Genomic DNA, 57,671 nt, shown 5'->3' with positions numbered 1-57,671 from the left:
TTGAAGAAGAACTGAATCACTATGATTACTCTATCGCTAACGCAAATGCTGAATTAGATGCAACTGAATGGAAATATGAGGCTGACGGCGTAACGCCATTCGACGCTTCTAAAGCGGAAAATGCAACGGATTACTTCCGTCACAACGCAAACGGCGAAGTATTGCAGATCAACCACTTAGGTACTGAAGACAATACCGTTACCGATGCAATCGAAACTTCTATGATGAAGAACTGTCCGAAAGCCGGTATCAAGTTCACGATCGAACGTACCGACTTCGCGGGTCTGCTTGAAAACTACTACAACGGTGCCGCAAAACCGGATAGCCAGAGAAAATATCACACATTCAATATGGCAACCGGATTCACACCGGTATATGACCCTTACTATTCTTCATACTATTCCGGCTTCTCAGGTACTTCTTTGAATGCGACTAACACAGAAGATGAAGTATTAGATGATCTGATGATGAAGATGCGTTCTTTGGATCCTTCTCAGAAAGACGAATATTCTGAATTATGGTTCCAGTTCCAGAAACGCTTCAATGAGATCGTGCCGGTAATTCCAGTGTACGCTAACCAGTATTTCGATTTCTATAACGCTAAGCTGAAAGGATTCAACACAGGTCCTATGGCTTCATGGTCTGAAATCGTATGCGATCTGTCTTGGGAAGAATAATTCTGATTTAGAATTATAAAAGTTCAAGATTATTAAAAAGCGGATAGCAATAACCCTATCCGCTTTCTTCTTATGAAAGGAGTTTATAGTTATGATCAAATACTCGATCAAGAGAATTCTATCATTGATCCCCGTAATTTTTGCTATTTCGATCGTTTTGTTCAGTTTAACAAAAATTATGCCGGGAGATCCTGTCTCAATGATGATTCCGACTTCCGCCAAGCCGGAACAGATCCCGCAGTTAAGGGAAGAAATTACAAAACAGTTGGGATTGGATAAATCACTTCCCGAACAGTATGTCGCTTGGATCGGCAATGTCGCACAAGGAGAACTTGGTTTTTCATCATGGAAAAACGACGATGTGAAAAATGTCATTGCCAATCCGCTGAAAAACACGGTTATTTTGAATTTCTTTGTGTTAATTTTCTCACTGACGATTTCCATTACGGCAGGTATCCGCTCAGCGGTCAAGAAAAATTCCTTTGTCGATCAGTTCTGGCAGGTCTTTTCTTTGATTTGTATGAGCGTACCGACGTTCTTTATCGGTTTGTGTTTGGTGTTTGTATTCGCTCTGCGTTTAGGCTGGCTGCCAAGCAACGGTATGCCGGTAGATGGCAGCGGACTTGGCGAATGGGTAAGATTTTTGGTGTTGCCGGTGATAACGCTGACGATCACTTCTTTGGCAAGTACGGTTCGTTATGTGCGCAATGCCATGCTTGATGCGCTGAGCCAAGATTATATCCGTACGGCACGTTCAAAAGGTTTGAGCGAAAAAGTCGTCGTTTATTCACATGCGTTTAGAAACGCTTTGATTCCGATCGTAACGGTCGTGATCGCACAGATCGGTACGCTGTTCGGCGGTTCGATGATCACCGAGTCCGTATTTGTTTGGGATGGTATGGGATCAACGCTCTTGACTGCGTTAAATCGACGCGACTTCTATCTGGTTATCGCAATGAACATGTTTTACGCGGTCGTTTACTTAATAAGCAACTTTATTGCGGATTTGACATATGCACTGGTCGACCCGCGTATTAAACTTGATTAGGAAGGAGAGGCTATTTTATGAAAAAAGAAAGTTTTTTCGCGAAACTTGGACGCTCTTTCAAATCATTGTTTAGAAGTAGTGTTACAGGTAAAAAGGAAATCAACGTATTGGAGGAAGAAGCGATTCAGTCGCCAATGCGTACGATCATTAAAAATTTCTTCAGCAATACTTTGGCTAAGGTCGGTCTGATCGGCTTTATCTTCATTTTGCTGTTCTCCTTTGTCGGTTCACTGTTTTTCCCGATGGATCCGCTTTATACCGAGCCGATCCTGAAAAATGTGCAGCCGGGGAGAGGATATTTGGATTATGGTTCCTGTGATGTAAAGGCAGAGGATATCAAACAGCTTGCTTCCGGTGCTACGTTCTCGGTCGTTTTAACAAATGATGGGAAGCTGTGTGCCTGGGGGCAGGATCAGGATGATGTGCTGGAAATTCCATCAAATGCAGATTCCGGCATCAAGGAGATCGCAGTAGGGGATCGTCATATTCTGGCGCTTACCAACAGCGGTTCTATCGTCGGCTGGGGCCGTGCGAACTGGCAGCAGCAAAATCTGCCGGTTTCGATCAAAGGCATGATGCGCGGGAAAGTCGTGCATGTCTATGCAAATGAAGAATATTCGGCGGCGCTGACCGATCAAGGCTATCTGTATACTTGGGGCAGTGTTACCTCTACGAAGCTGGATATCATTCCGGATGATTATCAGGGACATATCGTGGATGCCGATGCGGCGGCCATGGGCATGATCTTATTGATGGATGATAACACGGTACGGGCTATCGGTTCCGGCGGAGATTTCAAGAACTATCCGGAAGAACTGGAAAACGGCGAAGTGAAAGTCGTTTCCGTGAAGGCCGGCAAGCGTAATGCGATGGCTTTAGATGATGAAGGCAATGTTTATGCTTGGGGCGGCACTTCCTTTAATTTAGACACTGTACCTGATTTCGGTGAAAAGATCGTGCAGATCGATTCCGGCAAAAACGCATTCTTCGCAGTTGGCGAAAGCGGCAAGATCTATGGCTGGGGCGAAGATGCCGAAAGTATCTTAGATATTCCGGAAGATTTTGAAGCAGAACAGATCTTTGTGGATTTCTTCCAGGGCTACGCGATCAGCAAGAGCGGCGAAATGACGGCGTGGGGCAATGAAGGATTTATCTTAGGTACGGATGATCAGGGACGTGATGTATTGACGCGTTTGATGCACGGCGGTAAGATCACGCTGCTAGTCGGTGTGATTGCCGTATTGATTTCATCGGCAATCGGTTTGACAGTCGGAATGATTGCCGGTTTCAAAGGCGGTTGGATCGACAACCTGTTGATGCGTATTGCGGAAATCATCGTTTCGATTCCGTTTATGCCGCTGGTCATTACCCTTTCCTACATGATCGGCAGCAGCATGGATTCACAATCTAAGATGTATCTGATCATGATCATCCTCGGTTTATTGAGCTGGCCGGGATTGGCGCGTCTGGTGCGTGCGCAGATCTTGATCGAACGTGAAAAGGACTTCGTACTGGCTGCCAGAGCGATGGGAATCAAAGAAGGTTCCATCATCATTCGCCATATCATGCCGAATGTCATCAGCATGGTATTGGTTGATATGACGCTCTCTTATGCGGTCATGATGTTACAGGAAGCAGCGCTGTCTTTCCTTGGCTTCGGTGTGCAGCCGCCTAATCCTTCATGGGGCAACATGCTGAACAAGGCGCAGCAGGCAACGACGATCGAGAATTACTGGTGGCAGTGGATCCTTCCGGCAGTCTGTGTATTGATTGCCGCATTGAGCATTAACTTGATCGGTAATGCTCTGGGTGATGCGATTGACCCGAAATCAAATGAAAAGTAGGTGTGAATGATGGCAAAATTACTAGAAATCAATAACCTTCATACGTATTTTGAAACGAAGCGCGGGCTGATCAAAGCAGTAAACGGAGTTTCATTGTCGATTGAAGAGGGACATACGCTTGGCGTCGTGGGTGAGTCCGGCAGCGGCAAGAGCCAAACGGCGATGAGCATCTTGAAGTTATTTGAAAAAAATCAGAAAATTTATGATGGTGAAATCAAATTCCAAGGGAAAGTGATTTCCAATTACAATGCGAAAGAAATGTCAAAGGTACGTGGCAACGATATTTCGATGATCTTCCAGGAACCGATGACTTCGCTGAATCCGATCTTTACCGTAAATCGTCAGATTTCGGAAGTGCTGATGCTGCATCAGGGCATGAGCAAAAAGGAAGCAGAGCAGCATAGCATTGAAATGCTGAAAGCGGTCAAGATCGCCAATCCGGAACAGGTAAATAAGTCTTATCCGTTCCAGCTGTCCGGCGGTATGCGTCAGCGTGTTATGATCGCGATGGCGCTTGCCTGCAAGCCGAAGCTGCTGATTGCCGATGAGCCGACAACAGCGCTTGATGTTACCATTCAGGCACAGATCTTGTATCTGATGAATGAATTAAAAAGAGAAATGGGCACTTCGATCATGTTCATTACACATGATTTGGGTGTTATCAACCAGATGGCAGATGATGTAGCCGTTATGTATTGCGGACAGGTCGTAGAAACGGCACCGGTCGATAAGATCTTCCAGGATAGCGAGCATATTCATCCTTATACTGAAGGCCTTCTGACTTCGATCCCGCGGTTGAACACCGACCGCAGTTCAAAGCTAGAGGTCATTCCGGGCGCTGTGCCACATCCATTGAATCTGCCGAAAGGCTGTAAATTCGCGCCGCGCTGTAAGTATGCGACAGCGGAATGCCGTGAAAATGAGCCGGAATTAAAAGAAGTGAGTCCGGGTCATGCAATTCGATGCTTCCATCCAGTGAAAAGGGGGAAACAATAATGGAAAATGAAAAATTGATCAGTATTCATAACCTAAAAAAATATTTCCCGGTAAAAAAGAGCAGCTTTTTGCAGAAGGAGCAGCTTTATGTAAAGGCGAATGACGGCATTACGATCGATATCAACCGCGGTGAGACCTTTGGTTTGGTAGGTGAATCGGGATGTGGAAAATCAACGCTGGGACGTGTCCTGCTGCAGCTGTACCCACAGACACAGGGAAATACGATCTACTATGGCAAAACGATTTATGAATATAAACCGGCATATGTAGAACGAATTTTGAAAAACTTGCCGGAGCAGAAGAAAAAATTGGATGCACTGGTAGAAAAAGCCAAAGCGGTTAAGGAAGATGAAACGCATCACAATTTCAAAGCGGATGATGCGGATCGGGTTTTCCATGAGATCGTGCATCTGACCGGTGGTTTGATCTATGCCAAGGATCTGGCAAAGGCCGGCAAGCTCTTGTTAGAAGAATACCATGCCGGCTGTAAGGTAGTGGAAGAGGCAGCCAAGCTGGAAAAAGACAGTGCCAATCGCGCTGCTTATGAAGCGGCGGTAAAGAAACAGGAAGAAATCCGCGCGCAGTTAGATGAAATGCGCAAAGAATGCGAACAGAGCGATGCTTTCTTAAAAGCTGAGCAGTATTGGGATCATGGTATTGATCTGGGCATGCTGAAAAAAGAAGAGTTGCGTTTGCTGCGCCAGGATATTCAGATTATTTTCCAGGATCCGTATTCTTCTTTGAATCCGCGTTTGACCGTCGGACAGCTGATCAGTGAGCCGCTGGTTGGACATAAGCTGTTCAAAAAGGGTTCACAGGAACTGGAAGACTACATCATTGAGATCATGGATAAGTGCGGTCTGGAAAAATATTTCATTCACCGTTATCCGCACCAGTTCTCCGGTGGACAGCGTCAGCGTATCGGTATTGCGCGTGCATTAGCGCTGAACCCGAAATTCATCGTTTGTGATGAAGCGGTATCGGCGTTGGATGTTTCCATTCAGTCACAGATCCTGAACCTGCTTCAGGAACTGAAAGAGAAAGAAAATCTGACCTATCTGTTCATTTCACATGACCTAAGTGTCGTGAAATATATTTCCGATCGTATCGGCGTCATGTATTTGGGCAATATGGTAGAGTCGGCACGTTCCGAGGATATTTTCAAGAATCCGCTGCATCCTTATACGGAGGCATTGCTCAATGCGATTCCGACAACGGATGCCGATAACAAGGAGCTGCAAATTCTGGAAGGCGATATTCCAAGTCCGGTCAATCCGCCGAAAGGATGTAAATTCCATACGAGATGTAAATATGCGATGGATATTTGCCGCGAGAAAAATCCGGAATGGATGGAAATCGAGCCGCAGCACTTTGTGGCCTGCCACTTAAGGAAGAAATAATCAATGCTTCCACGTTTGAAAAATAAAATAAAGTCGCGTATGAAGGACGAGCAGGAATTAAAAGAAAAATTTTCTGATGTGGAGTTTGAAAAAGGCGATGCGTTCGCAATGTTCATCGCCGCAATCATCACATTTATACCTCCTGTTTTAATCTGCCTGCTCGTCATCTACGGGATTTTATGGTTATTGTTTTTGAGATGAGAACAAATGTCATATTTGAGTAATCTAAACTTTCGAGTGGTTTTGAGAAAATGAACTCTAAACTTTCGAGTGGTTTAAGATGAGATAAAAGGTGGTATATTTAGTACAAGTAAGTACTAATGAACCACCTTTTTATGTGTCGAGAAGTACGATTCATTTATTTATTTGTTTTTATTATATTTGCCTCTTCTTTTGCCTTGAACTTTATTAGATTTTAATTGATTTGTAATTGAATAGAAAACCTTTGGATTTAAAGCAAAAATACATCTTTTTCTAAAACGGATAAAATTAGATACTCCTTTTGATACAGATAAATATGTTCTAATTTGCCCATTGATATTTTCACAGAGTGCATTGCTTAGTTTGTGCTCATCAAAAGGTCTTTTGAATGAATTAAGAATTTCTGGTTTCCAGTTTTCAAGTGTTTGAATAAAATCATGGAACTCTGATATTCCTGATTTTTTAAAAGCTTCTAAAATAGAATTGAACCATTCCTCACAATTTTCTTCCGTTGCATTTTTATTAAAGGTTAAATACATCTCTTTTAGGTGATATCCTAAAGCCAATGTTTCACTAATCTCAAGAATTAAATCAAGTAGCTGTCTTTTGTTTAGTTTCATTTTGAAGCGATTATTGTAGACTGGTTCATTATCGAGAAAAACATTCTTTTCAATTAAGTCTTTCCATGTTTTGAGTAAATAGTAACTATCACTGCCATATTCTACCTGATACATGATATTAAGACGTATACGGCGGAAACTAGTCATTAAATGTTCGACAACATGAAATGGATCAACAGCTACAATGCAGTTAGGGAAATACTTATTCGCTACTTCTTTATAAGGAAACCACATATCAATGGTTACATATTTTACGTTGTTCCGTTCTATTTGAGGAATCTTTTCAAAATAACGTTTTAATTCTGCTTTAGAACGAGATGGAAGTATTTCAAAAAGAGAACGTTTCTTATTATCCACCATCACACATAAATAAGCAGAATCTTTTCGTTTTGCCATTTTTGAATGAATCTCATCAATCCCTATAGATTCAGGTAGAGTGATTCTAGGAATGTTTACGAAGCTATCAAAATATCTTTGTACTTGGGTAGGAGAGATATGGTTCAGCTCAGCTACCATTTTATATGAATAATTCAAATTAGAAAGCTGCTTCATAATGTTTTCAAAAGAAAGATAAGAATTTCTAAAGTTAGAAAAAGTGAAAGGATTTTTCCCAGAGAAAGTACGCAAGCATTCGTTGCATTGATAACGATGGTTATAAAAGATAATTACCGCTTTTCTATCTGTTAGTTTAGGGTGATTGATTATTTTAGGTTTCGAATAGCCATTGGCATGAACGACACCATAACAAAAAGGACAAAATAAATCACCATCGTGGTTTAAGACGATATGAAACTCAGTTTTATCCTTACTAGTAACAACATTCATTTTTTTAATCTTTTTTCTATCAATATTAAATAAATCTGTGATAAAATCATTCATAGGTTAAATACCTCCTTCGTGTAATTTCTTCTCGACAAAGAAATCATATCACGAAGGTTTTTTATTCACCCACACAAAATGTTAGAGGTATCTGAAAAATACCACACATAAGTTTAGGGCGTACCCACACCCACACGGAAGTTTAGAGCGCCCATATTTGTTCTTTTCTTTTTAGGAAAAAAAGAAATATGACGTATTGGTATAATGGGGGAGGGATGGCAATGCACCAATTACTTTCACTGTGTGAAAAAGAACAGATCATGGCGACGCTTGCTCATATTTATAAGCGAGAGCATGCACAGGAAACAGATGAAGAAAGGATTGCGGAAAGCGGTGCTGCTTATTTGAATCAAGAGCTGTGCGCACGCATTGACGCCATCCTGCTATGTATGCCTAAGAAAGATGCGGCATTGATCAAATCGCTCTATTTGCGGCCACAATATGAAAAAGCCGCTCCGATCTATAACGAAATCGAAAAAAGCGAGGCGCTTACAAGATTTTTAGATTGTCTAACTATGTGAAAAATGGTATCATATATATTGTATGGTAAGGGCATTCATAAAGGGAATGAAGCGATGCTCTGCCGAACAGGATACAGTTATTAAGGAGGGTTTTTCATGTTAAAAGGTATTGCTGCATCATCCGGTATTGCGATTGCGAAAGTATATAAGCTGGAGCAGCCGAAAGTAGAAATCGTAAAAAAAGAAGCAGTTGCCGCTGATGAAGTAAAAAAGTTCAACGATGCACTGGAAAAGACAAAGAGGGATATCGAGGGAATCAAAGAGCGCGCTGCGAAACGTTTATCAGCGGAGGAGCTGGCGGTATTCGATGCACATTTGATGATGGCATCCGATCCGGAGCTGGCATCGCAGATCGTTGCAACGATCGAAAATGAGAATGTGAATGCGGAATATGCTGCTGACCAGGTATCGACGATGATGGTTGCCATGTTTGAATCTATGGATAACGACTATTTCAGAGAAAGAGCAGCTGACATCAAAGATGTTACGTTCCGCTTAAAATGTAACTTATTGGGACTGCGCATTCCTGATTTATCGGCGATTGATGAAGATTCGATCATTGTCGCTTATGATTTAACACCATCTGACACTGCGCAGTTAAATGAATATGCCAAGGGCTTTGCGACGGCAATCGGCGGCAGAACCAGTCATTCTGCAATCATGGCGAGAAGCTTGGAAGTACCTGCGGTCGTTGGATGCAGCGGTGTGCTGGAAGCTGCACAGGATGGGGATCTGGTCATCCTAGATGCGGTAGAAGGCAATGTCATCGTCAATCCGGATGCTGCTACGATAAAAGAATATGAAGCGAAAGCGAAAGCCTTTGCGGAAGAAAAAGAAGCGCTGAAAGCACTGCTTCATGCGAAATCTGTTTCCACAGACGGTCATGAGGTTGAATTGGCAGGCAACATCGGCGGTGTAAAAGACGTAGAGGGCGTATTAAATAACGGTGGGGAAGGCATTGGCTTGTTCCGTACGGAATTCTTATACATGAATGCCGATCATTTCCCAAGCGAAGATGAACAGTTTGAAGCTTATAAAGAAGTATTGGAAGGCATGGGCGGCCGCAAGGTAGTGGTACGCACCCTTGACATCGGCGGCGACAAGAAGCTGTCTTACTTCCAGTTCCCGGAAGAAATGAATCCGTTTTTGGGTTATCGCGCGATTCGTTTGTGCTTAGATCGCACTGATATTTTCCGTACACAGCTGCGCGCACTGATTCGTGCCAGCGTATATGGACGTCTTTGCATCATGTTCCCGATGATTGCGACGGTAAAAGAATTCCGTGATGCCAAAGCGATCTTTGAAGAAGAAAAAGCAAACCTGATTGCCGAAGGGGTTCAGGTCGCAGATAATATTGAAGTCGGTATGATGGTGGAAATCCCGGCAGCTGCGGTAAATGCGGACAATTTCGCAAAAGAAGCTGATTTCTTCAGTATCGGCACCAACGATCTGATTCAGTACTCCATGGCGGCTGATCGTATGAGCGAACATGTATCTTACTTATATCAGCCATACAATCCATCGATTTTGCGTTTGGTCAAAATGACGATCGACGGTGCGCATAAAGAAGGCAAATGGACCGGTATGTGCGGTGAAATGGCCGGAGAACCTTATGCGGTACCGCTGTTATTAGGTATGGGGCTGGATGAATTCTCCATGTCCGCAACTTCTATTTTGAAAGCCCGTAAGATGGTAAACTCTTTAAGCAAAAAAGAAATGGAGAAATTGGCAGAAGAAGCCCTGTCTTTATCAACTGCCGAAGAAGTATTGGAATTGGTCAAGAAAACAGTAGACTAATCAAAATATGGATATAATAAAAACCGCTCATGCGGTTTTTATTTTGTGAGTTCCAGATACTGATCGATCAAATCGCTGGCAGTTTGTAAACTGCTTTCCCAAAACGCTTGATCGGTTAAGTCAATATCAGCCATTTTTGCGACTTCTTCGACATCGGCAACCGTCGTTGCATGCAGTAACTGTTTGTACTTTTCAACAAAGGCTTTCCCTTCCTGCTGATATTTTACGATCAGTCCACGTGCAAACAAACCACCGAAGGCATAAGGGAAATTATAGTAACTTAAATGTGCGGAATAGTAGTGTGATTTACAGATCCACATATAAGGATGCAGCACATCATGATCTAAGCCGTTTCCATAAGCTTCCTTCTGCGCTTCCAGCATGATTTCCTCCAGATCCTTTGCGAACAGGAATTCATTTTTACAGCGATTGAACACCGTATCCTCAAATAAGAAACGTGAATAGATGTCGCAGATGATCTGTGACAGATCTTGCAGCTGATTTTCAATGAGCGCTGCTTTTTCCTGCGGATCGCTTGTTTCCGCAATCGCCGCATTCATGATGATGTTTTCATTGAAGGTGGATGCTGTTTCCGCAACCGGCATCGAATAATCGGTATTTAAGGGGCGATGACTTTCGATCTGCTGCCCATGGAACGCATGACCGAGCTCATGCGCCAAAGTAACGACATCTCCCAAGCCGCCGTCGAAATTCGTCAAGACACGGCTTACTTTCTGCGCCGTCAGATTCGCACAGAATGCACCGCCCACTTTTCCGCTCCGCGGGAAGAAATCGATCCATTCCTCTTTGAAGGCGCGGTCGATCATATCATGCAATTCTATATCAAAATTCTTGAAATGATCCAGCAGATAACGATGAGCGCTTTCCGGTGTAAACACTTGGCTGCTTTCTCCCATCGGCGCAAATAATTCATACCAAGGCAGACCGTTTTGGTAACCGAGCAGTTCTGCTTTCCGACGATAGTATGCATGGAATTTCGGCATAAACCGCTTCATTGCTCCAAACATGGCGTCCAGTGTTTCCTGTTTCATATGTGCTTGCTTCAGCGTCATATCCAGCGCACTGTCATAACCACGCAGTTCCACGATCGTATTCACGTAAGATTTTAGATTGTTCAAAGAGAAGGCGATCGCCTCTTTGATCTTGTCGTAAGCCTTTAATTCTGCTTCATATGCTGACTTACGCACTTCTTTATCTGCACTGTAAGCCATGTTGCGAATTGAGGACAGTGTTTCATTTGAACCTTTATAATCAACGATCAATGTACTGGTGAGATACTGCTGTAAATCCTCCCATCCTTTCGGTCCGCTTAAATTTAATTTTGCGATTACGCCTTCTACCGCATCATCTAACAGATAGCGGTTTTCTTCCTTGATGTTATGGAATAAGTATGCATATTCCTGTAACACTTCATCCTGCTTGATGAGCGCATCAAGATCTGAAACGGCGGCAATGCGCTTGTTGATCATCGCTTCCGCTTCACCGCTTTGACTAACCAGCTTACTGAAACGCGCGATCAAAGATACCGTCTGCGCATCAGTCGTATCCGTCGCCTGCCGCAGCGATACAAACGAACCCAGTCGTTCACCTACCAAATGATAGTTTTCCAGCACGGCTACGGCTTCTTTCAGCATCTTCAGATCTTCCATCTTTTGACAGTCCTTCGCGAACTGTTTCAGTTCCTCCAAGATCTGTTCCAGTTTTTTCCAGTCATTTAGGAATGCGGGATCATCATACCCCTTATAGAGAATATCGAGATTCCATTTATCGTACATAATATACACCTACCTTTATGCGATGTATTATACCACATGAAAACCGATTTCATCTAAAGGAATGAATCTTTTTCAAGAAATATCAGTTCTTTTCAACAAATGCAGAGCGGAAGTCCAGTATAAGAAAACGATCAACAAAAGAAAGAGCAGCGATGTGCTTTTAGACATCAGTTCTAATTCCATGAAGGAAGCAAACCCGAAATATAGAAACAAGATACTGCCGGCAAGATCGAGATAACGCGGATCCAGTTTTTTCAACAACAGTTTTCCGGCAAAGATCGCCAGTAAATTGGCGGCGATCAATCCTAAGGAAGCGCCTAAAAACACCGCTAGCTGCGATTCATGCGCTGCTAATGCGATCGTCGATAATTGCGTCTTATCTCCTAATTCGGCAATCACAAAGCCAAATGCGATCGAAATAAGCGGGAACCGTCTTTTGCCCTTTGTTTCCTGTTCCTTTTCTTTGCGCATCCATAAAGAGGCAAAACCAAACAGGAGAAACAAACCGGATGCGGCTGCTTGCAGATAGACAAGCGGCAGGAAATGGGTCAATAAATGAGCTGCGCCGGTAGATAAAAACGAAATGACAACAGCGCCGATCGCCATGCCGACCGCAACGATCATGCTGGGATATTGCGTACAAAGCGCCATGACCATAAACTGCGTTTTATCTGCCATCTCTGCTATAAAAATCAGCAATGCACTTTCAAACATGTCTTTCACCTCAAAGAAGTATATGAGCGCATCAAAGAAAAAATGGCAGGATCACTGCCATTTATGCTTCACAAAGATAAGCGAGCACAAGCTGCATCGTCTGTTCCAGCGCTTCATAATGCGTACGCTCCATGCCATGTGAAGCATGTACGCCCGGTCCGATCAAAGCGCCGCGCAAATCATTGCCGCCGCGCAGGGCCGCGGAAACATCACTGCCGTAAAACGGATAGATATCTAGCGCGTAGTGCAGATCGTGCTTTTGCGCAAGCTTTACCAAATGAGAAGTCATCGCATAATCATAAGGTCCGCTGGAATCCTTCGCACAAATGCTGACATCATATTCCGTACAATCTAAATCTAAACCGATACAGCCCATATCGACTGCCAGCAGTTCACTCACTTCCTTTGGCATACAGGATGCACCGTGTCCGACCTCCTCATACGTACTGATCATGATGATACAGTCGTAGTTTGGCTTTACATCATGCTTTCGCAGATACTGCAAGACTCCAAACAGCACCGACACGCTGATCTTGTCATCGAGGAAACGGCTTTTGATAAATCCGTTTTCCGTAACGGTCGTCTTAGGATCGATCGCTACGATATCGCCGTTGGCAATACCCAGTTTTTTCACTGCTTCTTTGTTCTTTACCATCTCATCAATACGCACTTCTAAATGCTCCAGATCTCTTGGCACACTTGCAGCATCAGGATATACATGCGTAGCCGGTGAAGTGGACAAGATCGTTCCGCTGTAAACCTTGTTCGACCTGGTGATGATCCGGCAGTATTCACCATCTAGTGTCGGAAGGATCGGCCCTCCCAACGTAGTTAAGGCAAGGGTGCCGCTTTCCTTGATCGAGCGTACCATGAGCCCCAGTGTATCTGTATGTGCGCTAAGACCGATCGTCTTCTCACTGCTTGCACCGGATACATAGATGAGCAGGTTGCCTTTTTCATTCAGTGCGGTCTTATAGCCAAGCGTCTGTGCTTCCTTCTTTAGAAAAGCGATCGCATGGTGCGTGTAGCCGCTTGGAGAATCAATCGCTAATAATTTTTGCGCAAATGTCAGCACATAAGTGCGATCAAACATCTCTTTCATAGCCTTCTCCTTTTCAGCGGGCGATGAAAATGCCATCGCATTCATCAATTTCCCGCAGTTTGACGTTGACGGTTTCCTGCAATGAGGAAGGAATGTTCTTTCCGATATAATCGGCGCGGATCGGCAGTTCCCGATGACCGCGATCTACCAATACCGCTAACTGAATTTCCTGTGCGCGTCCGTGATACATGATCGCATCCATCGCTGCCCGCACCGTTCTTCCCTTAAATAACACATCGTCTACTAAAACGACTTTTTTATCTTTTAACTGCAAATGTCTGGCCGGCAGCGGCAACTCCTCATCCCGATCATCCCGCCAGTGGCGAATATCAATGGCGACACACGGTACTTTGACACCTTCGACCTGTTCGATGATTTCCGCAAGCCGCTTTGCCAAATATTCTCCCCTTGTCCGAATTCCTACCAAAATGATATTATCGACGCCTTTATTTCGTTCAATGATCTCATGTGCGATGCGTGTCAGCGAACGACGCACGCCCATTTCATCTGCAATGACTTTTATTTCCATGGAAAGCTCCTTTCTTTTACTATGCTCTCATTATAGAGAAAAAGCGGTAAAATGGCAATGAAAGAAGCAGGAAAAATGACCGGATTCAGTTGTTTTCTTCTTGCAGGCAGAGCTTTAACGCATGTGCCAAGGCATTTAATTCTTCTTCGCTGTAACGCGCCATATTGCCGATACGCAAAATGCGGTCTTCTCGATCATCTAATCCCAGTTCGATGCGGATCTGAAATTCCTGCTCTAAGCGCTGCTGCAGCCGGGAAGCGCTTTTAGAAGTGGTAAAGAGCAGAACCGAACGGGAAAGGGAAGGCGCTTGTTTGATACAGCCGTTTGCTTCCGTAATGATCGTGTATAAGCGCTCATACTGCCTTTGATAAAACTGATTCCAATAAGTGATCGGCCGGCTGTTTAAGATGCAGAGCGCCTGATGCAGGGCAAAATAAAGCGATACGGCCGGCGTATATTGCAAAAGGGCATTTTGTTTTTGCTTCTGCAGCATTTCATAAAAGTGAAACACATAGGTCGGTGCCTGTGGATTGAGACGAGTAAGTGCAGTAGGCGACAAAGCGATCATACATAAGCCCGGCGACATCCAAAAACCTTTTTGTGAAGCCATGATGCAGACATCGATCTGACTTTCCTTCATGGAAAAAGGATTCATGATCACACCGCCGATCCCATCCATGATCGAAAGCAGCTGATGTTTTCTGGCAAAGGCACCGATGCGCTTGGGATCCATTAACAACCCTGTGCTGGTATCGCTGTAAGTGAAAGCGATCGCTTTGATTGCAGGATATGCGCTGAGCATTTGTTCCAGCATGGCAGTATCCACAACACCCTGCTGCTTGACATCATAAAGATGAGGGATCATATCCATGCGTTTCGCCATGAGCGCGAAGCGGCTTCCAAAGCGGCCGCTGTCAATGACCAGCAGTTCCTCACCGCTGCTTAAAAAATTCAACAGAGCTGCCTCCATACCAGATGAGCCGCTGCCGTTTAATACCAGCACTTCACCCTCGCGGTCATCACAGAGCTGTTTCAGCTGCACGATCAAAGATTCATACAGTTCTAAAAAGGCAGCACTGCGATGATGAACCATGAGGTTGCTTTGTTTCTTTAATACAGCTTTATCACATTTAGAAGGACCGCAGGAAAAAAGCATGATTCACTTCCTTTCTTCTCTATTGTATGGATGTGTTTTATTTCGGTGATGCTTTTGACTAATCGCTTTGCTTATATTACAATAAGAAAACAAAGACACGAAAGAAAAAAGAGGAGATGAGAGATGTGAAAGGAAGGATCCATTCGTTGGAAAGCTTTGGGACCGTTGATGGCCCGGGCGTTCGTTTCGTGGTGTTTTTACAAGGATGTCCGATGCGTTGCGCCTATTGCCACAATCCGGATACGTGGTTCATCGAGCAGGGAAAAGAGATGGATGCAGATGAACTGCTGCGGGAGATCTTAAAGTATCGCAATTATATCAAGAGCGGCGGAGTAACCTTCAGCGGCGGGGAACCGATGATGCAGATGGATTTTCTGATCGCTATGGGAAAACGGTTAAAGCAACAAGGCATTCATATGGCAGTGGATACCAGCGGTGTCTGCTTTGATGAGCAGGATCAGCTATTCATGCAAAAGCTGGAAGAATTGTTGCACGTATGCGATCTGTTTTTATTAGACATCAAGCAGATCGATGAACAGAAGCATCGTGCTTTGAGCGGACATGGCAATGCGCAGATCTTAGCTTTTGCACAGTATTTGAGCCAAGCGGGCAAGCCGGTATGGATCCGTCATGTACTGGTGCCGCAGATTACGGCTGAGGAGGATCAGCTAAAACAGTTAAGAGCATTCTTAGATACCCTGCACAATGTGGAGAAAGTAGAGGTACTGCCCTATCACACGATGGGCGAAGTCAAATATGAAAAACTGGGAATTGCGTATCGCTTAAAGGGAATGACAGCGCCAAGTGCAGAACAGATCGCAGAGGCCAAAGCCATTTTAGGGGCAGAGTAGGAGGAACTATGATTTCAATCAGTGTATTTGCATCACATAACGGCAGTGATTTACAGGCGATCATCGACGGCTGTGAAGCAGGCATCATCAACGGAAAGGTCGTTGCAATCATCAGCAACAATTCAGACGCCTATGCTTTGGAAAGGGGCAGAATGCACAACATCGACACTTATCACATCAGTGCGAAGCGCTGCGGCGGTGAAGCGGAAATGCAGGAAAAAACGCTGCAGGTGCTGGCAGATCATCATACGGACATGATCTTTTTAGCCGGCTATTTGAAAAAACTGCCGGAAGCCGTGTTAAAGGCATATCATGGGCGTGTATTCAATATTCATCCGGGCCTGCTGCCGCGCTATGGCGGAAAGGGCATGCATGGAAAACATGTACATGAAGCAGTACTTGCCAATCACGAAACCGAAACCGGCATCACCATTCATCGGGTCAATGAGGAATACGACAGCGGCGAGATCGTGGCAGTCAGAAAAGTAGCGGTGCGAGAAGATGATAATGCCGATACTTTGGCAGCCCGGGTATTGGAAGAAGAGCATCGTTTTCTAAAGGAAATCGTTGCAAAGATCGCGGACGGCACGATTCCTTTGGGTTAGTTTCGCATAGAAAAAGCAGTTTTCTTTTGATCATCAACAGAAAACCGCTTTTTATTTCAGTGCTTGTTTGATCAGATCAAACTCATGCCAGATAGGCTTCCCATTTGCGCATGCGTTCTGCATCTGCATCGATTTCCACCAGCATCGCGTCATCAAGGTAGTGAATCTCAGACAAGATTCCCTGTTTGCGCAGCTGTGCAAGCAATGCATCATCATAAGGGATCTTCAGTTTCCATTTTTGATGCAGCGGATATAGGCGTTTGCTGATGAGATCACATAGAAAATCAATGTCCTTTTCCGCTTTCGCACATAGCATGACACGATCTTCCCGTAAACAGCGCGGATGCTTTTCCTGTAACCGATCGGCTTTATTGAAAACGGTAAGCATCGCGATATTTTCCACACCCAGTTTTTGCAGTGTATCGCTTGTTACCTGCATCTGTTCTCGATAATGGGGATTGGCGCCGTCTACGATCTGCAACAACAGATCCGCTTCTTTGATCTGTTCTAAAGTGGAATGAAATGCTTCGATGAGTTCATGAGGCAGGTCGCTGACAAAACCGACTGTATCAATGAGCAGAAACTGCCGGTGCGCGTCGAGGGAAATGCGCCGTACGCTGGTATCCAAGGTCGCAAACAGCATATCCTTTTCCAGCACTTGTTTCGCTGCTTTTTTCTGAAAGCGGGCGAGCAGCTGGTTCATGATCGTGGATTTTCCCGCATTGGTATAGCCGATCAAAGCGACGATCGGCAGATCGTTTCGCTGCCGCTTTGCCGCTCTTACGGCACGCTGTTTTTCCAGTCTCTTTAATTCATTACGCACTTCACCGATGCGCCGCTTGATGACACGCCGATCTAGCTCCAACTGCTTTTCTCCGGCTCCTTTGTTTCTGCCGCCGCTTTGTCTGCCTAAATAGGAAGTAGAACCGACCAGTTTTGGCAGCAGCGCATTTAATTTGGCGGCTTCGATCTGTAGTTTGGCCTCTGCCGTTACCGCTCTTGTTTCAAAAAGCTCCAGTATCAAAGCATTGCGATCCATGATCGGGCGATTCCATGCCTTTTCCAGATTGCGGCTTTGTAAAGGTGTTAATACATGATCGATCAAAACGACATCGACCGCAGTGCTTTCCAGCATCTCTTTGATTTCCTTGACCTTGCCGCTTCCGATATAGGTCGCGCTGTTCACTGTTTTCATATGCTGTTTGGCGTGCATGACCACTTCCATATCCGCCGCTTTTACCAACTCTAAAAATTCATCCCAATAGGCTGTATTTTCTTTTCCCTGCAGCGAAGTGAGAACAACGAGCACCGCTTCTTTTTCTTGATTTTCCATAAATACCTCATTTCTTGTTCTTATTGTACCTGTTTTTCTGTTGTTTTACCATGAAAGCGGAAATAGAAACACAAAAAACACATAATTGCAGAAACATGCAGTAAAAAATATACATAGAAAATTCAAAAAAATTTGAAACTGTGTGAAATTTGTTTTATAATGAAAAAGTCTTTTTTATCAAAGGGGTTTTAGAAGAAAAGGGCAGAAAAGAGGTAGAATATGTTAGAAAAGTTGTTTCATCTGAAAGAAAAGAACACGACGGTCAAAACGGAAATCATTGCCGGACTTACCACCTTCCTGGCGATGGCGTACATTTTGGGCGTCAATCCGGGCATGCTGGCACAGACCGGTATGGATCTGCATTCGGTATTTATGGCAACTGCCATTTCCGCGGCATTCGCATCGATCTTGATGGGGCTTATCGCAAACTATCCGGTTGCGCTTGCGGCAGGTATGGGGGTAAACGCGCTGTTTACGTTTAATGTTTGCTTAGTAGGCGGTTTCAGCTGGCAGGCGGCATTAGCTGCGGTATTTGTATCCGGTGTGATCTTTGTCATCATTTCGGTTACCGGAATCCGTAAAGTGATCATCAATGCGATCCCGAAGCAGTTAAAGCTGGCAATCGGCGCCGGAATCGGTTTCTTTATCGCATTTGTCGGCTTAAAAAATGCCGGCATCATCATTGCCAATGAATCTACATTTGTCGGTATCGGCTCTTTCAAAGAACCAACGGTACTGCTGGCGATCTTCGGTATTTTGATTACGGTTGCACTGTTGGCAAAGAAAGTGCCGGCAGCGGTTTTCATCGGTATGGTGATCACGGCTTTGATCGGCTTGATCTGCGGCTTTGCGGGCGTGGAAGGTATGCCGACGATCGACGGGGTCATCACGACTGATTTCTCAATGAATACAGTTGGTGGATTTATGGACGGTTTTGGAGAACTGTTTGCGGATCCGGGACAGGCGTTTATCATTATTTTCTCCTTCTTATTTGTCGATTTCTTCGATACGGCAGGTACACTGGTTGCGGTTGCGAACCGCGTTGGACTGGTAAATGAAAAAGGAGAATTGGATAATGTCGAACGGGCGTTATTAGCGGATGCGATCGGTACGGTTGCCGGTGCGGCGCTCGGTACTTCTACGGTTACTTCCTTTGTGGAATCCACTTCCGGTGTTGAGGTTGGCGGCAGAACTGGTTTAACGGCGGTAACGACCGGTATCATGTTCTTATTGTCGATCTTTATTTCACCGATCATTTTATCACTTGCGACCAATGCGGTAACAGCACCGGCGCTGGTCGTGGTCGGTATCCTGATGGCACAGCAGTTAGGCGGTATTGACTGGGATGATTTTGTATTTGCGACAGCCGGTTTCATTACGGTAATTGCGATGATCCTGACTTATTCCATTTCAAATGGTATCGCTTTGGGCTTCATCGCTTATACGGTGGCAATGTTAGCGAGCGGTAAAGCCAAAGAAGTGAACTGGATCGTTTGGGTATTGGTCATCATCTTTATCGCTTACTTCGGATTTCTGATCTAATCGATCTCATAAGAGGCGTGCAGCCTCTTTTTATATGGATTGTCTATCATACATCCCTCCATTGTTCTCCGTTGCTGTTCTCCCCGAAAGGATTTCTGGCGTTGGCACGTTCCCCATAACTTCGGGACAACTTGTCCCGAAACCACCTCTGGGCACTTTGGCCGGAAGTCGGCTCTCTGCGTGTTTTCCCCGCCGGATATTTCTTTTCGGATGGTCATTCTGTTTTCAAGGTGCTGTTTATCGATGAACTACCTTAAGTCTACACGAAAAAATACAATCCCCGGAATTTTGCGAAAATTGCATTTTGATGAAGTTTACACTTTGAGAATTGCATTTTTGCAATTATGCTGTATAATGGTGATATGCGGAGGAGGTGCCTGTCTATGGCTTTACCCAGAACACCGGGACAGCGGATTTCCGATTTATGCAACAGAAACCACATCACACAAAAGGAACTTGCGGAGAAGATCGGCGTTTCCGCTTCCCAGTTAAGCCGGATTGTCAGCGGCGAAACAAGAACGGTCAGCAGTGATATTCTCATAGGTGTGGCAAAGAAATTTAAGGTATCAACGGACTACATACTAGGCTTGTCCACCGTGAGCGTCCGCAAAAGCTATGATATTTCTGAATTGGGCTTATCCGAGGGAGCTGTGAGGGGGATTATGACGGGCACAGTTGATGTGCAAATTCTTAACCGCCTATTGGAACACAGGAATTTTCCGAAGCTGATAGATTTGATACGGATTTATTTTCAAGATACGGTGGTAAAGGGGATAATCGCAAGAAACCAGCTTATCGAGATAGCGACGGTTTCCCTGTCCGACCTGATGAAAGAACACGCGGAACACAGGAAAGAAGCAAGGCAGGATTTACAGCTTTTGAACGTACAGAAGATGGAGGAGCATAATGCGGAGATTGAGAAAATCAAGAGCGTGTTCCTTGCTATCCTGCGGGATATTAAGAAAGACATTAACAACGGAGAACAGCCGGGGGAAACTGTGACCGCCGCCATGTTTCAGACCATGCGGGACGCACTGGCGGAGCGGAAGCAAAACACGATTTCCATTGATGATGTAACAGCGATGATTGCCGGACAGATAGAACAGCTTACGCCAATGGACGAAGAAACCGCAGGCCTGTTTCAAAAGCTGGCAAAAAAGGTGATGGAGCATGCTGGAAAATAAAAAATTCAAAGAAGATATTCTTTTTAATCATCAAATAGCACAGGAAGGAAAATGATATGAATATTTGTAGCGAAGGACAACTGACATTGACATTTGATAACGATATATCTATTTCGGAACCAATTAAGAAAACATATCCAGAGATAGTTTTTGATTTCAATTCATTGTTCGATACTCAATTAACAGAAGAAAATATGAATAACAATAATTCAATGGTCATTCTTGGTGATAGTCTTTCTGTTCTAAAAAAAATGAAAGACAAATCCGTACAACTTATTTTTGCTGATGCCCCATATAACATTGGCAAGGATTTTGGTAATAACAGTGATAAGTGGGAAAGTGTTCATGCTTACATAGAATGGTGTAAAACGTGGATTGATGAATGTATGCGTGTTCTCTCAGGTAATGGAACAATGTACTTTATGACAGCGACACAACATATGCCGTATTTGGATGTATTTGCATCGGAAAAATATAACGTATTATGCCGAATTATTTGGTCATACGATAGTTCCGGAGTACAGTCAAAGAAAATGTATGGCTCTCTCTATGAACCTATCCTAATGATTTCAAAGACGAGTAAGTCTTCTTATACTTTCAATTACAAAGATATTCTTGTCGAAGCAAAAACAGGTGCTAAACGGAAATTGATTGATTATAGAAAAAATCCACCTCAGCCATACAGTTCCAAAAAAGTTCCCGGAAATGTTTGGGATTTTAGTAGAGTGAGGTTTAAGATGGATGAGTACGAAAATCATCCAACACAAAAACCAGAAGCTCTATTGGAACGTATAATCAAAGCATCGTCCAATCCTGGAGATGTTGTTCTCGACCCATTTTCAGGATCATTTACCACTTCGGCTGTGGCAGTTCGTCTCGGACGAGTAGGCGTAGGCATTGATATGAATGAGGAATATTATGAGATGGGATTAAGACGTACCGGCATTACCAAGACAAGGAACGGAAAAAGCCTTGAAAAAATAAAAGCACGCAAGACAAATGCTAAATCAAAATATGTAAGAGGAGAATAACATGAAGATTACAGAAACTTTTGTTTCGGATATTCTCAAAGCAGAGTATCCTACAGATTATCAAAAGATTTATGATAAAAGTCCTCTGCTTCAGTATTTAGACAAGAAAATGAAAGCAGTTCACGGTAATAGCAAAACTCGTAGAAGTTTGGCAAATATTTATGCGATTTATTCTATCCTGTTCTTCTATCAAAAGGATTTCTATAACAAAAAAGAAGCATATCGCCAATTTGAGGGATATGATTATATGCGACTGTTCAATTTCTATCGCAGTCTCTATGGTGGGAGTAAATTACAAAATCACGCGTTAAACTCTCGTGTGAATGGCGAATTTCACAACAAAATTAAGGATGTTGTAAACGACCTAATTATCGTTAATAACGGAAAGTATCTTATCCATATTGACTATATCTATGTCGAGGGACATGACATAAGCCTTGTTTCCTGCAAAATCATTAAAAAGTATATCGATCTTTTAATGGCAAAAGATCATGCCTTAATAAGTATCTTGGAAGAACTGAGAGGGTTGACAGACTACTCTGAGAAAAAAGCTAAAATCAATGCTTTACTTACAGAAGATGCCGAAGCTCGTATATTTGAGATTATCAGCTATGCCATTTTGAAAAACCATTATAAAAATATTACCGTGTTCTTCGGGTATACAAGGGATACTATTGATGAAGTAGTTCTTGAATTGTTCAAAACTGGAAGGACTAATGCAAATGACGGTGGTATCGATTTTGTTATGAGGCCGATAGGTAGATTCTTCCAGGTGACTGAGGTAAACAACTACGATAAATATCTACTGGATATCGATAAAGTCATGCACTTCCCAATTAGTTTTGTAATTAAAACTAAACAGAACAAGAAAAATGTTTTGAATAAATTAGAAAAATATATTGAACAGCGTTCAAGTGGTATGACTGTTTTGGAAGAAAGATACCATAAAGCGATTGAAGAAATTATTACCATTAATGAACTTCAACTGTGGACTTCAGAGCTTAATAATAGTGACATTGACGGAATAATTCGTGATATAGACATCTACTATAAACTTGAAATGAATATGGATGAAGAGGAAGAAGATTAAATATATTTTCTGATACCTAGGTCAAAAGTTGGTTTTCTATACTCGGAACGGAGGTGCCGTATGCCAAGGAAAAGACGAGTAAAATCTGTAAAAACAGTGCTGATAAAAAAAGCTCGCGAAGCGATGCTTGCTGCGGTACAAATATATAATAATCCGCAAGTCACATTCAAGGCAGAAACGTTTATCACGCTGGCTGTGATTGGATGGACTTATTTACTTCATGCCTTTTTTAGAAGCAAAGGTATCGACTATCGTTACTATCGTTATGTGGGGAAAAAGAAAGTATATGATAAAACCAAATATGGTGCATACAAACATTGGGAACTTGAACGGTGTCTTAATGAAAAGGACTGTCCTTTAGATAGTGATACGATAACAAATTTGCGTTTCCTTATTGGGGTTCGTCATGAGATCGAACATCAAATGACAGATAAGATTGACGAGTTTTTGAGTGCAAAATTACAGGCTTGTGCATTAAATTTTGATTATTACATCTGCAAACTATTCGGGGATAAATATAACCTTAGTAAAGAACTATCCCTTGCAATTCAGTTTTCCCCATTGACACCAGAGCAGCGTGATATGCTACATGATAATGTGCATATTACTTCAAATGTTAAAAACTTTGTTGTAGATTTTGAAAGTCTTCTTTCAGAGGAAGCACTGGCAAGTTCGCGCTATGCGTATCGCGTCCTTTTTGTTCCAATAAATGCAAAAAGAAAAGGGCAGGCAGACCAAGTCGTTGAATTTATCAAAAGCGATTCTCCACTTGCAGAGGGCATTGAGAAAACATATGCTGTTTTGAAAGAAACAGAGAAACGAAAGTATTTGCCAAGCGAGATTGTATCTTTGATGAAGGAAAAAGGATATAATAAGTTTTCAATTAACAAGCATACAGAATTGTGGAAGTCTCGAGATGCGAAAGATACAAAATATAGTTTTGGGGTACTAATATCAAAAACATGGTATTGGTATGAAACATGGTTGAAAGAAGTACAGAAGCATTGTGAAGAACACGCTGACGAACTGAAAAACTAATCTAAACTTCTTGGTATAGATAGCAAAGTAAGTCGAGCCAGTCACTGGTCAAGGCCTGGTTCAAACCCATTCATTTCAGCTTTGACAGTTGCCCGCTATCCTGCTATTTGTTGGGGGAGTGTGTCTACACTTCGGGACACTTTGTCCATAAGTCGGAGCGTAGTACGAGGGAAGGGGCTTTCATATACGTCCTGTCTGCTGATGAAACCAGTTTTGCGCTTGCGGCTTCACGTCATACAATCACAGCTCTGTTTTCCTGCCGTTTCAAACGCCCTTGCCCTCCCTGGCGGCAACGGCATTTACGGCAACGCCGACAGAGCGTATAACACACTATACTTTGCAAGTAAAGTAGCCCGTTTCACGGTCTGTTTTCGCCCTTTGCAAAGTTTGGTGTAGCTCGATTCATAGGATATTTGAAAAGCAAATCAACGCTCATGATATTTGAAAGGCATGCAAATATGAAATATAAATTTGGAAACAGAAAATTCTGGGCAAGAGGATATTTTGTAGATACAGTAGGAAAGAATGAAGAGATAATCAGGGAATATATCCACACCCAGTTGCAGGAAGATAAACTAGCGGATCAAATGAGTATGAAAGAATTTATTGACCCGTTTACGGGTGTGCCGGTGAAATAAAGTGATAAAAAAGGGGTCTTAACAGTTAAGTGATTTAATAAAATATCATTTAGGCTGTTACGGCCTTTTTTCTTTTTTGTTATCAGAATGAACGTTTAAGATTATCTCTCGATTATCAGAATTGAAATTTTGGCATGATAAAAACATCTTTTTTATCCTGTCTTCAAATTGTGGAAAACTTTCCTTATGATCTTAGGTTTTGTCCATTCTGTTTTTGTCTGAATATATGATATTTTTTAAGTTATAGCCCAGACATACCAAAAGAAATTCCATTTTCACGTTTTTCATTCCTCTTCTACTGAATCTTGTGAATTTGAAATCTTGTTTTATGACTCCGAACGCTCCTTCTACCTGTATGCTTCTTTGCTTTTTCATTTCCTTTCCTTCTTCTGTGGATAGATTTTTATCTACTTCTTTCCTGAATTCATTCATTGCTATGTTTTTCCCGATCTGTCGATAGTTTCCTCTTGTACATTCCTTTATCCTTTTACACCCTGCACATTGTTCCTTTTCACTGTACAACTGCGTGATCATCAGATTGTCCTGAAGTGTGTTTCTGTATCTGTCGCCATTATACTGGTCAAATACTCTGCCGCTTGGACAGACCTTATAGCCTTCTTCATTTTCTTTCCGGTTCAATGCATCATAGATTTTCTTTTGGAATTTTTTATCTTCCTTCTTTCCATACATATTATATTTCTGTACAAGCCTTATTCCTCGTATGATATTGAAAAAGTAATTATCATAGCTTCCATATCCTGCATCGGCCACCGGCCATTTTGGATAGCTTCCTGTTCTTTCCTTATATCTTTCAATAAAATCCTGCCATGTCGCTGTATCCACCGGTGACTGATATACATTGCTGTTTACAATAATTCCATCGCTTACTGCTATCTGACAGTTATAGCACGCTCTTGTAATTCCGCTCTGATTATAGTAGTCCCATTTTGTCGCCATGAAGGTCGCATCCAGATCTACTTTGGAACACGAATTTCGCTTTCCTATGATGCTCAGCCAGTATTCATATTCCATCAGTTTTCCATAATATCCAAGAAAAACATCGTATTCTCTCTGTATTTCGCTTTTCCTCTGTCCTGTTCCATACTTGATCTCTATATTGTTATTTACCATGGTCTCCATTAGATACTGGCAGATATAGCCAATTTCAAGTGCTGTATATGTCTGCTTTAGCGGATAAGCATATCCATGATGAAAATTCAGCTGAAAGATGGATTCGCTTATTCTTTGAAATAATCTTTCCTCTGCATTCAAAATTCTTTTTTTATAGACAAAGGAATTTTTGTGTGCATTTGCTTCTATTTTTGTACCATCTATATATTGTATATCCGTATCACATAGCATCAGATCCTGTGCTATGTGCTGGCTGATGTCAAAGAAGATATCATCAATGGATTCCGTAAGATCCTGTGTCATTCTCTGAAAAGCCATGAAGCTTGGCCTTTCCTGATTGGAAAGATAGAGATAGCGGGTATCTACTTTGCATAGATGAGCTATCTCAGATAAAGAACGATGACCTTCCATGAAGGCAAACAGCAAAGTTTTCAACAGCATGCCGCGATCATGAGAATGTGTATTATTGGAGCGGATCGACTTTACATATTTACTGAAATTAACTCCTTCTACCGCATCCAGAAAAGACCACATAGGATCGTCGCTGTCAATAGAAACTGATAAATCCAACGGCAGACACAATTGCATTCCGTCAGAATATGTTTTATAATTCTGGTGTGTATATGTATTCGTGTTCATATTTATATTATACACAAAAAAGACAGGTCTGCTTAATCGCTTTCCTGTCATTTTTTATTTTGAGGAGCTGTTTCAACTGTTACAGCCCCAGTAGGTAAAAGTGTTGTGGCTGTCAGGCCTCAGTGGTCGAAGGGCCACGCGTAACAATATACCCTTATAGGGTGGAGCCATACCACCAGTTTACTAGTGGTTATGATTTTACATGCATTTTACATTTCTTTTTCGGTTTCGTGTTTACGAATAGGGAAGAATGCTTTATACTAGAGAAGATTTACATGGAGGTATGTCAAATGATAAGAACAATAATCGGCGGAATTGCCGTCGGGATCGCGAATATTATTCCGGGTGTCAGCGGTGGAACGATGATGGTCATCTTAGGGGTGTTTAACCGGGTCATGGATGCCATCAGCAATTTATTGAAACGCGATAATCCCAATCGTTTAGCGGATCTCTTGTTTTTAGGAGAACTGCTGTTGGGCGCTGCGATCGGCTTGATCGGTTTTGCGAAAGTGCTCGGCTATCTGTTAAGCGAATTTGAAGTGCAGACGATGTATTGGTTCATCGGCTTGATCGCATTCAGTATTCCGGTATTTCTAAAAGCAGAAGTGAAGGGAAAGGGCAAGGTAAAAGTATTGCCTACTTTGATCGGTATGGCGATCATCTTCGCGCTTGTGTACTTTAATCCGGGTGAAGCGAGTGATGTGCATGTCGTATATCCGGATGTGAGCGTGTGGCTGTGTGTAAAGTTAGTGCTGATCGGGGCGATCGGGGGTGCTTCTATGCTGCTGCCGGGGGTAAGCGGATCAATGGTGCTGCTGATCTTAGGCGAGTATTATCTGTTCCGTGCTTATCTGGCAAATGTCTTATTGTTTCAGCTGAATATTTTGATTCCGCTCGGGTTCATGGGCATCGGCATTATTTTGGGAATCGTCATCAGTGCAAAAGTGTGCGGCTATTTCTTAAAGCACAATCATGATGCAACCATCTCTTTTATATTGGGACTCATCATCGCATCGACGCTGGTGCTCATTCCTTTGGATGCGGCTTATGACATGAACTTGATCCTGACTTCCTTTATCAGCTTCGCCTTTGGCGGCGTGATGGTCATGGGGATCGAAAAGATTGCCGGTTAATAGGTGCAAAAGCGCACCTTTTTATTTTTTTCTTTGTATAGACGCATGATACTTTTCACTTGCACATAATCGAAAAGTATGATACATAGAATACATGGGAAGGAGAGGAAACAGATGTTGATCGAAAAAAGCTTACAGTCTTATCTGGATGAAGTGGACAGTTCTCTGGCTGCGCCGGGAGGAGGAAGCGTGTGTGGTTTCTGCGGTGCGCTTGCGGTCGCATTGATTCGTATGTATGCGCATCTGTCCATTCAAAAAAAAGGATTTCTTGCCTTAGATGAAGATAAGCAGTATCTGTTTTTGAAACGTTTTTCTTCCCTGGAGGTAAAGAAAAGGGAGCTGCTTAAGATCGTCGATACGGATAAAGAGGCATATGAAGGCTGGTTACATGCTTATCGGGAAGTGAAGAAAGCAGATACGGAAGAAAACCGCCGGTTGTTGAAAGAAGCAGGTGATCAGGCGATTCGCGTCCCTTATCAGTGCATGGAGTTCTCTTTGGATGCGATGAAGCTCGCTTATGATATGGTGGCATATGGCAATCGGATGGCAATCAGCGATCTGATGATCGGGGTCATTTATCTGGAAGCGACGCTGCGCGCTTCGATCTATAATGTGCGTGCCAATTTATTACAGGAAGAAGAACAGATGGTCATGCACTGGAACGCATTGATCGAACAGTTGGAACAAGAAAGCGCAAGGGTGTTTGCCCAGATCGAAACAGCGGTAGAGCGGCGTTTTGCATAAGTCGGCAGCGACCGACTTTTTCTTTTGGCTTTTTCATATACTGGGGTGAGAGGTGAATCATGGAAAAGCTGGCTTATCTAAGTGCGCAGATCAATCAGATCGTCTGGGGAGAAGGGGTGATCTTACTGCTGCTTGGCATCGGACTTTATTTTTTTATTCGGTTATATCGCTGTAAGGTGCTGCGCTTAAAGGTCATCGTCAAGGAAAGCGGGAAGCTGCTGTTTCAAAAGGGAAATGGGCTTTCCGCACTGGCTTCTTTATCAACGGCTTTAGGGGCAACTCTTGGGGTAGGAAGCGTCGTTGGGGTCGCTTCTGCGATTATGAGCGGAGGAGCGGGCGCACTGTTTTGGATGTGGGTCTGCGCGCTGATCGGCATGGGCTTAAAATATGCGGAAACCGTTGCGGCGATGAAGCATCGGCGCAGACAAAAAGACGGGACATTTTTAGGCGGTGCGTTTTATATATTGGAAGATCATCGGCTGACCTTCTTCGGGGTGCTGTTTGCCTTATTTTGCATCATTGCGTCATTTGGGATCGGCAATGTCGTACCGGTTACCACGATCGTAGAGGCAATGGTGCCGTATGTGTCAAAGGAAAGCATGATGATCGTGCTGCTTCTGCTTTTGGGAATCTGTCTTTTCTTTGGCGCTGCGTTTATCTTAAAGCTGAATGCGTGGCTGGTGCCGCTTTTTTCCATCGTATATGGACTGGCATGCGTTTATTTGATCTTGCTGCACCGGGAACAGATTCCGCAGGTGTTTTGGCTGATTTTACAGGATGCGTTTCAGCCGCAGGCACAAGTCGGAGGCATATTTGCTTTTTTCAGTGCTAAGGCGCTGCATTACGGCATTAGCCGCGGGGTATTTTCGCATGAGGCAGGGATGGGAAGTGCGCCGCTTGCACATGCGGGCGCCGCACATACGCAGATTCGGGCGCAAGGCTATTTGGGCGTGCTCGAAGTTTTTATGGATACGATGGTATTTGCGACTTTATCTGCTTTTGTCTGTCTGCTTTGTGTGCCTGATCATCAAGGCAGTGCGATCACGCTCTTTACTGCTGCCTTTGAAAGTGGCTTCGGTATGATCGGTGTGCTGCTTTTTCGTTTTGCACTGGTCTGTTTTGCTTTTTCCTCGATGCTCGGCTGGATCTATTATGCGTTTGCGGCGCTTCGCTATCTGTTTCCTTATACCCAAAGCCGTATGGTATATGCCATCCTATTTCTATGTGTGAGCGTGGCGGGCGTATTTTTACAAAGCGATCTGCTGTGGGAAATTGCGGATACGTGCAACGCACTGATGATGCTGCCAAATCTTTTTGCGATCTGGCTGTGCCGTAAAGAGATCATTGCCGTATAAAAGATTGCTTTTCACAAACACTTGCCTGTATAATAGCAAGTAAGGTAGGTGATCGTATGAAAATAGTGGTAGCCTGTGATTCTTTCAAGGGCTGTTTGAGCAGCGAAGAGGCAGCGGCCCATATCAAAGCGGGCATCTTGCGGGAAAATGCACAGCATGAAGTATCTGCTTTTCAGATCGCGGATGGGGGCGAGGGCACGGTGGAAGCCTTTTGTGCAGCCGGAAAAGGGGAACTGATCACATTTGAAACAAAAGACGCATATATGAAACCGCGGCTTTGTCAGTATGCGCTGATCGAAGATGGAAAAACCGCTGTGATGGAAGTTGCCAATATCATCGGATTGAGCCTGTATCCAAGAGATCGCCGTTCACCGATGTATGCGACCAGTTATGGCGTGGGATTGGTATTGAAGCATTTGATAGAAAGCGGCATCAAGAAGATCATCATCGCTTTGGGAGGCAGCTGCACCAATGACGGCGGCATGGGGATGTTAATGGCGCTTGGGGCAAGGTTTTATGACAGTGCGCATCAGCGATTGTTGGGACAGGCACAGAATCTGGAAAAGGTGCGCTATCTCGATCTGCGTCGGCTGCCCGATATGGAGGGCATTGAACTGATTGCCGCCTGTGATGTAAAAAATTATCTGCTGGGAGAACAGGGCGCGACTTATGTATTCGGCAAGCAGAAGGGTCTATATCCCAATCAGATCCCGCGCATTGAAAGAGGCATGGTCAATTACTGCTATCATATTCGCCGGGTAACGAAGATCAATATGAATTTATATGAGGGAGGCGGAGCGGCAGGCGGCATCGGTGCGGTATTGCAGGCGCTGCTTCATGCCAAGATGCGCCCCGGCATTGAATTGCTGATAGAATACAGCGATCTGCCAAAACAGGTGGAAACCTGTGATCTGGTGATCACCGGAGAAGGACAAAGCGATGCACAGACGAAATACGGCAAAGTGCCGGTAGGAATCTTAAAGGTCGCCAGGCAGTATGAAAAACCGTGTATCATAATCAGCGGAGCTTTGGGACTTGGCTATATGGAGCTTTATGAACTTGGCTTTGCCGGTATCTTTTCGATCGCCGATCGGGCGATGACCTTTCAGCAAGCGCTGGAACAGGCGAAAGACAAACTGGAAGCAACTGCTTTTTCGATCATGCATCTATTGGAACACACCGTTCTTATCGAACCAAATAAATAAAAAAAAGATTTGAGTAATGCGCATGCTTTGGGTATAATAAATATGCCAAAGGAGGATGTGCATGAAAGTAATAAAAGGACTGTGCTGTATGCTTATGATCTTTTTGTGCAGCGCCTGCTCTTATACAAGAGATGAAACACCGGGATCATTGGAAAGCGTCGCTTATCAGGATGCGCTTCAGATGATTGAAGACGGGAAAACATTTAATTTATTATTGACGAATGACTATTGCCAGCATTGTCAGGTTCTCAAGGAAATGCTGGAAGAGTATTTGCCGACGCATCATGTCGATATTTTAGAAGCACAGTTAATGGTAGATGGAAAATATTTGACATTGGAAGAGATCCAAAAGGATTTCCCTGAATTTAAGGGAACACCGGATCTATATGTCATTGAAAACGGCAAGATCAAAGCGCATCAGGCCGGATCGATGACCGCAAATGAATTTGATGAGTTTGTGCGTGATCACAAATTAGACGAACAGGAGTAAAGCGGGTTCTTTTACACCTTGCATTGTTTTTGCCTGCTAATAAGCAACTGATAAGAAGGCCTATTCGCGTTCATGATGCGATAGGTTTTTTTATGCTTGTGCAGCGATCGGCAATGATTTGTTTTCTTTGCAATCGTTGAAATGAGAACAAAACAAATGAAATCATAAAAAGCGAAGACTTGCTTCTTATGATGACAGCTTTCAAAATAAAAGCGCTTAGTTGCGCCTATTGTCCCAATAAATATCATCATATATCTTCTGATACTTTCTGCCGGTATCGTTAAATTCCCAGTCATCATCATATCCTTCCTCAAGAATTAAATCATCAAGAGGATCTAAGATATCATTGATATCATCAGAGGAAATCATTTCCTCCGCGTTTTCAAATTTTTCTCTCAAAAACACTTTTTGTTCGTCTGTCAGTTTTATCATCCTTTTCACCTCCCTGTGCGTTTATTTCAAGTAAATGCTTGCTGCTTCCATTCATTTTGCACACCACGCATGCCCTTTCTAACGATCCCATACTTTTCATAGTCACGATCTTTTATGCGCAATGATCCCTTTTATTAAAATTACGGAACGCTTCATCGTTATTATACCAGCTTTTATGTATATCTACATCAATTCTTTCTATCCTTTTGCCTGCCATGTGCTTATTGCAAAGACGATATGGCAGCTGTGAGCATTTTATAAGAGAGGATCGGATCATCTTATTTAAGGGCGTTGATCAAATTGCTTTCACTGATCGGTTTGACTCATGTGGGCATTTGATGCAGCGGATAGGAATGTAAAAAGAATGAAACAACTCTGCATGTAACAAATGAAAAAAATAGGTTAGGTGTTGATTATCATTTTCATAAATTGTATAATATATCATAAGTCGTGTATGGAAGGAGTGTCGGGAGAATGGAACAGTGGAGCGAGGTGCTGGAAGCCGCAAAAGTCAAGGCAGAAAAATGTCATTGCTGTAAGATCTGTAATGGGAAAGCATGCCGTGGGGAAACACCGGGCGTAGGTGGAAAGGGCAGTGGTGAAGCGTTTGTGCGCAATTATGAAAAACTGCGTGATGTGCTTTTGGTGCTGGACACCATTACGACCAATGAGGAGATCGACACTTCTGCGGATTTTTTCGGACATCGGGTATCTTTGCCGGTCTATGCGGCGCCGATCAGCGGCATCAGACAGAATTATGGTGCGGATCTGGAAGACGGCGCATATACTGAAATGCTGGTGGAAGGCTGTTTACAGGCAGGAACGATCGCGTTTACCGGTGATGGCATGTATGACGCAATGTTTTTAGATCCATTAGCGGCGCTTGCCAAGCGAAATGGCCGTGGTGTAGCGACGATCAAGCCGTGGCAGGAAAAAGATTTTCAGTGGCGGGCAGAGGCGGCATGCGAAGCTGGTGTTTTAGCGATTGCTACCGATGTCGATGCGAGCGGACTTACGAATCTACGCAATAGTGTGACACCGGTCGGCTTTAAGGATGTGGAAGGACTGCGGGCACTCAAGAAATTGGCGAATCGACCGCTGATCGTGAAAGGGATCTTATCGGTAAAAGGCGCTTTGAAAGCAAAAGAGGCCGGGGCCGATGCGATCATTGTATCTAATCATGGGGGGCGTGTATTAGATGAATGCTTGTCGGGCATTGAAGTGCTGCCGGAAATTGTCGATGCGCTGAAAGGCAGCGGTATGCGCATCTTGGTAGACGGAGGTTTTCGCAGCGGTTTAGATGTATTCAAAGCATTGGCGTTAGGAGCTGATGGCGTATTGATCGGCAGACCGCTTTCGCTGGCAGTGATCGGCGATGGTGCGGAGGGCGTCAAGATCTATTTAGAGAAGATCGCTTTAGAGTTAAGAGAAACGATGGCGATGTGCGGCGTCAAAAAGATCTCGGAAATCAGCAGAGAACATGTAAAGGTCCTGTTTTAGTAACATACCTATTAGGAGGAAGAACTATGAAGCAATTTGAAAATAACGCGTTTTTTTGGCAGAAGCTCGACACGATCGTACTTTCCAGCAAGCTGGTGATCGATCGACCGAAAAACACCTGTCATTATAAATATTCCAATCTGGTGTATCCGGTTGATTATGGCTATTTGGCTGATCCGACACCGCAGTCGAAAGAGCAGCAGCCGCCGGTAGATGTATTCCGCGGCAGCATGGGCGGTACACAGGTCAGCGCCGTTGCCATCAGCGCCGACATCTTAAAAAAGGACTGTGAAGTAAAGCTGCTGATCGGATGCAGTGAAGAAGAAGAATATGAGATCATGAGTTTCTTAAATCAGACACAGTTTCAAAAAGCGGTCTTGATTCATCGTGGCAATGATGTGCCGGAATGGGCGCAAAACGACTAAAAAGACTCAACGATTCAATCATCTCGCAAGGAATTGATCATTTCAAGACGGTATGGCGTGATTTGTCATTTACTTGTAAGAGATGATTTTTTTCTGGCTGTTTGCATGATATTTTTCCATGGCATGATTCGACTTTTTTTCACATACAGTAGAAAAGAGAAGGGAATGAATGGGAGGACGCTATGAAAAAATATTTTTTTCTGATTGCGGCGCTTTGCCTGTTTGGGTGTGGTAGAGCGCTTTGTGATGGTGAAACGATCGATGAAAAACAACTTTTGGCGGCGATCAACGGCAGAGCGGCAAATGAGCAGCAGACCTTGTATTATGAAGTCTCATTAGATCGTAAAAGCGCACTTGCGAAACTGTCACTGGAAGCAAATGAGGTTGCGGCAATTACCCTTTATGAATCCATGCTTGTGCAGGATCCCTCTTTTATCGCCGTCATTACTTGGAAAAAGGAAAGTGAAAGAGAAACGCTGGCAAAACACATCAACGTCTACTGTCAAAAGGTACAAGAAGAAAAAAAGATCACACTGAAGGGGAAAGTTTATGCCTGCGGCAGTCAAGATGTCGTGATTGTTGCGCCGGATTGTGGTAAAATAAAAAAAGCAATAGAGGCGTATGATTCTTAAATGAGGTGAGAGGATGAGCAAGATCAAAGCATTGTATCAAGAGTTTTCCTCATCGGAAGGCAGTTTATTTCGCTATGCGCTTTCTTTTTCCCTGCTGCTGGCGATCGCGCCTTCTTTGATTATTTTTGCTTTGCTGTTTCGCTTTGCCTATTTGGATTTAGATGATGCGATCCGCTTTTTCTTTGAATATTTGCCGGAAGGGACGACGATTCCGATGCTTGCCTCTTTTTTGGCCTCGGAAACCAATGTGATTCCGGCCATTACGACGATGATCCCTTCCTTCTGGATGGCAAGCCGCAGCATTTACTCTTTTTTAATGATTTCCGCCAATCATGAAGAAGTCGATGTTCCCAAGTTTGCGATTCGTTTACAGTCGATCATCTTGTTTGTCATAGCGGCAGTAGGAGTCGTGGCCGCGATTATGATCGGCACATACTTAAAAGCATATTTGCCGCTTGTATCTTCGATGGCGATGGTAATTTTGTTTACCATGCTTTACCGCGTGCTTTCTTATCGAAAGCGTGCGCCTTTATTCGGATTGATCGGGGCAATGTTTGCGACTGCCGGCATCTTGGCCGTCGCTTATCTGTATTTATATATCATTGATACCTTTTTTCACTATGATACGATTTACGGTCCGCTTGGATCCTTGGTTACATTGCTCTTGGCAATCTATATCATCGCCGGTATTTTGTATTTCGGCTTTTGTTTGAATATCGTACTGTCGGATTATTATCAGAAAGAGCATTTACTGCCGATGAAGCACGAAGCTTATTTCACGTTCTGCGAAACACTGGTGGAACGGATCATAAAGAAGTGTAAAAGAAGGAAACGATCACAAAGAAAGTGATGTTTTAGGAAAGGAAAACAGATATGAGATTGAAGATCGAAAAGATGGGAATCAACGGGGAAGGCATTGCGTATTATCAGAAGAAGCCGGTGTTCATCGAAGGGGCGCTGCCGCAGGAATTAGTGGAGATCAAAGATCTGCAAGGATATGGCACTTATTATAAGGCACGGATCGAAAAGATCGTGAAGGAAAGCCGTGATCGGATAAGACCGGCCTGTGCTTTTGCCCATCGCTGTCGTGCCTGTTCGATGATGCATTTGGCATATGAAAAGCAGTTAAAGGCAAAAAGGGATATTTTGGCGCAGACGCTGATGAAATATGCCAAGATCGAGCCAAGCCGCATAGAGGAAATCATTGCCAATGAGCAGCCTTTGCATTATCGCAATCAATGTAAACTGCCGTTGCAGATGGAACAAGGCAAGCTGTGCAGCGGCATGTATTTGCCGGGAAGCAATTATTTTGCTTCGGTGAAAAACTGTGTGATCCATGATCCGCTGATCGAAACGGTACGCAAGGAAGTGTTACATATTTTGAACAAGCATGGGATCAAAGCTTATGACTACCATAAGAAAAGCGGCATGCGTTCTTTGATCATCCGGACATTTCAGGGGAAATGTCAGGTAACGCTGGTAAGCGGCGAGGATGTGCTCACACAGGAGCTGATCGCCGATCTGCTTGATTGTGAAGCGATCGTTTCGCTTTGGCAAAGCATCAATACGGTGAAAAAAAGCGTCGATGTATTTGGGAAAAAGATGATCTTTCTTGGCGGGGCGAAGCAGTTGAGATTTTTATTCGGCGGTTATCGCATGCAGATAAATCCCCGTTCTTTTTTCCAGTTGAATACGAAACAGGCAGAGGTCTTGTATCAAAAGGCGGCTTCTTTGTTAACGGGAAAGCGCTATGGTACGATCGTGGAGGCTTACAGCGGCATCGGGGCGATCTCTTTGTTTCTGCATGGACATGCGGATCAGGTAATCGGTATTGAAAGCATAGCGGATGCGGTGCAGAATGCGCATGCGATCGCTTCGCTCAATCACATTGACAATGTTAAATTTGTGTGCGGCGATGCGGCTGAAGAACTGACTTATCTTTCAAAGAAAGGCAAGATCGATCTATTGGTAGTCGATCCGCCGCGCAGCGGTCTTGATTATGCGATGCTTGGAACACTGTTGCAAAGCAAGATCCAAGAGATCATTTATATCTCCTGTAATCCGGCGACACTGGGCAAAAATCTGGATCTGCTGCAGCAGCGCTATGAAGTGAAAACGATCATTCCGATCGATCTGTTTTCACAGACAGCCGCAATCGAAGCAATCGTACATTTGAAGCGAAAACGGTGAGGTGCTATTTTGCGGCTTATGGATAAAAGGGTGGAAAAAGAGGAAAAGAAATGGCCCTGCATGGTTTAAGCAAAGGAAAGCAGGGTAATCTAAATATGAGGTGATGGTATGATCATTACAGTTACGATGAATCCGGCGTTGGATAAGTTTGCGAAACTAAAGACATTTCATTACGGCGGGTTGAACCGTTTACAGGAGATTCGTTCCCATGCCGGCGGCAAAGGCATCAATGTTTCCCGCTCGATCGCACGTTTAGGCGGCCGTTCTTTGGCGATCGGCTTGATCGGCGGCAGCGTTGGTTTAGAAATCATACAGGAGCTGGATCAGCTGGGAATTTCCAATGATATGGTACGGGTGCAAGGCAATACGCGCACGAATCTAAAGCTGATCGATCAAGACCATAATTTGAGTGAATTCAATGAAGACGGCCCGAAAATCGACGAGGTCGCGTTGCTCGAACTGGAGATGAAGCTGATGCGCCTTGCACAGGCACAAGATGTCGTGGTGCTGTCCGGCAGTGTGCCTTCCAATGTACCGGTTACGATCTATCAAAGCCTTTGTGAAAAACTGAAGGAAAAACAAGTATCGGTGGTGCTGGATGCGGATGGCGATTTGCTTCGCTATGGCATAGAGGCAAAGCCGCATGTCATAAAACCAAATCGTGAGGAATTATGCCGTTATCTGGGGGCAGAGGAGCAGACGGTGACAAAGGAAGAACTGATCGAGGCATGTCAGAGGCTGGTGGATGATGGCATTGCTTTGGTCATCTTGTCACTAGGTGCGCAGGGAGCGGTGTTTGTGAGCCGTGATGCACGCATGGAAGCCGATGCCCTGTCGGTGCCGATCGTTTCTGCGGTCGGTGCCGGAGATGCGATGTGCGCTGCCGCAGCTTTGGCGTTACAGCGTCAATATCCGATGGAAGAGCTGGTCAAGCTGAGCATGGCGGCCGCTGCTTCTGCACTGATGTGCGAAGAAAGCGCATGCGGCGATCGCGAAACGGTGGAAGCGTTGAAAAAACAGGTGCAGGTTCATAAAAAGAAACCATAAAAAAACGCAGATGAGGACTGCGTGATCAAAGGGAAGAAATGTAGGCAAAAGACAAGCGATCTGCTTGATCAAGGAAAAGCCGTTTCTTCTTTTTTATTTTGCAAGGCGTCTAGGATCGGCTGATCAGCCGGCTGAAAGCGATAGTTTGAAAGCTCTTCGGCTTTGACATAACGAAGCGCATCATGTACGTGCATGCGCGGTGTGCCGTTTAACAGCGTGCAGAGAAAAGCATGTACCTGCAGGACGACATCAGGACGCTGATCTACGATCTGACATAATTTTTTCTCCGCTTTTACCTGAACATGCAATTCTTCATACAGTTCTCTTGCGATCGCCTGTTCCAGCGTTTCACCTGCTTCGACCTTACCGCCGGGAAATTCCCAATACCCCGCATCAATGGCGCCGCTTCTTCTGGCGATCAGGTAAGTATCTTGTATTTTTATGATTCCGCAGACAACGATCAATTCTTTCATATACATCCTTCTTTCTTTTTTCAGTATAGCATAAACACACTGTTTTGTGGCAAAAGGCATGCTTTTGCTTTTGAAATCAAAAAAGCGTCCGCATTGACAAATATAAAATAACAATCTATAATGTGCATAAACACCCATACGGGGTATAGGAGGTAATGAAAATGAATGATAACAGACGCTATGCGATCAAATATTTGAATATGGCAAAAGGGCAGATCGAAGGAATCTTGAAAATGATCGAAGAGGATCGCTATTGTATTGATATTTCCAATCAGATATTGGCAAGCGAAGCTTTGATGCGCAAAGCAAATGTGGAAATCTTGCACGGACATCTGAAAACCTGTGTAAAAGATGCGATGGTCAGCGGAGATGGAGTAGAAGAAAAACTGGAGGAGCTGCGTCATACTTTGACAAAGATGACGAAATAATCTGTCGATGTGCGCAAAAAGGAGGTTTTTATGATAAAAGAAACTTATCGAATCGAAGGCATGCACTGCGCTGCCTGTGCGGCGGCAGTCGAACGCATCTTAAAGAAGCAGCCGCAGGTGGAAAGCGTGGAAGTGAATTTGATCATGAATCAGGCAGTGATCGTTGCTAATGAAGAACTGGATCTGGAAGCGGCGAATCAGGCTTTACAAAAGGCTGAATTTGCGATCTTGCCGTTAGCGGAATATGTAACGGTGAATCTAACGATCAAGGGCATGCATTGTGCTTCATGCGCAAATGCCTGTGAGAAGATCTTAAAAGGGCAAAACGGGGTAAAGGAAGCAAGTGTGAATCTTTTGACGAATCAGGCAAGCGTTACTTATGATAAGCGTAAAGTAAAGCTGGGAGAACTGCTGCATGCGTTACAAAAGGGTGGATATGAGGGCAGTGTGATCTTAGATCAGCAGCAAAAGGTCGAAGAAAAGCCCTCTTTCTATGAGCGATGGCATATTCCGATCGCTTTGGTATTGGCTTTTGTGCTTTTATATATCGGCATGAGCCACATGTTGCCGATTGCCTTGCCTTTGCCGCAGATCATTCATTATGAAACACATCCGCTCAATTTCGCACTCATTCAGTTTGTTTTGGCAACACTGATCATTTTGATCGGAAATGCCTTTTTTATCCGCGGCAGCAAAGCACTGCTGCATGGTGCGCCGAATATGGATTCCTTGGTGTGCATCGGTACCGGCAGTGCGTATCTTTACAGTTTGTATGCACTGGTCCAGATCATGCAGGGAAATCTTATGTATGTGCATCATCTGTATTTTGAATCCGCCGGCGTGGTCGTGGCGCTGGTCATGCTGGGCAAGCATTTAGAAGCGCGCAGCAAGCGCAAGACGTTTGACGCGATCCGATCACTGATGAAGCTTCGTCCTTCTACGGCGACGCTGTATAAAGAAGGAGAAGAAATCACGGTCTCACTGGAAGAAGTAGCAATCGGCGATCAGATCGTTGTCAAAGCAGGTGATCAGATTGCAATGGACGGTACGATCATCGAAGGAAGCAGTTCGGTAGATGAATCAATGTTAAGCGGAGAAAGCATGCCGGTAGATAAGGAAATCGGTGATGCGGTAGTAGGAGGTACGCTGAATTTAAGTGGAAGGCTGCTGGTTTCGGTAAGCGCCAATATGGATAACAGTGTCTTGACCAAGATGATCCGCATGGTGGAAAATGCGCAGGGCAAAAAGGCGCCGATCGCGAAGGTGGCAGATCAGGTAGCGTCGGTTTTTGTACCGGCAGTGATGGTCATTGCCGTACTTGCGGGCATTTTCTGGTATGTGATGGAACAGGATTTTACGTTTTCTTTGACGGTATTTGTCAGTGTCATGGTCATTGCCTGTCCTTGTGCGCTGGGTTTGGCAACGCCTACCGCGATTATGGTCGGTACCGGCAAAGCGGCGCAGAACGGTATTTTCTTAAAAAGCGGGGAAGCGCTGGAACGATTTGCGCATATTGATACGATGATCTTTGATAAGACCGGCACCCTTACCATCGGCAAGCCTGTCGTAAGTGATTTTATCGGTGATGATGCACCGCAGGCATTTGCCTATATGGCAGCGGCAGAGGCGGGTTCCAATCATCCTCTTTCGAAAGCGATCGTCGATCATGCGCAGAAGATCGATGCACCGAAATATACGGCAAGTGAAGTTGTGAGCATGCACGGCTTAGGGGTGCAGGCACGCATCGAAGGCAAAGAAATTGTCGTCGGCAATGCCAAATTTTTGAAAGAAAAAGGCTATGCGATCAAGGAAGAGCAGGAAGCATATCATAAACTGCTGAAAAAAGGCAACACGTTGGTATTTGCCGGATATGATGGACATTTGTTAGGCGTATGTGCGATTCGTGATGAATTAAAGGCAGATAGTGCTGTTACGATGAAGAAGCTGCGCAGCCTGGGCATTGATGTGGTAATGCTTACCGGTGATAATGAGATCGCCGCCAAAGCGATCGGGGAAGAAGCGGGCATCACGCATGTGATCGCACAGGTGCTGCCGGATCAAAAAGGCGATGTCATCGCCTCTTTCCAAAAGAACGGGAAAAAGGTGGCAATGGTCGGAGATGGAATCAATGACGCATATGCTTTGACCCTGGCAGATGTAGGTATCGCGATCGGCAGCGGCAGCGATGTTGCGGTGGAAAGCGCAGATGTGGTGCTGGTAAAAGATGAGATGAAAGATGTCGTAGTTGCTTATGAACTTGCCAATGCGGTCATTCGCAATATCAAACAGAATTTGTTTTGGGCATTTTTCTATAATAGTTTGGGCATTCCGATTGCGGCAGGCCTGCTTTATTTCTTCGGCGGACCGCTGCTGAGTCCGGTTTTCGCCGGAGCGGCAATGGCATTCAGTTCGATTTCCGTTGTTTCCAATGCGCTGCGCTTACGCCGTTTTCAGGCAAAATGGTAAAAATGAAGCGCTTATAACAATTAAAAAAGACCGAAATCTTAGATGGGTACATCCGTGTTTGACCCTTGCGGCTTGCGGTCTTTTTCTTATAAAAAGGCGTGTAGATAAAAAGCGATCTGTTCTGCCTGTTTTGCGGCGTTTTCACTCTTGCTGATAATTTCATAAAAGGAAGAATGCGGAATATGCGCATGCAGGCACTGCCCGAATGCGAACGGATGGATCGGATCGCGGTGATTTGCCAAGATCATGACCGGCTGTTTGATTTGATGCAGATCGAAAAGGTCTTGGAATGGTTTCTGTTTGGGGATTTCGATAAATTTTTCAGGGTATCGGCGTGCGGCCGGATCATCGAAGCACTGCAGCAAAGAGGCAGCGGCAGCCGGTGCAGCCATCTGCAATTCACAAAAGTATGCGTTTGCTTGGAAACGGGCTTTCTCCTTTTTTTTCAGGCAGTCCGCAAGCAAAGCGTAAAGTGAGCGAAATGAGGGCGACATCGCTTCATTGATCCAGGCGTTTCTGATCAGAAGCGTTTTTTTGATCCGTTTCGGCGCATGTAACAAAAGATATACGCTGACTGCTGCACCCATCGAGATACCGGCAATCGAAAACTGTGCAAGATGTAATTCATCAGCAATGGCAAGCACATCTTCTGCCAGATCGGCAAAAGTATATGAAGTGAAACTGCCTGTGCTTTTTCCATGACCTCTTTGGTCAATGAGGATCAGCTGAATATGATCAAGCTGGGGAAAGAGTGCCTGTACCTGCTCCATACTGCCGCCCAACCCATGTAAAAAGATCAGTGGTTCGCCTTGTCCCTGCACTTCATAATAAAGCGCACATCCATTTCTTTGCTTATAAGGCATACGACAACTTCCTTTCCAGAAAAGTTTTACTTTCCGCAACCTGTGCTTCCGTTAGTCCATGTATGATCAGCGCCCCTTCATAATGATAATTCTTTAATAACTGCAGATAGGTGTCATAATCAAGGATCCCGGTCCCCGCCGCTACAAATTGAATATCCTGATCAGATGCCAGATCCTTGGCATGTGCAAGACAGATATCATTTCCCAACAGCGCAAACGCTTCGCTTAAAGTAGCCTGCATCGTCTCGATCTGCTTTGGATGAAACAGATTTGCGCCGTCCATAACGATCTTGAGATGGTCGTTTTGAAATAGATCCAAATACTTGCGCGCCAAAGCCGGAGAATGAATGACATTGCTTGCCTCCACCTCTATTCCCAATGTGAGATGATGCGCTTCCGCCATCGGCAATAGCTGTTTCGTAGTTTCAAGCAGATCCTCCCACGCGTCGTTTGAATCATTGTCATCGTGCCATTTCCATTTGCTTTCACGATTTTTTGAACCGGTGCATAAGGTAATGATCGGGATTTCTAAATAAGCGGCAATTTCGCACAATACGGCGAAGCGTTGAATACCGTCTTGCCGCTTTTCTTCATCCGGATCGATCATATTAAAGGTGCCGGATAAAGCGACCAATTCAATGTGATGTCGTCTGGCAGCATCTTTGATCTTATCTAACACCGCGCGATCATAGGTAAGCGGCATACTTTCCATACCGGCAGAGGAAAGATTAAATTGTGTGCAGGTAAGTTGATCCTGTTCCATTTTCTGAAAGACGTGTTCTAATGTTCCTTCATAGGTTTTTGAGAAAATTCCAAGCTGCATAATATCCCTTCTTTCTTGACCATACTCTATCATAAAAAAAGAAGCAAAAGCAGATTGTCATGGATCCTTGACACTGCTTTGTTTTTTTTAACACATCTTAATAAAGATCGCTTCCTGTAAACTTTATAAAACAGCTCTTGTATATGCGCTGTTTCTCAAAGGATCATCACATTTCTTTCACACTGCCGTTTTTATCCGTTTGGATGCGCATTTTACGGCAATGCGGAAGGATAGTGTTGAAAAATGATCGTGCAGTGTGAAAAAGAAGGGTGCTTTTCCCTCTTTTTTCGGAAATTGATTAAGATGAGAGCAGAAAGGAGGGACAGCATGATTGAATTGCTTAGAGTCGATCATCGTCTGATCCATGGACAGACAGGCGTATTCTGGACGGCACACCTGCATGCTGACTGTATCCTCATTTGTTCCGATCGTTTATTGCAGGATCCGGTTCGATTATCCGCAGTAAAATTAAGCAAGCCGATGGGCGTAAAGCTAGTCATTAAAAATGTAGCGGATTCGATTCGGGTCATCAATTCCGGGGTTACGGATAAATACAAGCTGTTTATCATTACCGAGGACAACGAGTATGCCTTTGCCCTGATGCGCGGCTGTGGCATCAAGTCGTGCAATTTGGGCAGTATGATGCCGACAAAGGAACGTACGCATATGTTGAATGAAGCTTTTGCGGCATCTGATGACGAACTGGCAAGCATCCGTAAAATGGTCGATGAAGGGTATGAATTGTATTTGCAGAAGCTGCCGACGACCGCCAAAGTGGATGTGAGAGAAAAGCTGTAGCAGAAAGGACAAACGCATCTGATCTTTAGCGAAAAGGGGAGCGATATGGGTAAGATCGATCAAGGATCGGTAAGCACATACTGATTTCTTGCGATCTGAAAGGGAGAAAAAAAGAAAGAGAGGGATTTTTATGTTATTACAGGCGATTCTAGTTGGAATCATCGCCGGCTGGCAGATTATCGATGAAGCGTTTTTGTGGAGCAGTTATACCTATCGTCCGCTCTGCATCGGCTTTTTGATCGGTTTGGCACTTGGCGATATTCCTACCGGCGTCATGACCGGCGCCAGTTTGGAGCTGGTATTCATCGGCGCAATCAGCATGGGCTCTTATGTGCCTCCTGACGCATCACTGGGAACGGCGATTGCAACTGCATTCGTGATCCACAGCGGTATGGATCTGGGAGCGGCACTGGTGGTTGCGACACCGATCGCAGTCATTTCTTCCGGGTTCAAAAATATCATTTATGTAACGCTGAGTCCGATCATTAAAAACTATGGCATCCGCTCTGCTGCCAAAGGCAATGAGAAAGGAATCTACATCGCCCATTTCACAACGGCATTCTTACTGTTCATCTATCGTTTCTTTATTGCCTTTGCGATGTATTATTTCGGATCCGAAGCGGTTTCTTCCGTTTTATCGGAACTGCCGGATTGGGTAACGACGAGCTTCAGCATCGTTTCCGGCATCCTGCCGGCAGTCGGCTTTGCGATGCTGCTGAATATGGTGTTTAATACCAAGACACTGCCGTATCTGTTTTTAGGTTTCATTCTTTCCTCTTATTTAGGCATGTCGATGTTAGGGGTGCTGGCGCTTAGTATCATCATCGTGCTTTTGACAGTAAACTGGTCTGATCATGGAAAGGAGGCTATGGCAGATGACACAGATTTCTGACAAGGTTTTGAATAAAAAAGATCTACGTAAAGTATTTTTATTAAATTTCAGCAATGAAGGCGCATGGGATCATGCCCGCGGCAATAATCTGGGCTATGCGATTGCCTTGATCCCGGCATTAAAGAAAATCTATGCGCATGATGCACAGAAGTATCGCGATGCGCTGTATCGTCATACCAATGAGTTTTTTAATACCGCTATGCAGCCGATTCCTTTTATTCAGGGGATGATTCTTTCGATGGAAGAAGAAAATGCCAAATCAGATGATTATGATGTTTCGATGATTACCGGTGTCAAGACCGCATTGATCGGTCCGGCAGCGGGCATCTTTGATGCGATCTTCTTAAATACCATTCGTATCATTGCCACTGCGATCGGTACCAGTTTTGCCTTAGACGGTAATCCGCTTGGCATATTGGTATTCTTATTGATCTTCGATGTACCGAATTTCTATTGCAAGTACAAGGGGGCTTTCCTCGGCTATGATCTAGGTGCAAAATTCATTGATTCGGCGCTGGAAAGCGGATTGATGGATAAATTCCGTTATGCGACCAGTGTGATCGCCATGATGGTATTTGGAAGTATGACCTGTGAATGGGTGTATGTCAATGTAACCTTGTCGTTTGGAGTAGGAGAGGCGGAACAGACACTGCAGTCGATCTTAGATTCGGTTACACCGAATATCCTGAGCATGGGTATGCTGTGGCTTTGCTGGTGGCTCATATTTAAGAAGAAGCTAAACAATGTCGTGTTGATGCTGCTCATGTTCGCATTCTCGCTTGTTTGTGCTTATTTCGGTATTCTGGGTGCGTAAAAGAGGTGAAATTATGAAAATCATTCCGGCAAAATATCATTTAGATCTAAGCGGTTCTGCTTATATGGAAGGAGAAGATCTGATTCACAATACGACTTATTTTGATGAAGTGGCAGACTATTATGCAAATGCGAACGCCGCGCAGGCACGGGGACATCAGGAGAGTTATCGCGTCTGCTATGCGATCGGCAATCGTACGATGACCGATCTCTACTATGGTACTACCACGATTCAGCCGCTGCTGATCGACGGGGAGTGCAATATGACAAAGGGGCATTTCCATGATGAACCAAAATATATGGAATATTACTTATGTGTAAAAGGCAATGGCTATCTGTTGAAATGGGATGGCGATGAAACATGTTTTGCCGAAGAAATGAAACAGGGCAGCCTGCATTACATTGAAGGGAAATACGCCCATCGCGTCATCAATACCGGAGAAGAAGAACTGATCTTTTTGGCAGTGGACTCAGCGACTGGCGGTGCAAAGTACGATCGTATCAAGGAAGTGGGTTTCCCGGTACGCTGCTTTAAGCAAGACGGCAAGATCATTTGGAAAGACAATCGTTGATGATGAACAGATGACAGGCACATAATAAGGCAAACGGGTGATCGGCAGCGCTCACTCGTTTGTGCCGTTGTCTGTATAGGCAGAAAAGAGGTGATCAGATGGCACACGTATATGCGGAAAAGGAACAGAAAACGATCGAGGCGATCCATCAGATCGTCATCACATGCAGTAAACAGTATTGTGAACAGGGCGTATTGACCTGTACGGCACAGTCGGTCAAAGAGCAGCTTTATATCTCACGCTCACTTGCTTCCTTGTATTTGAACCATTTAACCAAAGAAGGAAAGATCATCAAGATCATCTCAAGACCGGTCTATTTTTTAGATCGTCAGACGATCGAGACCGGTTTATCAATGCGTTTTTCAAAGACCGTGTTTGAAGATGTCGATGAGTTTTCAGCGCTTTTGCGGGACCAAAATGGAAAGAAAAACGATTTTTTGAAACTGATCGGTCATAGCACCAGTTTGAAATATTGTGTACATCAGTGCGTGATGGCAATCAATTATCCGCCAAACGGCTTACCACTTCTTTTATGCGGACAAAAGGGCAGCGGACGGCAACTGATGGCGCGCTGCATGTATGAATATGCGCTCTCGAATCACATCATTGACGCCAATGCTTCCTTCTTCAGCGTTTCCTGCCAGAAGGGAGATCATAGCAAGAAGATGATCCAGGACAGCTTAAAAGAACAGGAGGGCTTTGTCTATATCAGTGAGATCGAATGCTTAAAAAAGGAAGATCAAAGCGCTTTGATTGCCATTCTGCATCATTGCCAGATCGAGGCGAGAAAAGACAAAGCATCGTGTCGATTTGTTTTATCGACCACGCAGCCTTTGGAAAGCATTGACAAAGAACTGCTTGACGTCATACCGGTGCAAGTACAGATCCCGGATCTGGAAAGCCGCTTTTTATCGGATAAAAGAGATCTCTTGCTGCATTTTCTGAAAAAAGAAGAACAGCAGCTGCAATGTCGCCTGTATCTCAATCCGTTATCTTTTGGGGCACTGCTCAAATATCACTACGAGGAAAATATCGATCAGTTAAAAAGCATCGTCCGCTGGACCTGCGCGAATGCCGCCGCTGATCGCAATGACAGCGGTATCGTTACGATCAAGCCGCTCGATCTGCCTGCTTCGATCGTCCGTACGTTGTCAGTGAAAAATATGATGGAAGAAAAAGAAGCCGGCGTTTATTTCCCACTTGCCCATTTTTATGAGGAACGCACAGAAGCAAAAGCAAATGCTTATGCACAGGCGCTGTTTGATGATTATGCGGCGTATGTTCGCGGTGCGATGCGCTTTGATGAATTTTTATATCGCGCTTCTAATGAAACAAACAGTTACTTTGATTATCATATTTATAAGATTCGCTGTCAGAGCGAAGAACTGAAAACTTTAGAAACGATGGTTTCTCATATCGTAAGACAGATCGCCGAAACGTATCAGATTTATTTATCGGCTAATTTTTCCATCGTTTTATCACGTATTCTCTATATGTTGATGATGAGTGATCAAAGTGCTGAAAGCAGGCAGGACAAAGAACGGGCAAAAGAAATCTATACACTGTTTGACCGTCGTCTTGAAAAAGAAATGATGATTGCTAAGGAACTGCGGCAGACGATCAAATCTTTGTTAGATCTTTCCATTGATGATGTCAATATGCTGTTTATCTGTATCTATATCAGCTTCTATAATAAAAAGATCGATACATCACGTATCACCGGTGTTATTTTATCGCATGGCTATTCCACTGCCAGTTCCATTACCGATGCGGTCAATCGTATGCTCGGCAAGCATGTCTTTGAGGCAATCGATATGCCATTAGATACATCGGTGGAAAGCATCGTTTCCCCGTTACGTAAATTTGTGCAGCAGAAATCAGCGCAACAGGTGCTGCTCTTAGTAGATATGGGATCTTTAGAAGATATCGGCAGCTCACTTTCGGAAATCGCCAATCTTAATATCGGCGTCCTAAATAATATTTCCACGAAGGTAGCGCTGTCAGCCGGTATGAAGATCTTACAAAATCAAGACCTCAGGACGATCTTAAAGGAAGTATGCGAGGAATCGCAGATTTCTTATCAGCTGATCAAAAGCAATCGCAAGCGCAAGGCCATTGTCTTTTCTGCGGAAAACGGCATAGAAGCGACAAAACGGGTCATTGATCTGTTTGTGAAAAGTCTGCCGAATAAAATGGATCTTGATTTTCTATATTTTGCCTATGAAGATCTTGATCACAGTGCGCAATGCGAGGTGCTGTTACAGGAACATGAGGTATTACTGCTGATCGGATCGCTCAATCCGATGCTGGAAGGAATCCCCTTTATTGCGCTGGAGGATATCATTGCCAATGAAAACATCTCTTTGGTTAATTCCATCTTGTCAGAATATCTTGACAGTGCGGGAATCAAGCAGTTTAACAAGAATCTTGTAAAGAATTTTGCTTTGCTGAACATCATCGGCTATTTGACGATCCTCAATCCGGAGAAGCTGTTAAATGCCGTGGAGAGCAGTATTTATAAGCTGCAGCAGCATTTACAGCTCACTTTCAGCAATCGTCTGATCATCGGCTTAAACATGCATATCAGTTGTTTGATCGAACGATTGGTAACCAATACGGAAAAGGAAAAAGAAAAAGTGGAACAAACTACGAAGTTTATGGCATTCGTGCAAGTGTTCCAAGAGAGCTTTGATGAATTGCAGCAGTTATATAAAGTGGTGATACCCGATCATGAGATCGGATATGTGTATCGCTACATACAGGAAGAATTGACTATTTGATGGGAAGGTGGATAAGATGAGAAAGATTATTATTGCCGGACATGGAAATTTTGCGGAAGGCATGCGCAGTTCACTGGAACTGATCATGGGCAGACAAGAGCAGGTCTTAACACTGTGCACTTATCTAAAGCCGGAAAATGTAGAAGAAAAGGTAGATGCGCTGATGAAGCAGATGAGCAAGGAGGATGAAGTCGTCATCTTGACCGATCTGTTTGGCGGAAGTGTCAATAATTATTTTCTGCGCTATATGCAAAATCCGCATACTTATCTGATTGCCGGGGTTAATTTATTGTTGCTGATCGAATTGGTCTGCCGCAAGGATGATGATTTGGACCAAGTGATCGAAACAGCGCTGCAGCACGTACAGAGTTCGATCGTTTACTGTAATCGATATCAAAGTGAAGAGACGCTGTCAGAATTTTGATATTCATGAAAGGAAGGTGAAGCTATGTTATTTCAATCAATCATGCATGTTACTTTTTTCGCAAAGGATCTGCATGCCACGATGGCATTTTATGAAAAACTAGGCTGTCAGATGAAAATGGCAGTAAAATACAAAGCGTATGCGAATCGCCCTGATTCTCCCTATTATGAGCAGGCGAAGCAAACACCGGAAGCGTATTGCATCGTTTACTTTGAGGTAGCGCCGGGACAGTTTATCGAATTATATCCCGCATCGCTAAACCAAAAACCGCATCCCGCATTTAATGAACAGATCGGGTATTCTCACTTTGGCGTCGTAGTGGCGGATATTCAAAAGACCAGGGCCTTTTTGATCGAAAAAGGGGTGGACATTGATGTAGAACCGAAGATCGGTAATTCTCATACTTGGCAAATGTGGATCCATGATCCGGATGGCAATCGCATTGAGATCATGCAGTACACGAAAGATTCCTATCAGGTCATCGGGCATATCGATGAGTAGATCGTCATAGATACGATGACGGAACGGGTGGAAAAACGAGACGACCTGTGCTATACTGATGCTAATGTTCAATGAGGAGGTATGTATGAGTACGATCATGAGCGCATTGTCAATCGATCGATTGATCTACACCGTTCCCGCTATCTTGATTGCCATGACGATGCACGAACTGGCGCATGGCTATGTTTCTTATAAATTAGGAGATCCGACACCGAAAAGCGATGGCCGGCTGTCGCTGAATCCGCTTCGTCATTTAGATCCGCTCGGTACGCTTTGTATGTTGTTGTTTGGCTTTGGCTGGGCAAAACCGGTACAGGTAAATCCCAGCTATTATGACGATCCCAAGGCCGGTATGATGTGGACTGCCGTGGCCGGGCCGCTGATGAACTTCCTGATGGCGCTTTTATCGCTTGTCATCATGGCGGCGCTGCTTTCTGTGTTTGGCGTATATGTCATATTACAAAACGGCATCGTCAGTTATCTGATCACGCTTTGCTTTTACACTGCGACCTTGAATGTCGGACTGGGCGTATTCAATCTGATCCCGATCCCACCGCTGGATGGTTCTAAGGTATTGGCCGGTGTGCTGCCGCAGGATCTGTACTTGAAGCTGATGCAGTGGGAACCTTATATCGGTATGATCTTGTTGCTGGTATTATATTCCGGTCTGCTGAACGCACCGTTAGTGGGAGCGACCAATTCGATCGTAGAAGCGATGAGCAATCTGGTCATCCACTTGTTTGGCTTATATTAGCAGTCATCAGACGCGTTTTCGATGAGGATGCGTCTTTTTTCATGGGAGTTTCTCACTGCCGCCGATTAGGGAAAGCGGAAAGTGATGTCATGGTAAAAAAGGTTGCATAATGGCAAATAATCTTTTAAGATAAAAACAGATCAGACAAAGACAGGCAATTGTTCATGTATGATCAGAAAAGAGGAAACACGATGCGATTGATTTTAAGTGATATTGATTTGAAATACGATGCACTGCAGCTGAAAGATACAAATTTTATTGATTTATCTTCGCTGCAGATCAAAAACTGTATGGGCTGCTTTGGCTGCTGGACCAAGACACCCGGAAAATGTGTGATCCGTGATGATGCCGTTAAGGTCTATCCGCTGATTGCCGCATGTGAACAACTCGTCTATATTACTCATGTTGTTTATGGAGGTTATGACGTGATCATGAAAAGAATGCTGGAGCGGACGATTCCCATTCAGCAGGCGTTTCTCAGAGTATTAGATGGAGAAACCCATCATGTGCAGCGCAAGGTCGCTTTGAAAGATGCGCTGATCATCGCCTATGGTGCCGATGGTTCACAAGAAAGAGCTGTATTTGAAAAACTGATCGCCCGCAATGCGAAAAACATGAATTTCAAACAGTACCGTATCCGCTTCTGTGAGGAAGCTGCATTAGAGGAAACACTGCGAAAGGAGCTTGACGCATGGAACAACAGATCCTGATCTTGAACGGCTCTCCCAGAGCACCGATTTCAAACTCAAAAGCCTATGCGGAACAGTTTATGGAAAACTGCGGCAGCATGGCCGTGTATGATACGATCACCGCGCAAAATCACGAAGCATTATATGCCAAGATGGAGCAGTTTTCTGATGTACTGCTGGTATTTCCGCTCTATGTGGACAGTCTGCCGACACCGGTCCTATCATTTCTGAAAGAGTGGGAAGCGCATTTGCCAAACAAACGGCCGATCATTTCGGTCATGATCAACTGTGGCTTTTTAGAATATGCGCAAAATGATGTTGCGATCGAAATGGTAAAACTGTTCTGCAAGCGAAACGGCTTTCCCTTTGGCTCATCATTACAGATCGGCAGCGGGGAAGCAATCCTCAATACACCGTTTCGTTTTCTGGTAAACAAAGAGATCAAAAAACTGGCAAAGGCAATCATAAACAAACAGTATCGATCGCAGAAAGTAACGATGCCGCTACCTACTTCTTTATTCGTAAAGGCATCGACCAAATACTGGATCGCTTATGGTGAGAAAAACGGTGTCAGTGAAGCCGCGATGCGCACGATGGATATCGAAGAAACCTAGATGAAAATAGCAGCCGTATTGTGATCATACGACTGCTCCTTTATTTTTTGATCGGTATTGATTCAATCTGCCAGTCGATCGGCGTTTCTCCATTCTTTGCTAAGAATTGATTACATTTGGAGAAGTGGCGGCATCCGAAAAAGCCATAGTCGGCAGAATAAGGACTTGGATGCGCACATTCCAAGACCAGATGCTGTGGATTTGTGATCAGTGCTTTTTTATTGCGTGCGTTTCTTCCCCATAACAGAAAGACGACCGGGGTCTGCTTTTGATCGATCAAAGAAATGATGTGGTCGGTCAATTGTTCCCAGCCCTGATTGGCATGAGAGTTTGCCTGTGCGGCTCGTACGGTCAAGACGGCATTCAACATTAAAACACCCTGCTTTGCCCACTTTGTTAAATTGCCGTGTGATGGGATCGTGCAGCCGAGATCATCATGCAGTTCCTTGAAAATATTGATAAGAGAGGGCGGTGGGGCAATGCCTTTCTGTACAGAGAAACAAAGGCCATGTGCCTGTCCTTTGCCATGATAAGGATCTTGTCCGATCAATACGACCTTGACATCTTGATAAGCGGTATAGCGAAGCGCATTAAAGATGTCATACATATCCGGATATACGGTATGGTGACGATATTCGTAGATCAGGAAACGACGCAGTTTCTGATAGTATTCTTTTTGAAATTCATCCTTTAATAAATGATCCCAGTCATTGCCGATCGATACCATATCAATGCCTTCTTTCTGATTGTTTCTATTGCATTTTATCACGGTTTGAGAAAAACGTAAATCTTTGCAGACATTTGCATTTTATTTGCGGTATAATAATAAAAAAGCAAAGGAGGCAAAGAAATATGGAATATCGTACGATGAAACACGGGGAAACACCATCACTTTTAGGATTTGGCTGTATGCGTTTTCCTACTTTGGCAGATGGTTCGATCGATGAAGAAAAAGCGGAAGCGCTGTTAGATCATGCGATCGAAAACGGGGTAACTTATATTGATACCGCTTATCCGTATCATAATCAGATGAGCGAGCCTTTTGTGGGGAAAGTATTGAAAAAATATAAGCGAGATGCTTACTATCTGGCGACCAAGCTGCCGTTATGGGATGTGAAAACACTGGACGATGTGAAGGAGATGTTTCAAAAGCAGTTAGATCGTCTGGATCAAAGCTATGTCGATTTTTATTTGCTGCACGCAATGGATAAAGAAAAATGGGAACTGGTGAAGCGATTAGGGATCATTCCTTATCTGGAGCAGGAGCAGCAAGCAGGCAGGATCAGAAATTTGGGATTTTCATTTCATGACGAATATGAAGTATTTGAAGAAATCCTGACGGCGCGTGACTGGGATTTTTGTCAGATTCAGCTGAATTACATGGATGTGGAACATCAGCAGGGGATCCGCGGCTATTATCTGGCGCAGGAACGCGGTGTGCCGATCGTGATCATGGAACCGAATAAAGGCGGTGCTTTAGCCAATTTGCCGGCGGATATTGAAAGTATTTTCCGTGCCTATGATCCTGACGCTTCCATGGCTTCCTGGGCATTTCGCTGGATCGCTTCCTTAAGCAATGTCAAAGTGGTGCTCTCAGGCATGACGACGATGGCGCAGGTGGTAGACAATTTATCGGTATTCCATGCGTTCAAGCCATTGAATCATCGGGAAAGCATCTTAGTGGAAGAGGCAGCCAAAGCCATTCGCGCCAAGACGAAAAACGGCTGTACCGGCTGTAATTACTGCATGCCGTGTCCATTCGGTGTCGATATTCCGAGAAACTTCAAAATATGGAATACCTATGCAATGTATGAAAACAAGGAACAAGCCGCAAATGGTTTTCAATCGCTGGATCGAAGCAATGCTTTTGCTTCTGTCTGTAAAAAATGCGGTGCCTGTGAAAATAAGTGTCCGCAGCATTTGCCGATCAGAGCGCATTTAGAACAGGTAGCGATGGATCGTAAGGCGTGGGGCATTGATGAAGAGGAATAGGCTTCCCCTTTCTTACTATGAGGGGTTGAAAAGCGGAGCATACACCTGTATCGCACAGTGTGGAAAGCAGTTTTATGTGGCAAAGGAACATGGGATCTTGCCGCTGATCCAATGGATCCAAAGTGATGAGGTGGAGCTAAGCGGCGCAGTGATCTATGATCGTATCGTGGGCAAAGCCGCGGCTATGCTGTTTCGATATGCGAAGATCAAGGAACTGCATACGTTTACGATTTCTGCATTGGCAAAACAGGTGTTAGAGGAAGGCGGTGTGCCATGCTTCTATGAGCAGGAGGTGCCTTATGTCATCAACCGCAAAGGGGATGGCATGTGCCCAATGGAACAGAGTGTGCTGGAGATCGAGGATGTTGAGGAAGGCTATCGGATCCTTTGTGAAAAAGCAAAGCGATGATGATTTAGGTTAGCCGCATTCTAAATCACAATAAAGAGAAGGATCTTTCTGATCGAAGAGATCCTTTTTTTATGTGGCAGGGAAGCAGGATAAGGCAATGAGAATGGATCGGGGATAGGAGAATCAATAAGAAAAACGAAAAAACACTTGTTATTGAAACAATGTTATGTTATAGTAGTTTCAGATAATAAAACATTGTTATGAAAGGAGGGGCAGTGCGTGTATATCTCTAAAAAAGAGTTATTGAAGCAAACCGGTATTTCCTATGGGCAGTTATATCGCTGGAAACGCGAAGGACTGATTCCGGAGGAATGGTTTATCAAACGCTCATCACCGACCGGACAGGAAACCTTTTTCCCACAGGAGCAGATCTTGCAAAGAGTACGGGATATTTTAAGGTTAAAGGATCAGTATTCCTTAGATGAATTGGCAAAGATCTTATCGCCGGAAATATCCAATCGTCTGTTTGAGGAAGAAGATCTGGAAGTGTTTGAGGAAATCGAGATAGATCTGATTGCCGGATTTATGGACGCCTATGAAAAAGACCGTTTTAATTTTTTGGAAATCGTGATCATGGCGACTTTATCTGAGATCAGACGTCGCTTTGCAATGAGTGAGACGGAAATTTTGGAGCTTGCGGAAGGGATCTTCCCTTATGTGAAAGAACTAGAACATGACGGCTATCTTTTGCATCTGTATCAGGTAAACGATATGAAGTTCTTGATGATCGCCAAAAATGATATCAAGTTATATGTCGATACCCATATTGAAGAATTGTATAAAGTATCGCTCATGGAGGTATCGAAAAAGATGAAATTAAAATATCAGGAGCAGTTTCATTTTATCGTAAAGGAGGAACAGTAAAATGGGAAAGACCGTATTTGAGTCGATCGGCACATTGCACGCCGGTACTTATGAAGATATTGAAGTGGAAGGCGTTGTCAAGATCGACGGTGATATTGTATTTCGTGATATGGAAATCGACGGTGTTTGTAATGGCAGCGGCGCGATGAGCGGCAAAAAACTGGAAGTGAATGGTGTTTGCAAGGTACAAGGCGATATTCGGGTAGATCATTTTATCGTTGATGGGCTGATGTCTACCTATGATGGGAAGATTTATGCCAATCAGATCGAGATCGCCGGTCAATTAACGAATCATGGGGAAGTAAGTGCCGATCGAGTCGTTATTGACGGCATCATTCATTTGAATGAACTGGTTGGAGATGTGATCGAAGTCAATGCCGTACGATCGATCAAAAGCTTTCATCTAGGGAACCTGTTTAAGAAGGAAAACAGCGGCTGTCAGATCCAAATGATCGAGTGTACCCGGCTTTATGCGTCGGATACGGCCTGCAAGAAGATCAGTGCGCGGGAAATCGTATTGGAAAATGGTTGTGTCGTGGAGGAAATCGACTGTGACGGCAGTTTGACTTATGATCATACCTGCAAGATCAAAAAGATCAACGGTGATTGTGAGATACACGTTGCGTAAAAGAAAAGCGACCAAACAGTTGCAAGGTACGCTTAGGATTTGTGAAGCATCTGTTTATCAGGGGAAAGCGAGTAAGGAGCATGCTTTCCTCTTTTCGTTCTTGATGCGTTTTATGAAAGAATGTGCTACAATAAGTCGCATAGAAAAATGATGGAGAAAACAGAGGGAATCGAAGAAAGGAGTTTGATCAAATGCGCCAGCATGTGGATTTATTAAAGGGGAATATTATGACCGCGCTTGGGAAACTGTCGATACCGATCATGGCAACCTCATTTATTCAGATGGCATATAACATGATCGATATGATCTGGCTTGGCAAAGTGGGAAGCGGAGCGGTGGCTGCGGTCGGTGCTGCCGGCATGTATATGTGGCTGTCAAACGGTTTGGCGACCTTAGCGAAAATGGGGGGACAGGTAAAGGTCGGACAGAGTTTGGGGGCACAGAATTATGATGATGCGCGTATGTATAGCAAGGGGGCATTGCAGTTGGGCATCGTATTTGCTTTGGCGTGCGGGGTGCTTACATTGTTTGCGGCGGATCAGATGATCGGCTTTTTTCGGCTGAATCAGGCATCAGTGATCCAAGATGCAATCATCTATTTACAGATCACCTGCGGTTTGGTCGTATTTAATTTTATGAATCAGATCTTGACCGGGATCTTGACGGCGATGGGGAACAGTCGTTCTTCCTTTGTGGCAACTTCGATCGGTTTGCTCATCAATCTGGTATTAGACCCGTTGTTTATTTTCGGTTTCGGTATGATCCCGGCGATGGGCGTTGCCGGTGCGGCGATTGCGACGGTTTTGGCGCAGTTTGTCGTATTTGTGATCTTTTTGGCGGTGATCAGAAAAGAAACGGCGATGTTTCATGATCTGCGCTTATGGAAAGCCGCATCTAAAAAGCATGTGCTTACGATGGTTTCGATCGGTTTACCGAGCGCTTTGCAAAGCATGCTGTTTTCCGGGATCTCCATGATCATTGCGCGTATGATCGCGGTTTGGGGCGATGGCGCAGTAGCGGTGCAAAAGGTAGGCAGCCAGATCGAATCCATTTCCTGGATGGCGGCAGAAGGCTTTGCGGCGGCTGTCAATTCCTTTGTGGCGCAGAATTATGGGGCGAAACAATATGAACGGGTGCGCAAAGGCTATCGCACTTCCATGCTGATCGTTTCCTTGTGGGGACTTTTCTGTTCCGTTGTACTGATCGTATTTCCGGAGTGGATCTTTCGGATCTTTTTATCGGAGAAAGAGGTCATGCAGATGGGAATCGACTATCTGAGAATATTGGGTGTTTCTGAGCTGTTTATGTGCATTGAGATCACAACAGCCGGTGCTTTCAGCGGGATGGGGAAAACGATCCCGCCAAGTATCGTCAGCATCGTGCTTACGGCGGCGCGTATCCCGACTGCCTATCTGCTGGCGGAAACGGCACTGGGACTCAATGGCGTCTGGTGGAGCATCTCTTTATCCAGCGTGCTGAAAGGCATCGTTTTAGTAGGCTGGTTTATGTGGTTTATCCATCGGCACCTGCCGTTGCAAAAAAAGGCAGGGGAAGCTGTTGCTTTGCCGTAAAGAACAAGTATAGGAAATAACTATCAGGACGGGCGATCGTCCTTTTTATCTGATCAAGAGTGAAACGAATCATTTAGAAAGAGAAAGGGCAAAAAGCTTGTGTTCCTTGGCTTTGCCTTTGGGCAACATGGTTAAAGGGAAGAGAAAAGTGTGATAGAATAAGAATGAAAAAAGCGGTTTCTAAATACAATCAAGCAAGGAGGGATCATGATGAAACGCTTAGAGAATAAAGTTGCGATCATTACCGGAGGCAATTCCGGCGTCGGTGCCGCGACGGCGATACGATTCGCCAAAGAAGGCGCAAAGGTCGTGATTACGGCACGTCGGGAAGGGCCGTTAAAAGAGGTGGCCGATACGATTCAAGCAAACGGCGGTACGGTATTGCCGATCGTATCAGATATCGCAAAGCCGGAAGATGTGAAGCATTTGGTGGAAAAGACACTGGAAGTATTTGGCAAGATCGATATTTTGGTAAATAATGCCGGTGTTTTAGAAGCCGGTTTGAAACCGATCGATCGATGCACGGACGAGGATCTGGAAAAGATCATCAATACCAATCAGAAAGGTACGATCTATTGCATACGTGAAGTAAGCAAAGAGATGGCAAAGAGCGGTGTCGGATCGATCGTAAATGTTGCTTCGATTGCCGGTTTAATGGGATGCGGCGGCGCTGCCTATGTTTCCAGCAAGGCTGCGGTCATCGGCATTACCAGACATACCGCGCTGCGTTTTGCCGGTACCAACATTCGCTGCAATGCGATTTGCCCGGGTACGATCGTGACGCCAATGGTTGCCGATTCCC

The 57,671-nt window shown here is 44.3% G+C and carries 57 protein-coding genes and 1 pseudogene (2 of these 58 only partly in view); 45 read left to right on the top strand and 13 right to left on the bottom strand.

Going from position 1 to position 57,671, the window contains the following annotated elements; translation table 11 throughout:
- The 6 genes from C1712_RS01940 to C1712_RS01915 form a co-directional block, all read left to right on the top strand.
- Positions 1 to 677, top strand: the 3' end of a protein-coding gene (locus tag C1712_RS01940) for an ABC transporter substrate-binding protein (RefSeq protein WP_102266289.1). The gene continues 1,378 nt to the left of window position 1, outside the view; 677 of the gene's 2,055 nt are visible here — the last part of the coding sequence; its start codon lies beyond the left edge, outside the window; its stop codon occupies positions 675 to 677.
- 91 nt (positions 678 to 768) lie between these two features.
- Complete coding sequence (locus C1712_RS01935; protein WP_102266287.1) at positions 769 to 1,725, top strand: ABC transporter permease; 957 nt, start codon at positions 769 to 771, stop codon at positions 1,723 to 1,725.
- A 17-nt stretch (positions 1,726 to 1,742) separates the two neighbouring features.
- Positions 1,743 to 3,569, top strand: a complete 1,827-nt coding sequence (locus tag C1712_RS01930) for an ABC transporter permease subunit (protein WP_102266284.1) — start codon at positions 1,743 to 1,745, stop codon at positions 3,567 to 3,569.
- A gap of 6 nt (positions 3,570 to 3,575) precedes the next feature.
- The gene (locus C1712_RS01925) at positions 3,576 to 4,565 is read left to right on the top strand and encodes an ABC transporter ATP-binding protein (RefSeq protein ID WP_219718827.1); all 990 of its coding nucleotides are present in this window, start codon (positions 3,576 to 3,578) and stop codon (positions 4,563 to 4,565) included.
- Entirely contained in the window at positions 4,565 to 5,965 is a 1,401-nt protein-coding gene (locus C1712_RS01920; RefSeq protein WP_102266280.1) for an oligopeptide/dipeptide ABC transporter ATP-binding protein, read from the top strand. The genes C1712_RS01925 and C1712_RS01920 overlap by 1 nt, the downstream gene beginning before the upstream one ends.
- A gap of 3 nt (positions 5,966 to 5,968) precedes the next feature.
- A complete protein-coding gene (locus C1712_RS01915) occupies positions 5,969 to 6,166 on the top strand; it encodes a hypothetical protein (protein ID WP_102266279.1) in 198 nt (65 codons plus the stop codon).
- A 161-nt stretch (positions 6,167 to 6,327) separates the two neighbouring features.
- Here the strand turns inward: C1712_RS01915 and C1712_RS01910 are convergent, their stop codons facing one another.
- Positions 6,328 to 7,665, bottom strand: coding sequence for an ISL3 family transposase (locus C1712_RS01910; protein WP_102265770.1), 1,338 nt, complete (start codon positions 7,663 to 7,665; stop codon positions 6,328 to 6,330).
- A 221-nt stretch (positions 7,666 to 7,886) separates the two neighbouring features.
- On the opposite strand from C1712_RS01910, the gene C1712_RS01905 reads away from it, so the two are divergent.
- Together C1712_RS01905 and ptsP are read left to right on the top strand one after the other, a co-directional pair.
- Positions 7,887 to 8,186, top strand: a complete 300-nt coding sequence (locus C1712_RS01905) for a hypothetical protein (protein ID WP_102266277.1) — start codon at positions 7,887 to 7,889, stop codon at positions 8,184 to 8,186.
- Between the two features lie 96 nt (positions 8,187 to 8,282).
- Complete coding sequence (ptsP, locus tag C1712_RS01900) at positions 8,283 to 9,983, top strand: phosphoenolpyruvate--protein phosphotransferase (RefSeq protein WP_102266275.1); 1,701 nt, start codon at positions 8,283 to 8,285, stop codon at positions 9,981 to 9,983.
- A 38-nt stretch (positions 9,984 to 10,021) separates the two neighbouring features.
- Here the strand turns inward: ptsP and C1712_RS01895 are convergent, their stop codons facing one another.
- The 5 genes from C1712_RS01895 to C1712_RS01875 all read right to left on the bottom strand — a co-directional run bounded on the left by C1712_RS01895 (position 10,022) and on the right by C1712_RS01875 (position 15,280).
- Complete coding sequence (locus C1712_RS01895) at positions 10,022 to 11,779, bottom strand: M3 family oligoendopeptidase (protein ID WP_102266273.1); 1,758 nt, start codon at positions 11,777 to 11,779, stop codon at positions 10,022 to 10,024.
- 72 nt (positions 11,780 to 11,851) lie between these two features.
- A complete protein-coding gene (locus tag C1712_RS01890) occupies positions 11,852 to 12,493 on the bottom strand; it encodes a TMEM165/GDT1 family protein (protein ID WP_102266271.1) in 642 nt (213 codons plus the stop codon).
- Positions 12,494 to 12,554: 61 nt separating this feature from the next.
- On the bottom strand, positions 12,555 to 13,595 hold the full coding sequence (locus C1712_RS01885; protein ID WP_425435991.1) for a M42 family metallopeptidase: 1,041 nt from the start codon (positions 13,593 to 13,595) through the stop codon (positions 12,555 to 12,557).
- Positions 13,596 to 13,608: 13 nt separating this feature from the next.
- Positions 13,609 to 14,124, bottom strand: a complete 516-nt coding sequence (gene pyrR / locus C1712_RS01880; RefSeq protein ID WP_102266269.1) for a bifunctional pyr operon transcriptional regulator/uracil phosphoribosyltransferase PyrR — start codon at positions 14,122 to 14,124, stop codon at positions 13,609 to 13,611.
- A gap of 85 nt (positions 14,125 to 14,209) precedes the next feature.
- Positions 14,210 to 15,280, bottom strand: a complete 1,071-nt coding sequence (locus tag C1712_RS01875; protein ID WP_102266267.1) for a pyridoxal-phosphate-dependent aminotransferase family protein — start codon at positions 15,278 to 15,280, stop codon at positions 14,210 to 14,212.
- 116 nt (positions 15,281 to 15,396) lie between these two features.
- On the opposite strand from C1712_RS01875, the gene pflA reads away from it, so the two are divergent.
- Positions 15,397 to 16,131 (top strand): pyruvate formate-lyase-activating protein, encoded by a 735-nt coding sequence (pflA, locus tag C1712_RS01870; RefSeq protein WP_219718826.1) that lies wholly within the window; start codon positions 15,397 to 15,399, stop codon positions 16,129 to 16,131.
- An 8-nt stretch (positions 16,132 to 16,139) separates the two neighbouring features.
- Positions 16,140 to 16,736: a phosphoribosylglycinamide formyltransferase gene (gene purN, locus C1712_RS01865; RefSeq protein WP_180963039.1), complete on the top strand. Its 597-nt coding sequence runs from the start codon at positions 16,140 to 16,142 to the stop codon at positions 16,734 to 16,736.
- 82 nt (positions 16,737 to 16,818) lie between these two features.
- On the opposite strand, the gene hflX is transcribed toward purN, so the two are convergent.
- Positions 16,819 to 18,069 (bottom strand): GTPase HflX, encoded by a 1,251-nt coding sequence (gene hflX, locus C1712_RS01860; protein WP_102266263.1) that lies wholly within the window; start codon positions 18,067 to 18,069, stop codon positions 16,819 to 16,821.
- A 219-nt stretch (positions 18,070 to 18,288) separates the two neighbouring features.
- On the opposite strand from hflX, the gene C1712_RS01855 reads away from it, so the two are divergent.
- From C1712_RS01855 to C1712_RS01830, 6 genes and pseudogenes are all read left to right on the top strand, one after another.
- Positions 18,289 to 19,611 (top strand): NCS2 family permease, encoded by a 1,323-nt coding sequence (locus C1712_RS01855; protein WP_102266260.1) that lies wholly within the window; start codon positions 18,289 to 18,291, stop codon positions 19,609 to 19,611.
- Positions 19,612 to 19,994: 383 nt separating this feature from the next.
- Entirely contained in the window at positions 19,995 to 20,795 is an 801-nt protein-coding gene (locus tag C1712_RS01850) for a helix-turn-helix domain-containing protein (protein WP_102266258.1), read from the top strand.
- Between the two features lie 56 nt (positions 20,796 to 20,851).
- Positions 20,852 to 21,826, top strand: a complete 975-nt coding sequence (yhdJ, locus tag C1712_RS01845) for an adenine-specific DNA-methyltransferase (RefSeq protein WP_102266256.1) — start codon at positions 20,852 to 20,854, stop codon at positions 21,824 to 21,826.
- A 1-nt stretch (position 21,827) separates the two neighbouring features.
- Complete coding sequence (locus tag C1712_RS01840) at positions 21,828 to 22,916, top strand: restriction endonuclease (RefSeq protein WP_102266254.1); 1,089 nt, start codon at positions 21,828 to 21,830, stop codon at positions 22,914 to 22,916.
- Positions 22,917 to 22,976: 60 nt separating this feature from the next.
- Positions 22,977 to 23,954 (top strand): DUF3644 domain-containing protein, encoded by a 978-nt coding sequence (locus C1712_RS01835; RefSeq protein ID WP_102266252.1) that lies wholly within the window; start codon positions 22,977 to 22,979, stop codon positions 23,952 to 23,954.
- 359 nt (positions 23,955 to 24,313) lie between these two features.
- Positions 24,314 to 24,592 (top strand): annotated as a pseudogene (locus tag C1712_RS01830) (transposase); the annotation flags it as partial.
- A 192-nt stretch (positions 24,593 to 24,784) separates the two neighbouring features.
- Here C1712_RS01830 and C1712_RS01825 read toward each other — a convergent pair.
- Complete coding sequence (locus C1712_RS01825; RefSeq protein ID WP_180963038.1) at positions 24,785 to 26,311, bottom strand: transposase; 1,527 nt, start codon at positions 26,309 to 26,311, stop codon at positions 24,785 to 24,787.
- A gap of 341 nt (positions 26,312 to 26,652) precedes the next feature.
- Between C1712_RS01825 and C1712_RS01820 the strand changes: the two genes are divergently transcribed.
- From C1712_RS01820 to C1712_RS01800, 5 genes are all read left to right on the top strand, one after another.
- Positions 26,653 to 27,495: a DUF368 domain-containing protein gene (locus tag C1712_RS01820; protein WP_102266248.1), complete on the top strand. Its 843-nt coding sequence runs from the start codon at positions 26,653 to 26,655 to the stop codon at positions 27,493 to 27,495.
- Between the two features lie 114 nt (positions 27,496 to 27,609).
- Positions 27,610 to 28,239 carry a cyclodeaminase/cyclohydrolase family protein gene (locus tag C1712_RS01815; protein WP_178200276.1) on the top strand — a complete coding sequence of 210 codons (630 nt, stop codon included), beginning with the start codon at positions 27,610 to 27,612 and terminating at the stop codon, positions 28,237 to 28,239.
- Positions 28,240 to 28,298: 59 nt separating this feature from the next.
- Positions 28,299 to 29,594, top strand: coding sequence for an alanine/glycine:cation symporter family protein (locus C1712_RS01810; RefSeq protein ID WP_102266244.1), 1,296 nt, complete (start codon positions 28,299 to 28,301; stop codon positions 29,592 to 29,594).
- 56 nt (positions 29,595 to 29,650) lie between these two features.
- Complete coding sequence (locus tag C1712_RS01805) at positions 29,651 to 30,799, top strand: glycerate kinase family protein (RefSeq protein WP_102266242.1); 1,149 nt, start codon at positions 29,651 to 29,653, stop codon at positions 30,797 to 30,799.
- Positions 30,800 to 30,860: 61 nt separating this feature from the next.
- Positions 30,861 to 31,289 (top strand): YbbN family protein, encoded by a 429-nt coding sequence (locus tag C1712_RS01800; RefSeq protein WP_102266240.1) that lies wholly within the window; start codon positions 30,861 to 30,863, stop codon positions 31,287 to 31,289.
- A 216-nt stretch (positions 31,290 to 31,505) separates the two neighbouring features.
- On the opposite strand, the gene C1712_RS01795 is transcribed toward C1712_RS01800, so the two are convergent.
- Positions 31,506 to 31,721 carry a hypothetical protein gene (locus C1712_RS01795; RefSeq protein WP_102266238.1) on the bottom strand — a complete coding sequence of 72 codons (216 nt, stop codon included), beginning with the start codon at positions 31,719 to 31,721 and terminating at the stop codon, positions 31,506 to 31,508.
- 474 nt (positions 31,722 to 32,195) lie between these two features.
- On the opposite strand from C1712_RS01795, the gene C1712_RS01790 reads away from it, so the two are divergent.
- The 6 genes from C1712_RS01790 to pfkB all read left to right on the top strand — a co-directional run bounded on the left by C1712_RS01790 (position 32,196) and on the right by pfkB (position 37,515).
- A complete protein-coding gene (locus C1712_RS01790; RefSeq protein WP_102266236.1) occupies positions 32,196 to 33,221 on the top strand; it encodes an alpha-hydroxy-acid oxidizing protein in 1,026 nt (341 codons plus the stop codon).
- A 26-nt stretch (positions 33,222 to 33,247) separates the two neighbouring features.
- Positions 33,248 to 33,646, top strand: coding sequence for an Inorganic pyrophosphatase (locus C1712_RS01785; RefSeq protein ID WP_102266234.1), 399 nt, complete (start codon positions 33,248 to 33,250; stop codon positions 33,644 to 33,646).
- Positions 33,647 to 33,828: 182 nt separating this feature from the next.
- Entirely contained in the window at positions 33,829 to 34,278 is a 450-nt protein-coding gene (locus C1712_RS01780) for a hypothetical protein (protein WP_102266232.1), read from the top strand.
- 13 nt (positions 34,279 to 34,291) lie between these two features.
- Entirely contained in the window at positions 34,292 to 35,128 is an 837-nt protein-coding gene (locus tag C1712_RS01775; RefSeq protein ID WP_102266230.1) for a YihY/virulence factor BrkB family protein, read from the top strand.
- 23 nt (positions 35,129 to 35,151) lie between these two features.
- Positions 35,152 to 36,468: a 23S rRNA (uracil(1939)-C(5))-methyltransferase RlmD gene (gene rlmD / locus C1712_RS01770; protein WP_102266228.1), complete on the top strand. Its 1,317-nt coding sequence runs from the start codon at positions 35,152 to 35,154 to the stop codon at positions 36,466 to 36,468.
- A 108-nt stretch (positions 36,469 to 36,576) separates the two neighbouring features.
- Positions 36,577 to 37,515 (top strand): 1-phosphofructokinase, encoded by a 939-nt coding sequence (gene pfkB / locus C1712_RS01765; RefSeq protein WP_102266227.1) that lies wholly within the window; start codon positions 36,577 to 36,579, stop codon positions 37,513 to 37,515.
- A gap of 68 nt (positions 37,516 to 37,583) precedes the next feature.
- Here pfkB and C1712_RS01760 read toward each other — a convergent pair whose 3' ends face one another.
- Positions 37,584 to 37,988 (bottom strand): (deoxy)nucleoside triphosphate pyrophosphohydrolase, encoded by a 405-nt coding sequence (locus tag C1712_RS01760; protein ID WP_102266337.1) that lies wholly within the window; start codon positions 37,986 to 37,988, stop codon positions 37,584 to 37,586.
- Positions 37,989 to 38,149: 161 nt separating this feature from the next.
- On the opposite strand from C1712_RS01760, the gene C1712_RS01755 reads away from it, so the two are divergent.
- Positions 38,150 to 38,416, top strand: a complete 267-nt coding sequence (locus C1712_RS01755) for a metal-sensing transcriptional repressor (protein WP_102266225.1) — start codon at positions 38,150 to 38,152, stop codon at positions 38,414 to 38,416.
- Between the two features lie 30 nt (positions 38,417 to 38,446).
- Positions 38,447 to 40,882, top strand: a complete 2,436-nt coding sequence (locus C1712_RS01750; protein ID WP_102266223.1) for a heavy metal translocating P-type ATPase — start codon at positions 38,447 to 38,449, stop codon at positions 40,880 to 40,882.
- A gap of 86 nt (positions 40,883 to 40,968) precedes the next feature.
- Here the strand turns inward: C1712_RS01750 and C1712_RS01745 are convergent, their stop codons facing one another.
- Entirely contained in the window at positions 40,969 to 41,745 is a 777-nt protein-coding gene (locus tag C1712_RS01745; protein WP_102266221.1) for an alpha/beta fold hydrolase, read from the bottom strand.
- Entirely contained in the window at positions 41,735 to 42,568 is an 834-nt protein-coding gene (locus C1712_RS01740; protein WP_180963037.1) for a sugar phosphate isomerase/epimerase family protein, read from the bottom strand. The genes C1712_RS01745 and C1712_RS01740 overlap by 11 nt, the downstream gene beginning before the upstream one ends.
- Positions 42,569 to 42,895: 327 nt before the next feature.
- On the opposite strand from C1712_RS01740, the gene C1712_RS01735 reads away from it, so the two are divergent.
- The 10 genes from C1712_RS01735 (at position 42,896) to C1712_RS01690 (ending at position 51,405) form a co-directional block, all read left to right on the top strand.
- A complete protein-coding gene (locus C1712_RS01735; protein WP_219718825.1) occupies positions 42,896 to 43,366 on the top strand; it encodes a PTS sugar transporter subunit IIB in 471 nt (156 codons plus the stop codon).
- A 130-nt stretch (positions 43,367 to 43,496) separates the two neighbouring features.
- Entirely contained in the window at positions 43,497 to 44,258 is a 762-nt protein-coding gene (locus C1712_RS01730; protein ID WP_102266217.1) for a PTS mannose/fructose/sorbose/N-acetylgalactosamine transporter subunit IIC, read from the top strand.
- Positions 44,242 to 45,072: a PTS system mannose/fructose/sorbose family transporter subunit IID gene (locus C1712_RS01725; protein WP_102266215.1), complete on the top strand. Its 831-nt coding sequence runs from the start codon at positions 44,242 to 44,244 to the stop codon at positions 45,070 to 45,072. The genes C1712_RS01730 and C1712_RS01725 overlap by 17 nt, the downstream gene beginning before the upstream one ends.
- Positions 45,073 to 45,085: 13 nt before the next feature.
- Positions 45,086 to 45,643, top strand: a complete 558-nt coding sequence (locus tag C1712_RS01720; protein WP_102266213.1) for a glucose-6-phosphate isomerase family protein — start codon at positions 45,086 to 45,088, stop codon at positions 45,641 to 45,643.
- A gap of 98 nt (positions 45,644 to 45,741) precedes the next feature.
- On the top strand, positions 45,742 to 48,423 hold the full coding sequence (locus C1712_RS01715; RefSeq protein ID WP_102266211.1) for a PRD domain-containing protein: 2,682 nt from the start codon (positions 45,742 to 45,744) through the stop codon (positions 48,421 to 48,423).
- A 16-nt stretch (positions 48,424 to 48,439) separates the two neighbouring features.
- On the top strand, positions 48,440 to 48,847 hold the full coding sequence (locus C1712_RS01710; RefSeq protein ID WP_102266209.1) for a PTS sugar transporter subunit IIA: 408 nt from the start codon (positions 48,440 to 48,442) through the stop codon (positions 48,845 to 48,847).
- A 24-nt stretch (positions 48,848 to 48,871) separates the two neighbouring features.
- On the top strand, positions 48,872 to 49,348 hold the full coding sequence (locus C1712_RS01705; protein WP_219718824.1) for a VOC family protein: 477 nt from the start codon (positions 48,872 to 48,874) through the stop codon (positions 49,346 to 49,348).
- 85 nt (positions 49,349 to 49,433) lie between these two features.
- On the top strand, positions 49,434 to 50,102 hold the full coding sequence (locus C1712_RS01700; protein WP_245858029.1) for a site-2 protease family protein: 669 nt from the start codon (positions 49,434 to 49,436) through the stop codon (positions 50,100 to 50,102).
- 191 nt (positions 50,103 to 50,293) lie between these two features.
- Entirely contained in the window at positions 50,294 to 50,812 is a 519-nt protein-coding gene (locus C1712_RS01695; protein WP_102266207.1) for a flavodoxin family protein, read from the top strand.
- Positions 50,794 to 51,405, top strand: a complete 612-nt coding sequence (locus tag C1712_RS01690) for a hypothetical protein (protein ID WP_102266205.1) — start codon at positions 50,794 to 50,796, stop codon at positions 51,403 to 51,405. Before C1712_RS01695 ends, C1712_RS01690 begins: the two co-directional genes overlap by 19 nt.
- A 40-nt stretch (positions 51,406 to 51,445) precedes the next feature.
- On the opposite strand, the gene C1712_RS01685 is transcribed toward C1712_RS01690, so the two are convergent.
- A complete protein-coding gene (locus tag C1712_RS01685) occupies positions 51,446 to 52,132 on the bottom strand; it encodes a uracil-DNA glycosylase (protein ID WP_102266203.1) in 687 nt (228 codons plus the stop codon).
- Positions 52,133 to 52,257: 125 nt separating this feature from the next.
- Between C1712_RS01685 and C1712_RS01680 the strand changes: the two genes are divergently transcribed.
- The 6 genes from C1712_RS01680 to C1712_RS01655 form a co-directional block, all read left to right on the top strand.
- Entirely contained in the window at positions 52,258 to 53,397 is a 1,140-nt protein-coding gene (locus tag C1712_RS01680; protein ID WP_102266201.1) for an aldo/keto reductase, read from the top strand.
- On the top strand, positions 53,384 to 53,806 hold the full coding sequence (locus C1712_RS01675; RefSeq protein WP_102266199.1) for a DUF1893 domain-containing protein: 423 nt from the start codon (positions 53,384 to 53,386) through the stop codon (positions 53,804 to 53,806). The genes C1712_RS01680 and C1712_RS01675 overlap by 14 nt, the downstream gene beginning before the upstream one ends.
- Positions 53,807 to 54,025: 219 nt before the next feature.
- Positions 54,026 to 54,670, top strand: coding sequence for a DUF4004 family protein (locus tag C1712_RS01670; protein WP_102266197.1), 645 nt, complete (start codon positions 54,026 to 54,028; stop codon positions 54,668 to 54,670).
- A gap of 1 nt (position 54,671) precedes the next feature.
- Entirely contained in the window at positions 54,672 to 55,298 is a 627-nt protein-coding gene (locus C1712_RS01665) for a polymer-forming cytoskeletal protein (protein ID WP_102266195.1), read from the top strand.
- A gap of 191 nt (positions 55,299 to 55,489) precedes the next feature.
- Positions 55,490 to 56,869, top strand: coding sequence for an MATE family efflux transporter (locus tag C1712_RS01660; protein WP_102266193.1), 1,380 nt, complete (start codon positions 55,490 to 55,492; stop codon positions 56,867 to 56,869).
- Between the two features lie 210 nt (positions 56,870 to 57,079).
- On the top strand, positions 57,080 to 57,671 hold the 5' portion of the coding sequence (locus tag C1712_RS01655) for an SDR family NAD(P)-dependent oxidoreductase (RefSeq protein ID WP_102266191.1). The gene runs 173 nt beyond the window's last position; 592 of the gene's 765 nt are visible here — the first part of the coding sequence; it begins with the start codon at positions 57,080 to 57,082; the stop codon falls past the right edge of the window.

Source organism: Massilicoli timonensis, from assembly GCF_900199515.1.
In the GTDB taxonomy this organism is placed as follows: Bacteria; Bacillota_I; Bacilli_A; order Erysipelotrichales; family Erysipelotrichaceae; genus Massilicoli; species Massilicoli timonensis.
This window is presented reverse-complemented; position numbering and strand designations above follow the sequence as displayed.

What these genes read in the sequence shown, in the direction of transcription:
- C1712_RS01715 (WP_102266211.1), top strand. Translation starts at nt 45,742, where the DNA reads ATGGCACACGTATATGCGGAAAAGGAACAGAAAACGATCGAGGCGATC.
- C1712_RS01690 (WP_102266205.1), top strand. Translation starts at nt 50,794, where the DNA reads ATGGAACAACAGATCCTGATCTTGAACGGCTCTCCCAGAGCACCGATT.
- purN (WP_180963039.1), top strand. Translation starts at nt 16,140, where the DNA reads ATGATTTCAATCAGTGTATTTGCATCACATAACGGCAGTGATTTACAG.
- C1712_RS01855 (WP_102266260.1), top strand. Translation starts at nt 18,289, where the DNA reads ATGTTAGAAAAGTTGTTTCATCTGAAAGAAAAGAACACGACGGTCAAA.
- C1712_RS01890 (WP_102266271.1), bottom strand. Translation starts at nt 12,493, where the DNA reads ATGTTTGAAAGTGCATTGCTGATTTTTATAGCAGAGATGGCAGATAAA.
- C1712_RS01935 (WP_102266287.1), top strand. Translation starts at nt 769, where the DNA reads ATGATCAAATACTCGATCAAGAGAATTCTATCATTGATCCCCGTAATT.
- pflA (WP_219718826.1), top strand. Translation starts at nt 15,397, where the DNA reads ATGAGAGATGTGAAAGGAAGGATCCATTCGTTGGAAAGCTTTGGGACC.
- C1712_RS01685 (WP_102266203.1), bottom strand. Translation starts at nt 52,132, where the DNA reads ATGGTATCGATCGGCAATGACTGGGATCATTTATTAAAGGATGAATTT.
- C1712_RS01665 (WP_102266195.1), top strand. Translation starts at nt 54,672, where the DNA reads ATGGGAAAGACCGTATTTGAGTCGATCGGCACATTGCACGCCGGTACT.
- C1712_RS01745 (WP_102266221.1), bottom strand. Translation starts at nt 41,745, where the DNA reads ATGCCTTATAAGCAAAGAAATGGATGTGCGCTTTATTATGAAGTGCAG.
- C1712_RS01680 (WP_102266201.1), top strand. Translation starts at nt 52,258, where the DNA reads ATGGAATATCGTACGATGAAACACGGGGAAACACCATCACTTTTAGGA.
- C1712_RS01780 (WP_102266232.1), top strand. Translation starts at nt 33,829, where the DNA reads ATGAAAAAATATTTTTTTCTGATTGCGGCGCTTTGCCTGTTTGGGTGT.
- C1712_RS01910 (WP_102265770.1), bottom strand. Translation starts at nt 7,665, where the DNA reads ATGAATGATTTTATCACAGATTTATTTAATATTGATAGAAAAAAGATT.
- C1712_RS01820 (WP_102266248.1), top strand. Translation starts at nt 26,653, where the DNA reads ATGATAAGAACAATAATCGGCGGAATTGCCGTCGGGATCGCGAATATT.
- C1712_RS01885 (WP_425435991.1), bottom strand. Translation starts at nt 13,595, where the DNA reads ATGAAAGAGATGTTTGATCGCACTTATGTGCTGACATTTGCGCAAAAA.
- C1712_RS01800 (WP_102266240.1), top strand. Translation starts at nt 30,861, where the DNA reads ATGAAAGTAATAAAAGGACTGTGCTGTATGCTTATGATCTTTTTGTGC.
- C1712_RS01840 (WP_102266254.1), top strand. Translation starts at nt 21,828, where the DNA reads ATGAAGATTACAGAAACTTTTGTTTCGGATATTCTCAAAGCAGAGTAT.
- C1712_RS01805 (WP_102266242.1), top strand. Translation starts at nt 29,651, where the DNA reads ATGAAAATAGTGGTAGCCTGTGATTCTTTCAAGGGCTGTTTGAGCAGC.
- C1712_RS01915 (WP_102266279.1), top strand. Translation starts at nt 5,969, where the DNA reads ATGCTTCCACGTTTGAAAAATAAAATAAAGTCGCGTATGAAGGACGAG.
- C1712_RS01710 (WP_102266209.1), top strand. Translation starts at nt 48,440, where the DNA reads ATGAGAAAGATTATTATTGCCGGACATGGAAATTTTGCGGAAGGCATG.
- C1712_RS01905 (WP_102266277.1), top strand. Translation starts at nt 7,887, where the DNA reads ATGCACCAATTACTTTCACTGTGTGAAAAAGAACAGATCATGGCGACG.
- C1712_RS01815 (WP_178200276.1), top strand. Translation starts at nt 27,610, where the DNA reads ATGTTGATCGAAAAAAGCTTACAGTCTTATCTGGATGAAGTGGACAGT.
- C1712_RS01695 (WP_102266207.1), top strand. Translation starts at nt 50,294, where the DNA reads ATGCGATTGATTTTAAGTGATATTGATTTGAAATACGATGCACTGCAG.
- C1712_RS01895 (WP_102266273.1), bottom strand. Translation starts at nt 11,779, where the DNA reads ATGTACGATAAATGGAATCTCGATATTCTCTATAAGGGGTATGATGAT.
- C1712_RS01735 (WP_219718825.1), top strand. Translation starts at nt 42,896, where the DNA reads ATGATTGAATTGCTTAGAGTCGATCATCGTCTGATCCATGGACAGACA.
- C1712_RS01720 (WP_102266213.1), top strand. Translation starts at nt 45,086, where the DNA reads ATGAAAATCATTCCGGCAAAATATCATTTAGATCTAAGCGGTTCTGCT.
- pyrR (WP_102266269.1), bottom strand. Translation starts at nt 14,124, where the DNA reads ATGGAAATAAAAGTCATTGCAGATGAAATGGGCGTGCGTCGTTCGCTG.
- C1712_RS01700 (WP_245858029.1), top strand. Translation starts at nt 49,434, where the DNA reads ATGAGTACGATCATGAGCGCATTGTCAATCGATCGATTGATCTACACC.
- C1712_RS01730 (WP_102266217.1), top strand. Translation starts at nt 43,497, where the DNA reads ATGTTATTACAGGCGATTCTAGTTGGAATCATCGCCGGCTGGCAGATT.
- C1712_RS01790 (WP_102266236.1), top strand. Translation starts at nt 32,196, where the DNA reads ATGGAACAGTGGAGCGAGGTGCTGGAAGCCGCAAAAGTCAAGGCAGAA.
- hflX (WP_102266263.1), bottom strand. Translation starts at nt 18,069, where the DNA reads ATGGAAAATCAAGAAAAAGAAGCGGTGCTCGTTGTTCTCACTTCGCTG.
- pfkB (WP_102266227.1), top strand. Translation starts at nt 36,577, where the DNA reads ATGATCATTACAGTTACGATGAATCCGGCGTTGGATAAGTTTGCGAAA.
- C1712_RS01725 (WP_102266215.1), top strand. Translation starts at nt 44,242, where the DNA reads ATGACACAGATTTCTGACAAGGTTTTGAATAAAAAAGATCTACGTAAA.
- C1712_RS01875 (WP_102266267.1), bottom strand. Translation starts at nt 15,280, where the DNA reads ATGCTTTTTTCCTGCGGTCCTTCTAAATGTGATAAAGCTGTATTAAAG.
- yhdJ (WP_102266256.1), top strand. Translation starts at nt 20,852, where the DNA reads ATGAATATTTGTAGCGAAGGACAACTGACATTGACATTTGATAACGAT.
- C1712_RS01760 (WP_102266337.1), bottom strand. Translation starts at nt 37,988, where the DNA reads ATGAAAGAATTGATCGTTGTCTGCGGAATCATAAAAATACAAGATACT.
- C1712_RS01920 (WP_102266280.1), top strand. Translation starts at nt 4,565, where the DNA reads ATGGAAAATGAAAAATTGATCAGTATTCATAACCTAAAAAAATATTTC.
- C1712_RS01810 (WP_102266244.1), top strand. Translation starts at nt 28,299, where the DNA reads ATGGAAAAGCTGGCTTATCTAAGTGCGCAGATCAATCAGATCGTCTGG.
- C1712_RS01825 (WP_180963038.1), bottom strand. Translation starts at nt 26,311, where the DNA reads ATGCAATTGTGTCTGCCGTTGGATTTATCAGTTTCTATTGACAGCGAC.
- C1712_RS01850 (WP_102266258.1), top strand. Translation starts at nt 19,995, where the DNA reads ATGGCTTTACCCAGAACACCGGGACAGCGGATTTCCGATTTATGCAAC.
- C1712_RS01755 (WP_102266225.1), top strand. Translation starts at nt 38,150, where the DNA reads ATGAATGATAACAGACGCTATGCGATCAAATATTTGAATATGGCAAAA.
- C1712_RS01660 (WP_102266193.1), top strand. Translation starts at nt 55,490, where the DNA reads ATGCGCCAGCATGTGGATTTATTAAAGGGGAATATTATGACCGCGCTT.
- C1712_RS01795 (WP_102266238.1), bottom strand. Translation starts at nt 31,721, where the DNA reads ATGATAAAACTGACAGACGAACAAAAAGTGTTTTTGAGAGAAAAATTT.
- C1712_RS01675 (WP_102266199.1), top strand. Translation starts at nt 53,384, where the DNA reads ATGAAGAGGAATAGGCTTCCCCTTTCTTACTATGAGGGGTTGAAAAGC.
- C1712_RS01925 (WP_219718827.1), top strand. Translation starts at nt 3,576, where the DNA reads ATGATGGCAAAATTACTAGAAATCAATAACCTTCATACGTATTTTGAA.
- C1712_RS01930 (WP_102266284.1), top strand. Translation starts at nt 1,743, where the DNA reads ATGAAAAAAGAAAGTTTTTTCGCGAAACTTGGACGCTCTTTCAAATCA.
- rlmD (WP_102266228.1), top strand. Translation starts at nt 35,152, where the DNA reads ATGAGATTGAAGATCGAAAAGATGGGAATCAACGGGGAAGGCATTGCG.
- C1712_RS01835 (WP_102266252.1), top strand. Translation starts at nt 22,977, where the DNA reads ATGCCAAGGAAAAGACGAGTAAAATCTGTAAAAACAGTGCTGATAAAA.
- C1712_RS01775 (WP_102266230.1), top strand. Translation starts at nt 34,292, where the DNA reads ATGAGCAAGATCAAAGCATTGTATCAAGAGTTTTCCTCATCGGAAGGC.
- C1712_RS01785 (WP_102266234.1), top strand. Translation starts at nt 33,248, where the DNA reads ATGAAGCAATTTGAAAATAACGCGTTTTTTTGGCAGAAGCTCGACACG.
- ptsP (WP_102266275.1), top strand. Translation starts at nt 8,283, where the DNA reads ATGTTAAAAGGTATTGCTGCATCATCCGGTATTGCGATTGCGAAAGTA.
- C1712_RS01750 (WP_102266223.1), top strand. Translation starts at nt 38,447, where the DNA reads ATGATAAAAGAAACTTATCGAATCGAAGGCATGCACTGCGCTGCCTGT.
- C1712_RS01705 (WP_219718824.1), top strand. Translation starts at nt 48,872, where the DNA reads ATGTTATTTCAATCAATCATGCATGTTACTTTTTTCGCAAAGGATCTG.
- C1712_RS01740 (WP_180963037.1), bottom strand. Translation starts at nt 42,568, where the DNA reads ATGCAGCTTGGAATTTTCTCAAAAACCTATGAAGGAACATTAGAACAC.